The 57671-nt window shown below is 42.3% G+C and carries 43 protein-coding genes and 9 pseudogenes (2 of these 52 running past the window's edge); 31 read left to right on the top strand and 21 right to left on the bottom strand.

Features of this window, described 5'->3' with window-relative positions; all coding sequences use genetic code 11:
* From ltrA (AC6IZ0_RS06555) to AC6IZ0_RS06545, 3 genes are all read left to right on the top strand, one after another.
* Positions 1-1136, top strand: partial view of a group II intron reverse transcriptase/maturase gene (gene ltrA, locus AC6IZ0_RS06555; RefSeq protein ID WP_497725497.1) — the 3' portion only. 649 nt of this gene lie to the left of the window's left edge; only the last 1136 of its 1785 coding nucleotides appear in the window; its start codon lies beyond the left edge, outside the window; the stop codon is at positions 1134-1136.
* 769 nt (positions 1137-1905) lie between these two features.
* Positions 1906-3702, top strand: a complete 1797-nt coding sequence (ltrA, locus tag AC6IZ0_RS06550) for a group II intron reverse transcriptase/maturase (protein WP_497725496.1) — start codon at positions 1906-1908, stop codon at positions 3700-3702.
* 86 nt (positions 3703-3788) lie between these two features.
* Positions 3789-4811, top strand: coding sequence for an RNA-guided endonuclease InsQ/TnpB family protein (locus AC6IZ0_RS06545; RefSeq protein ID WP_497725494.1), 1023 nt, complete (start codon positions 3789-3791; stop codon positions 4809-4811).
* On the opposite strand, the pseudogene AC6IZ0_RS06540 reads toward AC6IZ0_RS06545, so the two are convergent.
* Positions 4776-6042: pseudogene (locus tag AC6IZ0_RS06540) on the bottom strand (dihydrolipoamide acetyltransferase family protein). The gene AC6IZ0_RS06545 and the pseudogene AC6IZ0_RS06540 sit on opposite strands and share 36 nt — an antisense overlap.
* A gap of 344 nt (positions 6043-6386) precedes the next feature.
* Between AC6IZ0_RS06540 and AC6IZ0_RS06535 the strand changes: the two are divergent.
* Complete coding sequence (locus AC6IZ0_RS06535) at positions 6387-6917, top strand: hypothetical protein (protein WP_497725493.1); 531 nt, start codon at positions 6387-6389, stop codon at positions 6915-6917.
* A gap of 57 nt (positions 6918-6974) precedes the next feature.
* On the opposite strand, the gene AC6IZ0_RS06530 is transcribed toward AC6IZ0_RS06535, so the two are convergent.
* From AC6IZ0_RS06530 to psaK, 5 genes are all read right to left on the bottom strand, one after another.
* Positions 6975-7424 (bottom strand): YlqD family protein, encoded by a 450-nt coding sequence (locus tag AC6IZ0_RS06530; protein ID WP_271730917.1) that lies wholly within the window; start codon positions 7422-7424, stop codon positions 6975-6977.
* A gap of 41 nt (positions 7425-7465) precedes the next feature.
* A complete protein-coding gene (locus AC6IZ0_RS06525; protein WP_497725492.1) occupies positions 7466-9412 on the bottom strand; it encodes an AMP-dependent synthetase/ligase in 1947 nt (648 codons plus the stop codon).
* A 217-nt stretch (positions 9413-9629) separates the two neighbouring features.
* Positions 9630-9779 carry a hypothetical protein gene (locus AC6IZ0_RS06520; protein ID WP_271730920.1) on the bottom strand — a complete coding sequence of 50 codons (150 nt, stop codon included), beginning with the start codon at positions 9777-9779 and terminating at the stop codon, positions 9630-9632.
* A gap of 690 nt (positions 9780-10469) precedes the next feature.
* Complete coding sequence (recQ, locus tag AC6IZ0_RS06515) at positions 10470-12635, bottom strand: DNA helicase RecQ (RefSeq protein ID WP_497725491.1); 2166 nt, start codon at positions 12633-12635, stop codon at positions 10470-10472.
* 102 nt (positions 12636-12737) lie between these two features.
* Positions 12738-12998 carry a photosystem I reaction center subunit PsaK gene (gene psaK, locus AC6IZ0_RS06510; protein WP_497725490.1) on the bottom strand — a complete coding sequence of 87 codons (261 nt, stop codon included), beginning with the start codon at positions 12996-12998 and terminating at the stop codon, positions 12738-12740.
* A gap of 741 nt (positions 12999-13739) precedes the next feature.
* Here psaK and AC6IZ0_RS06505 point away from each other — a divergent pair.
* The 4 genes from AC6IZ0_RS06505 to AC6IZ0_RS06490 are packed head-to-tail and all read left to right on the top strand — an operon-like array spanning position 13740 to position 17465.
* The gene (locus AC6IZ0_RS06505; RefSeq protein ID WP_497725489.1) at positions 13740-14777 is read left to right on the top strand and encodes a FecCD family ABC transporter permease; all 1038 of its coding nucleotides are present in this window, start codon (positions 13740-13742) and stop codon (positions 14775-14777) included.
* Positions 14778-14811: 34 nt separating this feature from the next.
* The gene (locus AC6IZ0_RS06500; RefSeq protein WP_497725488.1) at positions 14812-15060 is read left to right on the top strand and encodes a hypothetical protein; all 249 of its coding nucleotides are present in this window, start codon (positions 14812-14814) and stop codon (positions 15058-15060) included.
* A complete protein-coding gene (locus AC6IZ0_RS06495) occupies positions 14982-17171 on the top strand; it encodes a TonB-dependent hemoglobin/transferrin/lactoferrin family receptor (RefSeq protein ID WP_497726011.1) in 2190 nt (729 codons plus the stop codon). The genes AC6IZ0_RS06500 and AC6IZ0_RS06495 overlap by 79 nt, the downstream gene beginning before the upstream one ends.
* A gap of 3 nt (positions 17172-17174) precedes the next feature.
* The gene (locus AC6IZ0_RS06490; RefSeq protein WP_497725487.1) at positions 17175-17465 is read left to right on the top strand and encodes a hypothetical protein; all 291 of its coding nucleotides are present in this window, start codon (positions 17175-17177) and stop codon (positions 17463-17465) included.
* A 95-nt stretch (positions 17466-17560) separates the two neighbouring features.
* Here the strand turns inward: AC6IZ0_RS06490 and AC6IZ0_RS06485 are convergent, their stop codons facing one another.
* Positions 17561-18940 carry an IS4 family transposase gene (locus AC6IZ0_RS06485; RefSeq protein ID WP_497723110.1) on the bottom strand — a complete coding sequence of 460 codons (1380 nt, stop codon included), beginning with the start codon at positions 18938-18940 and terminating at the stop codon, positions 17561-17563.
* Positions 18941-19155: 215 nt separating this feature from the next.
* Between AC6IZ0_RS06485 and AC6IZ0_RS06480 the strand changes: the two genes are divergently transcribed.
* From AC6IZ0_RS06480 to AC6IZ0_RS06445, 8 genes and pseudogenes are all read left to right on the top strand, one after another.
* On the top strand, positions 19156-20055 hold the full coding sequence (locus AC6IZ0_RS06480; protein WP_497725486.1) for an ABC transporter substrate-binding protein: 900 nt from the start codon (positions 19156-19158) through the stop codon (positions 20053-20055).
* 73 nt (positions 20056-20128) lie between these two features.
* Positions 20129-20557 carry a SufE family protein gene (locus tag AC6IZ0_RS06475; RefSeq protein ID WP_280793701.1) on the top strand — a complete coding sequence of 143 codons (429 nt, stop codon included), beginning with the start codon at positions 20129-20131 and terminating at the stop codon, positions 20555-20557.
* A 197-nt stretch (positions 20558-20754) separates the two neighbouring features.
* On the top strand, positions 20755-21906 hold the full coding sequence (locus AC6IZ0_RS06470; protein ID WP_497725485.1) for an RNA-guided endonuclease InsQ/TnpB family protein: 1152 nt from the start codon (positions 20755-20757) through the stop codon (positions 21904-21906).
* Between the two features lie 43 nt (positions 21907-21949).
* Positions 21950-22150: pseudogene (locus AC6IZ0_RS06465) on the top strand (alpha/beta fold hydrolase); the annotation flags it as partial.
* A gap of 245 nt (positions 22151-22395) precedes the next feature.
* Positions 22396-23367 carry a CobW family GTP-binding protein gene (locus tag AC6IZ0_RS06460; protein WP_271731475.1) on the top strand — a complete coding sequence of 324 codons (972 nt, stop codon included), beginning with the start codon at positions 22396-22398 and terminating at the stop codon, positions 23365-23367.
* Positions 23368-23439: 72 nt separating this feature from the next.
* Entirely contained in the window at positions 23440-24501 is a 1062-nt protein-coding gene (locus AC6IZ0_RS06455; RefSeq protein WP_497725484.1) for a WD40 repeat domain-containing protein, read from the top strand.
* A 314-nt stretch (positions 24502-24815) separates the two neighbouring features.
* Positions 24816-25067: a hypothetical protein gene (locus tag AC6IZ0_RS06450; RefSeq protein ID WP_497725483.1), complete on the top strand. Its 252-nt coding sequence runs from the start codon at positions 24816-24818 to the stop codon at positions 25065-25067.
* A 91-nt stretch (positions 25068-25158) separates the two neighbouring features.
* Positions 25159-26169 (top strand): metal ABC transporter solute-binding protein, Zn/Mn family, encoded by a 1011-nt coding sequence (locus AC6IZ0_RS06445; protein ID WP_497725482.1) that lies wholly within the window; start codon positions 25159-25161, stop codon positions 26167-26169.
* Between the two features lie 537 nt (positions 26170-26706).
* Here the strand turns inward: AC6IZ0_RS06445 and AC6IZ0_RS06440 are convergent.
* A pseudogene (locus AC6IZ0_RS06440) lies at positions 26707-26953 on the bottom strand (FAD-dependent oxidoreductase); the annotation flags it as partial.
* A gap of 129 nt (positions 26954-27082) precedes the next feature.
* Here AC6IZ0_RS06440 and AC6IZ0_RS06435 point away from each other — a divergent pair.
* The 3 genes and pseudogenes from AC6IZ0_RS06435 to AC6IZ0_RS06425 all read left to right on the top strand — a co-directional run bounded on the left by AC6IZ0_RS06435 (position 27083) and on the right by AC6IZ0_RS06425 (position 30335).
* Positions 27083-27736, top strand: coding sequence for a MotA/TolQ/ExbB proton channel family protein (locus AC6IZ0_RS06435; protein WP_271731476.1), 654 nt, complete (start codon positions 27083-27085; stop codon positions 27734-27736).
* Positions 27720-28123 (top strand): annotated as a pseudogene (locus AC6IZ0_RS06430) (ExbD/TolR family protein). Before AC6IZ0_RS06435 ends, AC6IZ0_RS06430 begins: the two are co-directional and overlap by 17 nt.
* An 85-nt stretch (positions 28124-28208) precedes the next feature.
* Positions 28209-30335, top strand: a pseudogene (locus AC6IZ0_RS06425) (TonB-dependent receptor plug domain-containing protein).
* A 376-nt stretch (positions 30336-30711) separates the two neighbouring features.
* On the opposite strand, the gene AC6IZ0_RS06420 reads toward AC6IZ0_RS06425, so the two are convergent.
* From AC6IZ0_RS06420 to AC6IZ0_RS06410, 3 genes are all read right to left on the bottom strand, one after another.
* Positions 30712-30891 (bottom strand): hypothetical protein, encoded by a 180-nt coding sequence (locus AC6IZ0_RS06420; protein WP_497725481.1) that lies wholly within the window; start codon positions 30889-30891, stop codon positions 30712-30714.
* 65 nt (positions 30892-30956) lie between these two features.
* Positions 30957-31040 carry a hypothetical protein gene (locus AC6IZ0_RS06415; protein WP_497726010.1) on the bottom strand — a complete coding sequence of 28 codons (84 nt, stop codon included), beginning with the start codon at positions 31038-31040 and terminating at the stop codon, positions 30957-30959.
* A 359-nt stretch (positions 31041-31399) separates the two neighbouring features.
* Positions 31400-31633, bottom strand: coding sequence for a DUF3134 domain-containing protein (locus tag AC6IZ0_RS06410; RefSeq protein ID WP_271732768.1), 234 nt, complete (start codon positions 31631-31633; stop codon positions 31400-31402).
* Between the two features lie 239 nt (positions 31634-31872).
* Between AC6IZ0_RS06410 and AC6IZ0_RS06405 the strand changes: the two genes are divergently transcribed.
* The 3 genes and pseudogenes from AC6IZ0_RS06405 (at position 31873) to AC6IZ0_RS06395 (ending at position 34303) form a co-directional block, all read left to right on the top strand.
* On the top strand, positions 31873-32793 hold the full coding sequence (locus AC6IZ0_RS06405; protein WP_271732767.1) for a class I SAM-dependent methyltransferase: 921 nt from the start codon (positions 31873-31875) through the stop codon (positions 32791-32793).
* A 241-nt stretch (positions 32794-33034) separates the two neighbouring features.
* A pseudogene (locus tag AC6IZ0_RS06400) lies at positions 33035-33847 on the top strand (6-pyruvoyl trahydropterin synthase family protein); the annotation flags it as partial.
* On the top strand, positions 33848-34303 hold the full coding sequence (locus AC6IZ0_RS06395) for a 6-carboxytetrahydropterin synthase (RefSeq protein WP_425332608.1): 456 nt from the start codon (positions 33848-33850) through the stop codon (positions 34301-34303).
* A gap of 216 nt (positions 34304-34519) precedes the next feature.
* Here AC6IZ0_RS06395 and AC6IZ0_RS06390 read toward each other — a convergent pair whose 3' ends face one another.
* The 4 genes from AC6IZ0_RS06390 to AC6IZ0_RS06375 all read right to left on the bottom strand — a co-directional run bounded on the left by AC6IZ0_RS06390 (position 34520) and on the right by AC6IZ0_RS06375 (position 39927).
* Entirely contained in the window at positions 34520-35899 is a 1380-nt protein-coding gene (locus AC6IZ0_RS06390; RefSeq protein ID WP_497723110.1) for an IS4 family transposase, read from the bottom strand.
* Positions 35900-36186: 287 nt separating this feature from the next.
* Positions 36187-37791 carry a murein biosynthesis integral membrane protein MurJ gene (murJ, locus tag AC6IZ0_RS06385; protein ID WP_497725480.1) on the bottom strand — a complete coding sequence of 535 codons (1605 nt, stop codon included), beginning with the start codon at positions 37789-37791 and terminating at the stop codon, positions 36187-36189.
* 19 nt (positions 37792-37810) lie between these two features.
* Positions 37811-38317, bottom strand: a complete 507-nt coding sequence (locus tag AC6IZ0_RS06380) for a pentapeptide repeat-containing protein (RefSeq protein ID WP_271732762.1) — start codon at positions 38315-38317, stop codon at positions 37811-37813.
* A 104-nt stretch (positions 38318-38421) separates the two neighbouring features.
* A complete protein-coding gene (locus tag AC6IZ0_RS06375; RefSeq protein WP_271732761.1) occupies positions 38422-39927 on the bottom strand; it encodes an LCP family protein in 1506 nt (501 codons plus the stop codon).
* 115 nt (positions 39928-40042) lie between these two features.
* Between AC6IZ0_RS06375 and AC6IZ0_RS06370 the strand changes: the two genes are divergently transcribed.
* The 5 genes from AC6IZ0_RS06370 to AC6IZ0_RS06350 all read left to right on the top strand — a co-directional run bounded on the left by AC6IZ0_RS06370 (position 40043) and on the right by AC6IZ0_RS06350 (position 45805).
* Entirely contained in the window at positions 40043-41107 is a 1065-nt protein-coding gene (locus AC6IZ0_RS06370; RefSeq protein WP_497725479.1) for a mannose-1-phosphate guanylyltransferase, read from the top strand.
* A gap of 207 nt (positions 41108-41314) precedes the next feature.
* Entirely contained in the window at positions 41315-42964 is a 1650-nt protein-coding gene (locus AC6IZ0_RS06365) for an ABC1 kinase family protein (protein WP_497725478.1), read from the top strand.
* Positions 42965-43067: 103 nt separating this feature from the next.
* Positions 43068-44048, top strand: a complete 981-nt coding sequence (locus AC6IZ0_RS06360) for an ABC transporter ATP-binding protein (RefSeq protein ID WP_497725477.1) — start codon at positions 43068-43070, stop codon at positions 44046-44048.
* Between the two features lie 5 nt (positions 44049-44053).
* Positions 44054-44842, top strand: coding sequence for an ABC transporter permease (locus tag AC6IZ0_RS06355; protein ID WP_497725476.1), 789 nt, complete (start codon positions 44054-44056; stop codon positions 44840-44842).
* 114 nt (positions 44843-44956) lie between these two features.
* On the top strand, positions 44957-45805 hold the full coding sequence (locus tag AC6IZ0_RS06350; protein ID WP_497725475.1) for a DUF6920 family protein: 849 nt from the start codon (positions 44957-44959) through the stop codon (positions 45803-45805).
* A gap of 153 nt (positions 45806-45958) precedes the next feature.
* Here the strand turns inward: AC6IZ0_RS06350 and guaA are convergent.
* The 5 genes and pseudogenes from guaA to AC6IZ0_RS06325 form a co-directional block, all read right to left on the bottom strand.
* A pseudogene (guaA, locus tag AC6IZ0_RS06345) lies at positions 45959-47577 on the bottom strand (glutamine-hydrolyzing GMP synthase).
* A gap of 221 nt (positions 47578-47798) precedes the next feature.
* Positions 47799-48915 (bottom strand): annotated as a pseudogene (gene cbiD, locus AC6IZ0_RS06340) (cobalt-precorrin-5B (C(1))-methyltransferase CbiD).
* Positions 48916-48931: 16 nt separating this feature from the next.
* Entirely contained in the window at positions 48932-49231 is a 300-nt protein-coding gene (locus tag AC6IZ0_RS06335) for a DUF7734 family protein (RefSeq protein WP_497725474.1), read from the bottom strand.
* Between the two features lie 5 nt (positions 49232-49236).
* A complete protein-coding gene (locus AC6IZ0_RS06330; RefSeq protein WP_271732745.1) occupies positions 49237-49830 on the bottom strand; it encodes a DUF3177 family protein in 594 nt (197 codons plus the stop codon).
* Positions 49831-50192: 362 nt separating this feature from the next.
* Complete coding sequence (locus AC6IZ0_RS06325) at positions 50193-50426, bottom strand: Calvin cycle protein CP12 (protein ID WP_497725473.1); 234 nt, start codon at positions 50424-50426, stop codon at positions 50193-50195.
* A 379-nt stretch (positions 50427-50805) separates the two neighbouring features.
* Here AC6IZ0_RS06325 and AC6IZ0_RS06320 point away from each other — a divergent pair, with 379 nt between their 5' ends.
* Positions 50806-52035 (top strand): FIST signal transduction protein, encoded by a 1230-nt coding sequence (locus tag AC6IZ0_RS06320; protein ID WP_497725472.1) that lies wholly within the window; start codon positions 50806-50808, stop codon positions 52033-52035.
* 1 nt (position 52036) lies between these two features.
* Here AC6IZ0_RS06320 and AC6IZ0_RS06315 read toward each other — a convergent pair whose 3' ends face one another.
* A complete protein-coding gene (locus AC6IZ0_RS06315; protein WP_497725470.1) occupies positions 52037-53137 on the bottom strand; it encodes a metallophosphoesterase family protein in 1101 nt (366 codons plus the stop codon).
* A 368-nt stretch (positions 53138-53505) separates the two neighbouring features.
* On the opposite strand from AC6IZ0_RS06315, the gene trmB reads away from it, so the two are divergent.
* The 3 genes and pseudogenes from trmB to AC6IZ0_RS06300 all read left to right on the top strand — a co-directional run.
* Entirely contained in the window at positions 53506-54153 is a 648-nt protein-coding gene (trmB, locus tag AC6IZ0_RS06310; RefSeq protein ID WP_497725469.1) for a tRNA (guanosine(46)-N7)-methyltransferase TrmB, read from the top strand.
* A 47-nt stretch (positions 54154-54200) separates the two neighbouring features.
* Positions 54201-55184 carry a CAF17-like 4Fe-4S cluster assembly/insertion protein YgfZ gene (ygfZ, locus tag AC6IZ0_RS06305; protein ID WP_497725468.1) on the top strand — a complete coding sequence of 328 codons (984 nt, stop codon included), beginning with the start codon at positions 54201-54203 and terminating at the stop codon, positions 55182-55184.
* Positions 55185-55307: 123 nt separating this feature from the next.
* Positions 55308-57671 (top strand): annotated as a pseudogene (locus tag AC6IZ0_RS06300) (phosphorylase b kinase regulatory subunit alpha/beta); it runs 841 nt beyond the window's last position.

Below are 57671 nucleotides of genomic sequence, written 5' to 3'. Positions count from 1 at the left end.
ATAGCAAAGTCTTATTTTCCACAGAAGAAGGCACACCACAAGGTGGTGTAATATCCCCTCTACTGGCAAATGTAGCCTTACACGGTATGGAAGAAATTCTTAAAGAATATGCTTCAAAATTACCAGGTAAAGGTAAAAGTTCTAAAAAGGAGAAGGCTAAAGCAATATCAATCATAAGATATGCAGATGATTTTGTTATCCTGCATGAAAATTTAGCAGTTATTGAACAATGCAGGGAAATCTTAGTCAAATGGCTAAACGAAATGGGATTGGAATTAAAACCTAGTAAGACCAGATTGGCTCATACCTTGTATGAACACCAAACAGAGAAACCGGGATTTGATTTTCTTGGATTCAATGTGAGGCAATATCCAGTCGGTAAATACAACTCAGGATTAAATCCGCATAAGGAAATACTAGGTTTTAAAACCATCATCACCCCATCTAAGAAATCGGTTAAGAATCATTATGAAAAGATTTCCAACACCATTAAAAGAAACTTACCAACGCCACAATTGGGGTTGATAAGTAAACTTAACCCGATAATTAAGGGATGGTGCAATTACTACTCATCAGCAGTAAGTAAAGAAATCTTCAATAATATCTCTAATCAGGTTTATCAACGGCTTTATAGATGGGCAAAGCGCCGACATCCCAATAAATCCAGCAAATGGATAACTAATAAGTATTGGCATACCATCGGAGACAACAACTGGGAGTTTGCAGTAAATATAGATGAAAAGTTCATCAAACTGTACAGACACCCAGAGAGTCCCATTGTACGTCATATCAAAGTTAAAGGCAACGCCTCACCATTTAACGGTGATTGGGTATATTGGAGTTCAAGAATGACAAACCATCCCGAAGCCAATAAAAGAGTAGCGACCCTACTTAAAAGGCAAAAGGGTAAATGTCCAGAATGTGGGCATTACTTTAGGGACGGTGATGTAATGGAAGTAGACCACATCCTACCCACATCCAAAGGTGGAAAAGATGAATACAAAAATCTACAACTATTACACAGACATTGCCACGACAAGAAGACAGCCAATGATGGCAGTCTTGTAGGTATTCATGACAAGAACCATATCATTGAGGAGCCGTATGAAGCGAAAGTTTCACGTACGGTTTTGTAGACGAGTCGGTTGGGTGACTGACCGGCTTAGTTTAATTATATTTCAAAACTAGGAAGTTGATTGGTAAGTACGATTTAGAGAAAGAATATAAGACGAATAAACATTATCAAGTTTTGCACTCTCAAGCAGCACAACAAATTTTGAGGTCTGTAGCAGAATCATTCAAGTCTTTTAAGGAATTAGATAAGAGTGTGATTCGTTCTTCCTAAATAAGCATTTATGCTCAGGGACGGAAGGTAAGACTGGGTAAAACCAGATTCTTATAACTGTGTGTCCATGTGGGTGAGAATCCCACCCCCTAGGTGCAAGGGTGACAGCATCTTCCTTACGGTAGCGACTAGCCATCAATCCGTAAAGCACCGAAGAAAAGGCGTACTTACTGGGAGCCTAACCTGGTATACGTCGAGCAGAAGTACCCATGAGTAAGATTTCCTAAGATGCGCATGAAGTGTCGTCAAGTTCAACCAGCCAAATCAGGCTGACAGGCTGGAACCAAAAGGTAAAGGATAAGGAAACGGCTGCTTTTTGTTAGACCGTTATGCACTTCCGATAAACCCGGCATATAGCATCACTCTAAAGGTACACAGAATGGACACACGGAACGAAGTAACCCCTTGTTAGCTCTTTTAGAAGGTCGAATCTAAAAGTAGGTGCTAACCGGATGCTACAAGCGGGGAAGATTGAGTCAGAAGCGAACGCTTAGGGTAATGCCTAAGATATGCTGACAGATTCACGGTGATATGGATGATAAAGTCTCAAGTAGGAATTTATGTCTAAAACGAGTGTAAAGACTACGGTAGAATGGAACACGATTAACTGGAAACAGTTAGAATGTCGCGTTTACAAAATCCAAAAACGAATTTATCAAGCCTCAGTCCGTGGTGATGTCAAGGTTGTTCGTGGACTCCAAAAGGTGCTGATGAAGTCCTGGTCTGCCAAAGTTTTGGCAACACGTAGGGTAACTCAAGATAACCAAGGAAAGAAAACCGCCGGGGTTGATGGCGTGAAAGCTTTATCACCCAGCGAAAGACTGGAATTAGTTGATGAGTTAAAACTAGGGTCTAAACCCAAACCAACCAGAAGAGTTTGGATTGACAAACCAGGTAGGGATGAGAAAAGACCACTAGGAATACCTACAATGTATGATAGGGCATTACAAGCGCTTGTCAAACTGGCATTAGAGCCAGAATGGGAAGCAAAGTTTGAGCCTAACTCATATGGATTCAGACCAGGGCGCTCATGTCATGATGCCATTGGTGCAATATTCAAATCTATTAATGTCAAACCTAAGTTTGTCTTGGATGCCGATATTGCCAAATGTTTTGACAAGATTAACCATCAAGCATTGTTAAATAAACTGAACACCTACCCTAAACTACGCCGTCAAATAAAGGCATGGTTAAAAGCAGGTGTGGTTGATAGCAAAGTCCTATTCCCCACAGAGGAAGGCACACCACAAGGTGGAGTCATATCCCCTCTACTGGCAAATGTAGCCTTACACGGTATGGAGGAAATTCTCAAAGAATATGTCTCAAATATACCAGGTGGACGTAGGGAGAGAAAGGCTAAGGCAATATCAATCGTTAGATATGCAGATGATTTCGTCATCTTGCATGAAAATTTGGCAGTAATTGAACAATGCAGGGAAATCTTAGTCAAATGGCTAAATGAAATGGGATTGGAATTAAAACCTAGTAAGACCAGATTGGCTCATACTCTGTATGAACATCAATCAGAGAAACCAGGATTTGATTTTCTTGGCTTCAATGTGAGGCAATACTCAGTTGGGAAATACAACTCAGGATTAAACACAAAGAAGGAAATACTAGGATTTAAAACCATCATCACCCCATCCAAGAAATCTGTTAAGAATCATTACGAAAAGATGTCGGACACCATTAAAAGAAACTTAGCAACACCACAATTGGGGTTGATAAGTAAACTTAACCCCATAATCAAGGGATGGTGTAACTACTACTCATCCGTAGTAAGTAAAGAAATTTTCAGTAATATCTCTAAGCAGGTTTACCGACGATTGTACAGATGGGCAAAGCGCCGACACCCCAATAAATCTGATAAATGGATAGCCAATAAATACTGGCATACAATTGGAGGCAATAACTGGGAATTTGCAGCAAAGGTGGATGACAAATTCATCAAACTACATAAACACCCAGAGACCCCCATTGTACGTCATATTAAGGTTAAAGGTAATGCCTCGCCATTTGACGGTGATTGGGTATATTGGAGTTCAAGAATGACAAACCATCCCGAAGCCAATAAAAGGGTAGCGACCCTACTTAAGAGGCAAAAGGGTAAATGTCCAGAATGTGGGTATTACTTTAGGGACGGTGATGTAATGGAAGTAGACCACATCCTACCCCTCTCCAAAGGTGGTAAGGATGAATACAAAAATCTACAATTATTGCACAGACATTGCCACGACAGAAAGACAGCCAGTGATGGAAGTCTTGTAGGTATTCATGACAAGAACCATATCATTGAGGAGCCGTATGAAGCGAAAGTTTCACGTACGGTTTTGAAGACGAGTCGGTTGGGTGACTGACCGGCTTAGTTTAATAGTACAGCAAAGGTGAATTGCATTTTAAGCCCAAGCTACCGAAATATCGTAAGGGTGCAGGGTATTCACTTGTGACCTACCCAAAGCAAGCATTAAAACTTGTTGGTGATCATATAAAAATACCGCTGGGTAATACTGTTAAATGTTGGTTTAAACTTGATAGTTTCTTGCTGCCAATGCCTTCAAACCTAAAGTTTACAGATATTAACGAATTAAGAATACTACCAAGAAACCGATGCTTTTATGCCGAATTTGTCTATGAGCAAAATTCATCACCAAAAATTAATTTTAATCCTCAGTATGCTCTAGCAATTGACCCTGGCATTAACAACTGGTTAAGCTGTGTTTCTAATGTTGGAACTAGTTTTATTGTTGATGGACGCAAAATTAAATCTCTTAACCAATTGTACAACAAGCGTGTTGCGTTCTTAAAAGAAGGTAAACCACAAGGATACTGGGATGAACAACTAGCCCACATCACAGAAAAGCGTAACCGACAAGTGAGAGATGCTGTAAATAAAGCAGCTAGATTAGTTGTTGACTACTGCATTAAATACAAAATTGGTACAGTTGTTTTTGGGTGGAATCAAGGACAGAGACAAGAAGCAAAGTTGGGTAAAACAACTCAATCTTTTGTACAAATACCAACAGCTAAATTGAAGGAACGAGTTAAACAACTGTGCGAATACTACAGCATCAAATTTGTTGAAACTGAAGAGTCCTACACCAGTAAAGCTAGTTTTTTAGATGGTGACTTTCTACCTATTTTCGGCGCAAAACCTGAAGGGTGGATACCAAGTGGAAAACGAGTAAAACGTGGAATCTACTGCACTGGTGCAGGTAAATTAATCAACGCTGATTTGAATGGTGCTGCGAATATTCTTCGCAAAGTAGAGACACAACTAGATTTAAATCTGGTCAAGGTCTGTAGGCGAGTTTTGACCCTCGCTACCAGATATCGCATCTGGGAAACCAAAACTAAAAAGCGGAGGGAAGCGGGTTTCAGCCCTTCCCGTAGCAACAGTTTAGAATCCCCGTCCATTTATGGCGGGGAGAGGTCAAATAGTCAGAGACTGGGGATTAGTGGAAATTAATTTAGCTAAATCTTGCAAGAAAGCCGCCGCATGAGCACCGTAAATAATCCGGTGGTCACAGGTAATATTAACTTGCATCTGTTGACGCACAGCAAAGGAACCATCCCCCAGAGCTACCATTTGGGGACGGGATGCACCAATGGCTAAGATAGAACCTTGTCCGGGTGGTAAGATAGCATCAAAAGTGTCTACCCCAAACATCCCTAAGTTAGAGAGGGTAAATGTCCCACTGTTGTATTCTTCGGGTTGTAGTTGTTTAGCTCTCGCACGTTCTACTAAAGATTTCCAGGAGCGGGAAAGGGAATAAATATCTACCATGTCTGCATTTTGCAAAACTGGTGTGATTAATCCTCCATCATCCATAGCCACGGCTACAGAAATGTTAATACCAGAATGATAAACAATTCCTTGGTCTGAATAGCTGGCATTTAATAAGGGATGTTTTTGTAATGTTACCGCTACCGCTTTAGCCAGTAGGGCTGTCATGGTAACGCCCTTGGATTTAATTTGTTTGTAAAGTTGATCTAAGCCATCGGTGGTAATGGTGTAACCCACACGGAAAACTGGTACAGTCACACTGGCTACCATGTTCCTAACTACAGCATTTTGGAAGGTAGTTAAAGGTACTGTTTGACCAGGAACCATGGGGGACGGGCGGGGACGGGGACGGTGACGGGGTGAAGGTGGGCGCTGGTGTGGGTGTGGGCGCTGGTGGTTTAGCTTGATTGACAGATGATTGTACATCCTCGGCGACGATGCGACCGTAGGGACCGCTACCTTTGAGGGTATTCAAATCAACCTTAAGTTCTTTAGCCAATTTACGGGCGCGGGGTGAAACTACCACTCTTCCTTCGCGGTGGTTAGAGCCATTTTGAGTAGCTAGGGCAGAAGATATACCAACAGGGGCTGTAGTCGCAACTGGTTCTGGTGTGGGGGTAGCGGTAACTGAGCCTGAGTTAGCCAAGGTTTTGGCGGTGGCGATTTCGGCTTCTGTTTCTGCTATGTAGGCGATCGCAGATCCTACTGGTGCGCTTTCACCAGCTGGTACGATGATGTGGGCTAGGTATCCTTCATAGAATGTTTCCACATCCATATCTGCCTTATCTGACTCGACCACCACCACGGTTTCCCCTTTTTCCACCTTATCCCCCGGCGATTTCACCCAGGAAACGATTTTACCTTCAGTCATGGTGGAACTCAGGGCTGGCATGAATACTTCGTGAATGCTCATATGGTGGTATCAGAATCGATGGTTTATGGACTTTAGCAGCTTTTGCCAGATTAAATTGTATCTCGGCTGGCTGAGTTTTCCCGTGGAAATTTTTTCTTTTCCCCGGTAAGAGATAGGTGGGCTAGTTTCCTCATTGTGGTACTTATTTACCAATTCATCCAGGAACCTGATGATCAGATTAGAGTCTATGGTATGTAACAACTATAAATTTTTGCCAATGTTTCAATCATCAGCCCAAGTCTTCTATAAGTGAATACTTTGATGATAAATGTAATAGTTTTACATTCTCACTTACTCTGACCTCTGAAATGTAAGTGGTTAAGTTCAATTTCTTGTTTACTTTTATGTTGTTTAACAAGTGGAATGTTGTTTTAGTTTTGTTAGTAAATATCTTGGCTACTGCTTGCGCCGGGATGGATATGACCGAGGAACCACAATCGCCAACATTGGGAGACAATAGACCCGTTATACAACAGGAAGTTGCCAATGTGCAACATACTGAGGATGTCCCATTATATCCAGGGCGTTATCAATATCAAAGCATACCACTAGAAAATGTGAATGCCATTCTTCAAGGTAGTGATCCTGTGAGTTTAGCCTTAAATGTTTTAGAGGGTAAATCATTAGCTAGAGGTAAGCAGGAAGTAGCAGTCTTTTATCCCCAACCCAGACAAGCCTTAGTGGAAATCACGCACATAGATTCAAATAATTATACCATTGAGACGATTAATTATCGAGTGGAAATGACCACCTTTGGGCGATCGCTGTTAAACAGCTCTCCCCCGATTTGGCAAGTTGTCTGGGCTGGGTCAAAAATAGAATGCACCCATGAAAGTAGCAATAAACAAAAGTTAGCTCAAAGTTGTGAATTTTGACCCGGGACTGTCAACCCCACCTAACATAAGATAAGTGGGGAATTAGTAGCACGACTGTTAAATGTCGCCGCGAATCTCTTGGATAACGCCATCGCGCAGCAGGATTTCTACCTGCATTTTACGAATCAAGTTATCACCCTGTTCAACACGGAAAAAGCCTTCCATTTGAAATTGATTCACTTCTTGCTCCAACTCCAGAAATTGTAATTGCTGGAGGTTTTGTAGCAGTTGATTTTTCTGCTCCAGGAGTTCAGTTTTCTTTTGATTGACTTGGCTGTGAATATTATCGATTTGTTGAAGGGTTTGGGGACTAGGGGGCTGTATAGCCTGCTTTTGAATGGACACAATGGCTCGTTGTCCTTCTAGATCAATCTGTTGCAGTTGCTGGTCACTTTGATTAATCTGTTGCTGTAGTTGCTGTTGTACTTCCTCCTTCCATAGGGGGGTAACAATGGCTTTGACATTGACAACGCGCTTGAGTAACAAATTGGGGTTGGAGACATCCATAAAACTTTCACGTTCACTCTATAAGTTAGCAGACAGAATACTCATCGGGTATACATCCGGTCAATAATCTCCTGATACCTTTCCGTGACTATGTGTCTGCGGATTTTCAGGGTTTGTGTCATCAAGCCATTTTCCAGAGAAAAAGGTTCGAGAATCAACCTGAAGGGGCCAATGCGGTCATCAGGACGATAACCAGGACGGTTTTGTACTTCCCGATTCAATTCTTGTCGAAACAAGTCCTGGATTATTTTACTCTCCAGATCAATAGATGTCCTCATCTGTTCCAGATTTTGAGTTTGTGCCCATTTTTCAAGGGCTTCGGTATTGGGGACAATTAAAGCGCCGATGCTGCGCTGATCTTGTCCCACCAGCATAATTTGATCAATGTAGGGCGATCGCAAGCAAGCATCTTCAATTGGTTGTGGTTCGATATTTTCCCCATTGGTCAAAACAATCGTATCTTTAGCCCTCCCGGTGAGGACTAAATCATTATCTCCTGTCACCCAACCCAAGTCACCGCTATTAAACCATCCTTGACCATCAATAACTTTGGCTGTGGCTTCGGGGTTTTGGTAATACCCCTGCATAACTTGGGGACCTTTCAATAGTACCAAACCTTTTTTTCCAGGGGGTAACAAGTCTTTGCTTTCCGGGTCAACAATTTTGACTTCTGTACCAGCGATGGGCTGTCCAGATGAACCGCGGACATTATGCCAAGGACGGCGGGCGTTAGTCACAGGAGAGGTTTCTGTTAAACCGTAACCCTGCAAAATCTCCACCCCAATAATTTCAAAAAAGTTATCTATATGCTTGGGTAGCGCCCCACCGCCGCTAATTACTTGCTTGATGCGTCCCCCTGTGGCTTGGCGGACTTTGGCATAAACTAGGCGTTCTCCGAGGGTATGAAGGGGCAACAAAGCCAATGCTAGTATCTTAGAGGTGATTTTCTCTAAGCTTGAGGCATGAAGATGATTTAAACTTAGTCCTTGGGCAATGCGTTGTTTTTCGATATAGGTTTCACTGGCTGCTAGTAAAAACTTAATCAGGCGTTGCTTTTTGGCTGGTTGTTCCCGGAACTGTTTTTGCACTCCCTCATAAATCGATTCCCACAGACGGGGGACTGCAATCATGTAATGAGGTTTAAAGTCCTTTAAGTCCTGTTTGACAAAACGCAAGTTAGTATAAATTTGTGTACAACCTTGAGATAGTAAGAAATACTCCCCACTGCGCTCGTAACTGTGCCAAGAGGGGAGGATACTCAAGGCGATGTCTCCCGGCTGTGGTTGTACTATTGTACCCAGGGTTTTAACTTGGTGTAACAAGTTGCTATGAGAGAGCATGACACCTTTGGGTTTACCGGTAGTCCCGGAGGTATAAATCAAAGTTGCTAGGGTATCTCCTGTGACCTGAACTGGTGTCAGGGGATGGTTAGCACCAATTTCTAAGACCTGGGAGAATTTCAACACTTTGGGTGTTGCTTCTGGTGGTGTTTCATCGGAGATTAATATTATCAGTTGAATGGGTAGGTCATTGAGTCCGTCGCCAAGTTTATTGAGTGTGTTTAAGTCCTGTACTACTAGGGCGGTGCTACCACTGTTGGCAATAATAAATAGTAGTTCTGAGCGTTCGGCTTGGGAACTACGAACCGCATTCACTGCGCCAGCGGTCATGATCCCTTGATCGGCAATAAACCACCGCGGACTATTATCGGCTATTAAGGAAATGCGATCGCCTGCTGTGACTCCTAACTTTTGTAACCCAGCTGCAAATTTTTGAATTTGCTCCCCTAACTGGCTATAGGTAATTACCACTTCTGGTGTATTGTGGGGATTGTGCAGAGCCACAATATCACTAAATTGTTTGGCTGCTAATGACCAAATTTCTGGTAGTGAAACCACGTTGCTGTAATCGACTAAACGCTGTAATTCTTGGCTTTCTCGCTTCGTAATCTTTGATAAATAAGCTGGTGTATCTGTACTGTTATTCACAATTCATATCCTCTATTGTTTTAGTAAACGGTTGATTTATTGATTGTTCTGACCTGAGCCTATATTACTAAATAGCTTTACTCTTCAGTGATTGGCTGTAATGCATAGCCTACTGTCTGAGGTATTTCAGCATTTCAACGGTTGTATTGATAAAAATCTATGTTACAGTAAACATATATAAGCTAAAGACGATGGATAGACTGGATAATCTATTGCTTTAGTTATCTTGACTGCCAAAAGCCCAAAAACCTATTTTTTTTTGATGGGGGTGAGTACCCATAAATTTCATGGATGTTTTATTGCTAACTCTCCTCAATGCTGCTGCTTGTTTAGTATTACCTAAATTAGCATCGAAAATTCTAGGCAAAAAAGATACTCAAACACTAGCCAAAGGGTCAACATCATCTCAAGCCAGAATTGAAATCACTAGTTTCCCCTACTGTACCAGTTACGTGTTAACGGGTAAAGAATTCTGCAAGTTTAGACCTCAATTCTGCGCCAAGTGTTCCCAATACTGATCTCCCCGACCAATCTCTGCATAAATCTTGCTCATTTTTTCACATGAAGATGTTGGTAGATAGCGATCGCGTAAGTGCTATCGAGGATCTGTGGATGGGGGTAAGATACCCGACTTCTTAGATAATTAAAGATAATCTCATATGATTTGTCCAGAAGTCGGGAATCTGCGTGACACCGAAGATCATGTATTTGATTATGTTCACCCGATGCGCTGGCTTTTAGATCAAAATAATAGATAGTAAAAACAAATTTTTGATGCGCGGATAATATATGAATTTCATGGATGGTCTATTGCTGACACTGCTAAATACTATCATCTGTATTACCCTCCCCGCCTTTGTCTGTGTAATCACTAATAAAGGACAAAACCAGAAAGTATCAAAGCGTGGAATGATATCGCCAAAGTCTAGCGGTAAAATTTCTCGTGCTATTGATGCAGTTTGAGATCAAATAAATAGGAAACAGATACCCGATTTGTTTGAGAAATCGGGTATTGAAGTTAATTATTACAGCACTCAAAGGAACAAAACCCCAACCATTACTGAGGATTTTTCCGCCGCCATTTTTCCCTGACTAAGCGAATTTCATCAAAAGTATAGTTTTCTCCTAATTGTTCTTTAACCGGAGTGAGAGAAACATCACCCAAAATCTCTAAAACTTGCCAAATTTTTTGTTGATGTTCTAGGGGTACTAACTGATTTAAATCTACAGGCTGATTTTTAGCCATTAACTGAGAAAGGTGGGTAAAAATTGTCGAGGGGCTAAGATTGCGTTGGCGAGCAATTTCCGCTACACTCAAACCTTGTTGGTGTAGTCTTAATGTGGTTAACTCGGTATCATTAGGTAAGTTCTTAAGAGCTAGAGTACCGGGAGAATCATGTTTTGTGGCCGATATACCTTTTTCTCGACGGTAGGCGGTGATTTCTGCGAGGAATTTTTCACCATACTGGGCGAGTTTGTGACTACCTACCCCAGAAAGTTTACCAAATTCTGTTAAGGATTGGGGTTGTACCTGGGCCATTAACCGGAGGGTAGAATCTTGAAAGACAACGTAGGGCGCTACAGACTGTTCATCAGCTAGTTGCTTGCGCAGCGATCGCAACCGTAGTAATAATAGTTCTGTTTGGGCTGTTTTGTCACCCTCTGAGACGGGGGAGATTTTTTGCGCCACAGGAACAGCAATCAAAACTTGGCGCTGTCGCTTCATCACCTCCCAACTCAAAGCATTCAGCTTTAAAACCGAGTAACCATCGTTGGTTTGTTGTAACAACCCTTGATGTAACAGAGAACGCCCTAAAATGCGCCATTCATCTACAGTTTTATCCTTCCCAATCCCGTAGGTAGAGAGTTTGTCGTGTTGATTTTGGGTAATTTTTTTACTTTTACTTCCCCGCAACACATCAATAATGTGTAGCATTCCAAATCTTTCTTGACAACGGGCCACACAAGATAAAAACTTCATGGCTGCAATTGTCCAGTCTTGTACAGGTTTGGGATAACGACAGTTATCACAGTTACCACAATTACCGGGAAAACGTTCGCCAAAATAACCTAGTTGAATTGTACGGCGACAGTCTGTACCTTCGGCATAGTCAATTACCTGACGTAGCTGTTGTTTGGCAATTAATTGTTCTTGAGGGTCAGTTTTTTGCTCAATACTCCATTCAATGGTTTTAAGATCACCAAAACTAAAGAACATGGTACAACGTGAGGGTTCACCATCTCTACCCGCTCGCCCAGATTCTTGATAATAACTTTCTAAATTACGTGGTAAATCAGAGTGAATGACTAACCGCACATCAGGTTTATTAATTCCCATCCCAAAGGCGATAGTAGCAACGATGACACGCACATCATCGCGAATAAATCGAGTTTGATTCTTACTGCGTTCCTCATCATTTAAACCAGCATGATAGGGTAAAGCGGTAATTTGATCATGTTGCAGTTTAAATGTGAGTTCATCAACTTTTTTCCGGGTCAGACAATAAATAATCACTGAACCGTCAGTTTCCCGAATCATTTCTAAGATTTCGGCGTATACAGTTTTAGATTTAGGCCTAACTTCGTAATAAAGATTTTGTCGGTTAAAGCTAGCTAAGTGAATACTAGGTTGCTTTAACCCTAATTGTTGAATTATATCACTACGTACGCGGTCTGTGGCTGTAGCGGTGAGGGCGATGGTGGGAACATCTGGATAGCGGTGACGTAGGGATTTTAACTGGCGATATTCTGGGCGAAAGTCGTGTCCCCATTCGGATACACAATGAGCTTCGTCAATGGCGAAGGTAGAAATACCAATTTGGTGATGTACTAAGTCTAAAAATGGCAGAAATCTTGAGCTTAATAAACGTTCTGGGGCTACGTAGAGTAGTTTAACTTTGCCGTTACGGATGGCTTCCTCACGCGATCGCACTTTGTAGGGATTGAGGCTACTATTAAGGAATGTAGCAGAAATATTATTATTTCTCAGTGCTTCTACTTGGTCTTGCATGAGAGCGATTAACGGCGACACCACTACCGTTAAGCCTTTTTTCATCAAGGCTGGTAACTGAAAGCACAATGATTTACCCCCACCTGTCGGCATTACCACTAATAAATCCTGATTTTGCAGCGCATCTTCAATAATTTGTCGTTGTCCGGGGCGAAAATTATCGTAACCAAAGTGGTATTTTAACGCTTGTTCGAGGAGGGGGTACTGAAGCATAACGATGGATTTACGTGCTAACACTTGAAAATTTTAACTTAAATCCCCGGTAAGCAAAAAGTTAGAGAAGTGAAGCCTTAGCTTCACCTCTGTGGGTTTTAGCTAAATTCTGCCGATGTTATGCAGTCCTAAAATTATACCTACTCCCAAAAGATGACCAAAGGCTGTAGTTGCTAGTACTGCGGGTAAACCAAAACCGCCGAATAAATTTGGTGCGGGGAAAGATGGCCCAACGCTGGGGTACTTGATGGTAAGTTTACCCAAGGCAACGGCGATAATGTTGGCTACAATCATAATACCTGCAACGGTGGGACTCCATTCTAGGGGTGTAGTTACAGCAGCGATGATAGTGGAAGGTAACACCGGATTAGCTCCTAAAATTCTAATGGCTAGAAATATAATTGAAATATTTCCCTGGGAATTTCAACAAAAAAACGGCTTTTGCATCAATACTTAACAGTTATTCTTAATCCTTAATCTTAGAGGTTGTTTGATAAGTTTTCAACAGGTAATTTTTATTTTAGGGAACAGGGAACAGGGAACAGGGAACACAGGGAACACAGGGAACAGGGAACAGGGAACACAGGGAACAGGGAACAGGGAACAGGGAACACAGGGAACACAGGGAACAGGGAACACAGGGAACACAGGGAACAGGGAACACAGGGAACAGGGAACACAGGGAACAGGGAACAGGGAACAGGGAACACACAAAAAACAATAAAATCCAGTCCCCTCCCCTGACAAGGACAAGACAAGGTGGACAAGGTGGACAAGGTGGACTAGGTGACAAGGGAGAAAAACAGTACAAAGTCTGTATTCTTAGTAAGAAAAATAGCCCCTTAAAAGACCATTGTCCGGATAAAATCTTCCTTGTCCACTTTCCTTCCTTGTCTTCGGTGGTCTTGCCTTCACAGATCATATTAAAAACCTACCCTTGTAAGGAGAGGGAGGGGTCAAATAATCTTCGATACACTAATCATCACTTGACCAACATCCTCCTAAATATGTGTAAATCTTAATATTCTCTCTAGGGTTATTGACAATAGTTTGTATTAGTGATGGAATATGTTTAGGGAGCTATTGCAAAATATATTCATTAAAATGGGAATATTCAAGTTGTGGTTGCCAAGGCGATCGCACCAAAATGTCACAGGGGAATTAGGGAGGGGCGATCGCCTATTAGTAGTAACTGTATTGCTACTAGTAGGACTGGTGCTAGTTACCGCAATTTCCCTGTCATTGGGCGCAGTAGCCATGACCCCCAATCAACTGTGGCTAGCATTAATACGCCGGGGTGATGAACTCTATCAAACAATTCTCTGGGATCTGCGCCTACCGCGCACCCTAGCCGCCCTGCTGGTGGGTGCTGCTCTGGGAATGTCCGGGTCATTACTGCAGGGAATGCTGAAAAATGGGCTGGCGAGTCCGTTTTTACTGGGAATTTCTGCGGGTGCTGGTTTAGCGGCGGTAGCTATGCTCAGTTTAGGTGTATTGCAGACCTGGATACCTTTAGGGGCTTGGATGGGGGGCTTATTAACAACTATTCTTGTTTATTTCCTAGCTTACCGTCGTGATGGAATTTCCGTAGAAAGATTGATTTTAGGGGGAGTTGCTGTCAGTTCCTTGTTTGGTGCAATTCAGTCTGTGTTGTTACTCATAGCCGAAGATGGTCAAATACAAGCGGCCTTAAATTGGTTAATTGGTAGTTTGAATGGGCGCGGTTGGAGTGAGGTAACTATTTCCGGGTCCTATATTAGCGTCGCCCTCTTAGGGGGATGCTTACTAGCGCGCGCGGTTAACTTGTTGAACCTGGGTGACGAGTTAGCCACAGGACTAGGTGTTTCTGTATGGCGATCGCGGATTTTAATTGGTGCTACCGCCACACTGTTAGCAGCGGGAGCGGTAAGTATAGGGGGTTTAATTGGTTTCGTGGGTTTAATTGTTCCCCACGGAATCCGCCTGATCGTAGGTACAGATTACCGTGCTGTTTTACCACTAAGCGCAATAGGTGGGGCTTTAGTTCTCAGCTTTGCAGACTTACTGTCTCGGTTAGGTGCTGTAGAAATTCCCGTGGGAGCAGTCACAGCTTTACTGGGTTCTCCCTTATTTATCTATCTCCTTTATCGCCGCAATGTGTAATTAAAACTTTTAAGTTGTCAGAGGTGTCATAACAGTGAAACAACATCCCTTGCTGTTCAGCATAATCGTGCTGAATCTGTTTGTCATGCCCACAGTATTAGCAGAATCTGATAATACTAGCATTTCTGGTGAAACAAAAACTTATTTACTGACTCAAGAACCTATTTCGACTCCCTCGGATGCTCAACCAGAGGAAGAAGAAACCTGTCCCCTGATTTTGATCCCAAAGACCCAGAATTTAAAGATTGCGTTGAGGAAACTCAAAGCGGTGATTCCGAGATAGAAATTACCGTCACCGGAACCCGCACACCCAGAGCAGTTGTAGATTCACCGGGAACAATTAGCGTTATTGATGAGCAAAAAATCCAAAGGGATTTTATCGAGGATATCAAAGATTTAGTCCGCTACGAGCCGGGAATATCTGTACGTAATCGCCCGGTGCGTACTGGTCCTGCGGGGAGTGGTAATTCCAGTATTAATATTCGGGGAATTGAGGGGAACCGAGTTTTAATTCAGGTTGATGGGGTGAGAGTCCCCGATATTTATGCTAATACTGGCCGTGATTTAGTCGATTTTGACTCAATTCAAAGGGTGGAAATTATTCGCGGTCCTGCTTCTACCCTATATGGTAGCGATGCTTTAGGGGGTGTAGTCTCTTTCATTACGAAAGACCCAGAAGATTATCTGAGTGTTTTTGGTCGTCCACTTTATGTGGGTGGTAAAACCAGTTATGACAGCACCGACTCTAGTTTTGCGCCGTCGGTGACCTTAGCAGGTAAGGAAGAAAACCTATCCGGTTTATTGCAATATACCCGTAGGGATGGTAGCGAAGCTCAAAACTACGACGGATTAGCTCCTAATCCCCAAAATGTTGATAGTCAGAACCTGTTCAGTAAGGTAGTTCTGCAAGCTAACGATCATAATATTTTCCGGTTGACAGGAGAATGGTTTGAAAGTAGGCTGAATACCCAAGTCAAGACTGCTGAGGGATTTAGCAGTTTTACTCGTACTACCACTGTCAGTCAAGTAGCTGAGGATTTCACCAGTCGGGGACGCATCAGTTTAAGTCATGAGTATACTAATCCTGACTTAGGCTCATTTTTGCAGTCAGTGCGATCGCAGATGTATTACCAAACTGCTGAAACCACAGAAGATGTAGAAACCCGTACTGTTAACAGTGCTAATCAGAATTTGCGCCGCATCTTAGAAACTGGTTTTAACCAAGATATAATTGGTGGTGATGTTCAATTTACCAGCAAATTTTTGACCGGGGATGTTAGTCATCGCCTAGTTTACGGTTTTGATTTGTTCAACACTTCCACTAGTCGCCCTAGAGATTCAACATTATTTAATGAAACACTGGGAACGAGTACGAAAACTGTTAGCAGCGAACTTTTCCCTAATAAGACTTTTCCTGATACTGACACCTTGAGAGGTGGGATTTACATTCAAAATGAAATCGAATTTGCTGATGGTCGGATCACCTTAATTCCAGGGGTGCGTTACGACTATTATCAACTCAGGCCTCAGACTGAGGATGTTGCTTTTAGTAATATTAATACGCAAAATTACGAAGTCAAGGGCTTTTCAGCTTCCGCAATCTCACCAAAATTAGGTCTAATTGCCAAAATCACCCCAGAAATATCATTATATGGGCAATATGCCCGTGGTTTTAGAAGTCCACCTTATGATAATGCAAACATTGCCTTTACTAACTTTGCTTTTGGTTATACTATTTTACCAAATGCTGATTTAAAACCGGAAACAGTTGATAGTTATGAACTCGGTATTAGGGCTAATTATCCTCAAAGTAGCTTTGGTCTGACTGGTTTCTATAATCACTACAATAACTTTATTGATGCTAATGTCGAACTTAGTGATCCTCTTGTGATTAGTGGTAGACCTCTGCGTCAATTCCAATCCCAAAATATTAAAGGGGCGAAAATTTCCGGTTTAGAAGCTAGGGGAGAATATCGCTTTACAAGGTCTCCGGGTGGTTTAAGTGTGTTCGGAACCTTAGCTTATGCTGTGGGGGATAACTTAGAAACAGACCAACCCCTAGATTCCATAGATCCATTGAAGGGGATTATAGGATTGCGTTATCGTTCACCCGAAGAGATTTGGGGCGCAGAACTAACTACCACCTTAGTCGCGGCTCAAGATAGGGTAAGTAATGAAGACTTTTTTAAACCCGAAGGTTACACTACTGTAGATGTGCGCGGTTTCTACCAGTTCAACCCTAATACCATTCTCAATCTGGGAATTTTCAACTTATTGAACCAAAGATATATAGAATGGTCTGACGTGCGGGGTGTAAATAGCGATGACCGTCTACTAGATTTATATACCCGACCCGGAATTAACTTTGCTGCGACTGTGAGTGTACGTTTTTAGAGGTTGTTTGATAAGTTTTCAACAGGTAATTTTTATCTGAGGGAACAGGGAACACCGGAACAGGGAACAGGGAATGGGGAATCGGGAATGGGGAATGGGGAACAGGGAATGAGGAATCGGGAATGGGGAATGGGGAATCGGGAATGGGGAATGGGGAATGGGGAATGGGGAACCGAAACAATCAAATCCAGTCCCCTCCCCTTACAAGGCTATCCATTACCCACATCTTTCTTAACATTGCTGGAAGGCAAACACAATAAAGGTTGTAGAGATGTGCATAGTGGGGAGGATTGACAAAAAAGAATAAGTATGGACATTGAGAAAACCCAACAGGTGATTGAGTTTTTGAATACAGGGGCGAGGGGCTACCCCTCCGCCATAGGCGATCGCTAAATATCAAGATGAGATGGGGAATCGGAGTGAAGTAATTGCCAAGTAGCAGCAATATCGTGTAAGCGTCGTAGCCCACGCCAAATGGTTTTCACACCCGGTTCACCATCACCTTTGCGACCCAAAAAACCACCAAGAGTGGCAATCATTCGCACAGCATCATGCAAAGAAGGTGGCTGGTCTGGAGGAATAGGATTTTTGTTGATAGTGGCACATAAGGACTGCCATTCACTGTTTTCCAAAACAACATCACAAGGTAAATCAGGATGAACTCGTGCTTGATAAGTAAGCCATAACAATCGCCAAGCGACAATAGTATAAGTGGCTAGTGCCATGTGAATTCGGTCAGCAGTTTCCAGTTGTAATTTCTCGATGCCACAGCCACTTTTTAATGTGTAATGATAACGTTCTATCAACCAACGGTAAGTGTACCATTGAACACAACATGCAGCATCTTCTAGACTGTTAATTTCTAAGCTAGTAATTAATAACCAACTAATGGGATTTGTTCCTGGAGGTGGATTTTCCTCTTCTGCCAAAATTACTTGTAACCTGACAGGTTTTAGCTGTAAACGTCCAATATGGTGTAATGGTACTTGAATATCAAAACTCGTGAACCTAATTGTCAGTCTCGCCTGTCTGGAACTATGTTCTGGAGACCGTTTGACTTCTACAGTCACTGTTCCAGATGCTTCGATTTGACGAATGGCAAGATGTAGATATTTGCCACAATGGTCTACTTTACGATTATGAGTCCCACGAATTAGTAAGTGTGATTTTTCTCGACGTTGCTGGCTAAAAAGGTCAAATATATCCGCTTCTGAGTCACATATTGTTATTACTTCAATTTCTGAGGGAATCAAATTTTGTGTAGTCTGCAACCCATCCAACCAACGTTGACTTTCTTTTTCTTTTGTCTCTCGTTGACGACGTTTTTTAGCAATACCTAAATTCTCTTGTTCTCTTGCCCATACTTGCTGCTCAATAATTCCTAACGGTACTCCATTACTTGTGGCTGCAAGTGTTGAATGTACTTTTAATCCTGATGATTTTCTGTGGTCAAGATAACCTACTCCTTTTGTGGCTGGGTGCGATGTCAAATCTATGTTTGTTGTATCTTGTATTGCCAATACTATCTCATGTTTTTTGATTCTTTCTATGGTGCTGGATGTGTGGACAGCACGAATATCACTTGCTTGAAAATGTGGTGATTTCCAAAAATTATATGCCGCCTTTGTTGCTGCTATATTTCCACAAGCAAGTGGTACACTACTATCTGGTTGTGCTGCTAAATCTTCTACTATCCTGATTAACCGCTTGTTTCGACGTGCATCCCCTAAGTTTACCTGTGCCAATTCTTTCGCTGCCCACTTTTCCATGATGCCATTACCCACTCTCCTCTTTCAAAACTATAGCCATCAAGGCTTTCACTGTGATGTTAAGTCTTTTGTTTAATTGTTAAGAAAAATGTGGGTAATGCATAGCCTTACAAGGGGAGGGTTAGGGTGGGGTCAAACAATAGTTGATACACTAATCATAACTTTTCAGGCATCCTCTTAGAATTAAAGGACTTTTCGGTAAACTAATCAAAATCATGGATCAAAAAAAATTTGTAATAACTTGGGCTATCCTGTTGAGTATATTACTAACAGCTTGTAATCAGCCCATCCCCCCACAACCACCAACAACACCTGTAAATGTAAACCAAACACCCCAAAAATCAGCACAAAGGATCGTCGCCCTCACGTCTTTAACTGCTGATATTATTTATCAACTGGACTCTACAAAATTAGTGGGGATTACAGGTGGTAGTTTACTCAATAAAGACTCCCGGTTTCAGGGTTTACAAAGAGTCGCTCAGGGTCAAACTCCTGCGGACTTAGAGAAAATCCTAGCCCTCAAACCAGATTTAGTCATCGGTGCTCAAGGTTTTTCTGACCAGACGCTCCAACAGCTGGAAAAACTGGGAATTAAGACTTTCTCTACTAGGGTTAATAGCTGGGAATCTCTCCAGGAACTAACTAAAACTCTAGCTGGTTTTGTGGGTGCTGACCCGACTCCGTTATTAAATCGTTACGAGGGGTTTTTACCCAAAGGGAAAAACAACAGTAATTCTACTCTAGTGCTGGTCAGTCGTCAGCCAATTTTAACACCAAATAAAAATAGTTGGGCGGGAGATTTATTACGCCAGTTTGGGGTTAACAATTTAGCCGCAGACCTACAAGGGACAAGCCCTATAGGTGGTTATATTACTCTGTCTGCTGAGAAAATTTTAGCAGCTAATCCCGAAGTGCTCATTTTAATTAGTCCTCCCCAAGGAGGGTCAGAAACCGCTCTTTTAGATGCTTTTAAACAGGAAAGCTTTTGGCAAAAATTGTCAGCTGCTAAAAATAACCAAGTTTATGTGTTTGACTATTATGGATTGGTGAATGCGGGTAGTATAGATGCTATCGAAAAAGCCACTCAGCAACTGGCGCAAGTTTTAGCAGATTGACCTCTTAGCGTTGGGGCGATCGCCGACAAAATCATCTACACTCAAGGTAAGACTGATTATTCCAGCCTGTATTATGTCCTCAATTATCGATTCTTTGCCACCTGCTCTTGCTAAAATCGTCCAACGCTTTCAACGTGCGAGTGACCCGAAGCGGCGTTACGAGCAATTAATCTGGTATGCTCAGAAGTTAACAGACTTTCCAGAAACTGGTAAAGTACCAGAAAATAAGGTTCCTGGCTGTGTATCTCAGGTTTATATTACCGCTGCCTTAGATGATGGTAAAGTTGTATACCAAGGTGATTCAGATTCCCAGTTAACCAAGGGATTAGTAGGGTTGTTAGTGGAGGGTTTAAATGGACTCACTCCCACAGAAATTGTGCAACTCACCCCAGACTTTATTCAAGAAACCGGCTTAAATGTGAGTCTCACACCTTCTCGAGCTAATGGATTTTATAATATATTTAAGACAATGCAAAAAAAGGCTCTTGAATGTAAGTTATAGTTCCTAGCTTCCCTTTGTTACACTAAAAGCAGGTCAGCCAATGTCAACTAACCTAGTGTCAACCTATCAAAATATAGTGGGAGCGTTTCATCCCCTACGCTTTAGCGAGGGGATGAAACGCGACTCAACAGGATTTATCCTGTCGTATCCTGACTACAAAAAAAACTTATTTTAACAGACCAATTTTAGCACAAAGCATGAAAGCTAGATATCAGTACAGATTTTACCCGACAGACCAACAGCAACAGAGTTTAGCTCGGTTGTATGGTTGTGTTAGAGTTGTCTGGAATGATGCTCTAGGTTTGTGCAAACAATCTGAAAAGCTGCTTGGGTACAACAAACTCTCGGCAATGCTAACCCAAGCTAAAAAGACTGAAGCAAGAAAATGGCTATCTGATGTTTCTTCAGTGCCATTACAACAGTCTCTTAGGTGTTTAGATGTTGCTTACAAAAACTTTTTCAATTCCCTTAAAGGTAAGAGAAAAGGTAAAAAGGTTGGTGTCCCTAGGTTTAAAAAGAAAACCAACTCACAATCAGCAGAGTTTACTAAAGCTGGGTTTTCTATAAAAGATGGAGTAGTTTACATAGCTAAAATTGGGAATATCAAACCAATTTGGTCAAGAGAACTACCATCTGAACCTAGCTCAGTTACAGTGATTAAGGATGGCGCTAACCGCTATTTTCTTAGCTTCGTTGTAGAAGTAGAACCCAATATTACTGTTGCTAAAAACCAAAGCATAGGTATTGATTTAGGACTCAAGACTTTTGCTGCAATGAGCGATGGAGAAAAAGTTTTAAGCCCTAACTACTCAAAACATGACCGCAAGATTCGTAAGTTCCAGCGAAAATTAGCGCGTCAACAAAAAGATTCAAAAAGAAGAAAAAATACTCGCATAAGGATAGCTAAATTACACAACCATATTTCTGATACCAGAAAAGATTTTTTACATAAGCTATCAACCAAAATAGTTAACGATAACCAAGTAATTGTTTTGGAAGATTTAAATGTCTCAGGAATGCTCAAAAACCGTAGACTATCTAGGGCGATTAGCTTACAAGGGTGGCGGCAATTCAGAACTTTTTGTGAGGCTAAGTCTGAGAAACTTAAACGGGATTTCAGAGTAATTGACAGATGGGAACCTACTAGCCAGATTTGCTCTTGTTGTGGGTATCGTTGGGGTAAGATTGATTTGTCTGTTCGCTCAGTGTTGTGCTTGAATTGCAACACTCTTGCAGACAGAGATGAGAATGCTGCTAAGAACATAGAAATGGTCGGCATGGGGCATCGGCACGACCTAAAATGGACAGGGAGTGACTGTAAGACTGTTTCGGACAGCGAGTTACTGTGAACTGTCAAGAATCACCGACCTTCAAGGTCGGTGAGTATGTCAACTCACACTTGTACGCAACTTGTCCATACCCCTGATGGTGGTAATTGGTGAATCTAGTCCCCCCAAGTCCCGACAAGAAATGAACGCCGTAGCAGCACTACCAGAAGTAACAAGCGTAGTTATTCCCGGTTCTCTGGGATTACATGAAGAACACCCAGATATTGTTTTCACCGCCACACAAGACTTCTTACTACCCCCATAAAATTGCTGACTGTAAGATAACTGATTTTCTCATCTTTCCTGATCCACACCAACAGTATTGTAGAGTGCATCAGGATTAACATCTATATATGTCCTAGGACTGATGGGTTAGTAAAAAAACCATAGTTAAAGTATCATCATATAAACTTTAAACAGACAATTACAGTAAATTCACCACAAAAATATTAAAAGAATTATCATAGGTGGTAATGATTATCTAACCTATGACAAAAAGGCATTTAGACAATGTTAACTGAAGAAATTACGAATACCGTACCTGTAACTGTACTCACAGGTTATCTGGGTTCGGGAAAAACCACTCTTCTCAACCATATCCTCACCTACGAACACGGAAAAAAAGTAGCTGTAATTGTCAATGAATTTGGGGAAGTAGGTATTGATAATCAACTGATTATTGATGCAGATGAAGAAATTTTTGAGATGAATAATGGCTGTATTTGCTGTACAGTGCGTGGGGACTTAATTCGGATTATCGGTAACTTAATGAAGCGGCGCGATAAGTTCGACCATTTAGTGATTGAAACCACCGGTTTAGCTGACCCAGCGCCGGTAATTCAAACATTTTTTGTCGATGAAGATATGCAAAGCTTACTGTCTTTAGATGCAGTGGTAACTGTTGTGGATGGGAAGCATATTTGGCAACATTGGGATGCTGACGAAGCCCAAGAACAGATTGCTTTTGCTGATGTGATTCTCCTAAATAAAACTGATTTAGTCACCCCAGAACAGTTAGATGAATTAGAACAGCGCATTCGGGGGATGAATGCAATGGCAAAAATCTACCGTACCCAAAACGCCCAACTAGAGATGAACGCTTTATTGGGTGTGAAGGCTTTTGATTTAGAGAGGGCGTTGGAAATTGACCCGGATTTCTTGGGTGAAGATGCTCACCAACATGATGACCAAGTTTATTCTGTAGCATTGGTGGAAGCAGGAGAGTTAGATGGAGAAAAACTAAACGCTTGGTTGTCTGAGTTATTGCGTACCCAAGGACAGGATATTTTCCGCATGAAAGGGATTTTAAATATTGCAGGGGAAGATAATCGCTATGTGTTCCAAGGTGTGCATATGATCTTAGATGGTAGACCCGATCGCCCTTGGAAACCAGATGAAACTCGCAAAAATGAGTTGGTTTTCATTGGTCGTAATCTTGATGGAGCCAAACTTAAGCAGGATTTTCTGGCTTGTTTTGTTTAAACTAGGTACAGACTAAGCTACAAGGGAGTAGGATGATTTCTTATTCCCCATTTCCCCATTCCCCTTTGAGTTATGAACCCTACAGCTAGTAAATCTAAGGAATTTGAAGAACACTATTCCGCGACTCTTTCCGACTATGTGACTGCGATCGCCTGGTCTCCCCATGGTAAAGTCCTAGTTGCTACCTCCGCAGCTGGTGAAGTTGTCCTAGTGAGTGAGAACCAGCTTACCACCTTACAAACCGGGGGAAGTACATCAATAGACTGTGTAGCTTTTTCTCCAGATGGTCAGTTTTTAGCTGTGGGGGGACAAAATGGACAGATCAAAATTTGGCAAGGTACGGAATTAATTACTACCTTAGAAAATGCCCCCGCCTGGGTAGATAAACTGGGGTGGAGTCCCTCCGGTAACCAACTAGCCTTTAGTTTAGGGCGTTGTGTCCAAGTCTGGGATGCGGACACTAGGGAGGTAGTTGTTACCCTGAATTTTGATAACTCCTCAGTATTGGGCATTGATTGGCGTAGTGATGGGGAATACCTAGCAATTTCTGGGTATAAAGGTGTAAAGATTTGGGATAGCCAAAACTGGGAGCAGGAACCATATATTTTAGATATATCCACTGTCAGTATAGCCATGGCTTGGTCACCCGATGGTAAATTCCTAGCCTCTGGGAATATGGATCGCAGTATCACTGTTTTAGAGTGGGGTAATCCCGACCCCTGGATTATGCGGGGATTTCCTGGTAAAATTAGAAATCTGGCATGGTCACAAGCCACTACTAAACTGGGTGCGCCAATTTTGGCATCTTCCAGTGTAGAGGGTATCGTAGTTTGGGAAAAGCTAGAGGATGAAAATTTGGGCTGGGAAGCACGGATTTTAACCAATCATGTGGACATGATCACAGCGATCGCCTTTGCGCCTCAAAGTTTCCTCCTAGCTTCCGCTGCTAGTGATGGTTGGTTGTGTTTGTGGAAAAAAGCCAAACAGGTTACCCAAGTACTCACCGGTGTTGCTCGAGGGTTTTCTACTCTAGCTTGGCATCCCCATGGTAAGTTTTTAGCAGCAGGTGGAGATCAAGGGGAGTTACTAATTTGGTCTAAGGTTTCACGGGGTCAGGGATTCGGCGCTAGTTAAAGGTAGTTAAAGAGGAAGGTGGGGTCAAACAATATCTGATACATTAATCAGAACTTTTAAAACATCCTCTAATATGTGTTCCCCGTTCCCTGTTTCCCGTTCCCTGTTCCCTTAATATGTGTTTCCCGTTCCCTGTTTCCCGTTCCCTGTTCCCTTAATATGTGTTCCCCGTTCCCTGTTTCCCGTTCCCTGTTCCCTTAATATGTGTTTCCCGTTCCCTGTTTCCCGTTCCCTGTTCCCTTTATAATCATTCAGGTTGAAGCTAGATAATTTATTGGTTATTCTGGATGAGCAATATTATTTGGGTATCAATCATGAATATAGCCAAAATGATTTTACTAGCATCTCCGGTATTTCTAGCATCTATACTCCTGCTAGGCAACCCAGCACCTGCATTTACTACACAGATGAACTCCGTACAGTCTCAGCCATGGGATAGATTCACAACCCTTCATGTCAGTAAAACATCTAATCCCATTATGGATCAACTCGGTTGTAACTGCGCCACTTGTGTTCAGTCTAAATTGGAAATGCTCCAAGGAAAGTTACCATCTGTGGATTTTTGAGCACATTTAAATTACTAATTCATGTTATCAATGTTATGGGGTGGGCTATTAGTCCGCTTTTTATAGTTTTTACACATCCACTGGGGAATCGATGATGGTTAAAAAACTACTATCAAATCATTTATCAAATAATTTATTAACTGGTATCTTAGTAGTTTTAACAATCGGCTTTCTGGGATGTAGAAATCAAACAGTAACCACCTCATTTACTCAGCCAAGCACTAAAATACAAGAAAATCTTCCCCGGGTTGTCGCTACTACTACCATACTTTGTGATTTAACTAGACAGGTGGCGCAAAATACAATTAACCTCACCTGCTTGGGTTCCCCTGATAACGACTCTTATTTCTATCAACCCAGACCCGGACACCAACAAGCGATCGCCCAAGCTGACTTAGTTTTCCACAGTGGTTACAACTTTAAATCAGAACTGCTCAAAACACTTGCAGAAGGTAAAACTTCTACCCCCAAAGTAGCTGTAAATCAACTAGCAGTTCCCCAACCCCAGCAATTTCTCGCCTCTGGTGAGAGATTAGCTAATCCTCATGTTTGGCACGATGTTAAGAACACCATCAAGATGGTGGAGATAATTAGCCACAATCTCAAAATTCTTAACCCCGATTATACCACATTTTACAGTGATAACGCCAGATTAATTCAAAATGAACTTACTCAACTCGATACTTGGATTAAGTCCAGGATAGATACTATCCCCAAAGACAAGCGGAAGTTACTCGCTACTAGTAATGTGATGAATTATTACACTACAGCCTATAAAATCCCTTTGGTAAAGGGTTTAGAGAATATTAGTAGTATAGTAAATCCCACCGATGCACAAGTAAAAACTTGGGTGACAACCATTCAACAGGCCCAAGTACCAACAATTTTTCCCGATACCACTATTAACCAGCAGTTGATCGCATCTGTACCTACCCCGGCTAATGTCAGAGTATCTCAAAGGCAATTATATACTTATGGACTGGGTGAACCAGGTGGCGAAGCCGATAATTATCAAAAATTAATGGTTGCTAATACACGCACCATTGTAGAAGGTTTAGGGGGGACTTACTTAATTTTTCCCCCAAGATTTCCTGCTATATAAAACCTAGATAAAACTAGACTTTACTTTCTACTTCAACGAGAGCATGGGAGCAGTTATCCCTGGTGTAGACTTTCACGCCTTAGCCAGACGCGATTGTGTTCCAATTAAGTTTCTGAAAAATACTACCACCATCATTGCTTGGTTTTCGCGTCGGCAATAGTCTCAATTCAATACTTGATATCACCTTATTATATATCAAGTAGCAGCACTACACCCCTATCGTTACAGGTTGCTCAATTGGACAAAAAAAACCCCGGACTTCGCCAAGAAGTCCAGGATATATCAATTGAATGGAAAACTCGTAAATATTTCGGCTCTCTGGTTAAAGGAGATGGCAGGTTTGGATATTTTAGTAGTCACAATTGCACCCACTGCCATGATGCGATTACATTAACCAATTAGCCTTTATTTTTTTGGCTTGATAAACTTATCAATATTTATCTCTTTTAAGAATAGCATAATAGACAGTCCGACGCAAGTCAATATTAGGTATCTGAATTTTAGCACCGCCAGTAACCAAAATCCCCCGCCATGAAGGAATAGCGCATGGGAGCGGGACTCGGCACAATTCCCCAAGGCGAAAGGTTGATGTACCGCCGGCGATCTGCTGGCATCCCAGGTATGGTATATCTAAAACGGCGAACTGTTGTCGCCATGGGTCAAATACCAAAAAGCGATCGCCCATAGTTTGGCGTTTTTGCAGTAGATGGGTTACCAATGTTAAAGCATGAGGACCAGCACCAATAACAGCTAAGTCAAGAGGAGGTGATGGAGGATTGACCATTAATAAATAGATAGGAACTAGTGATAATCATTATCATTCTATCTTAGGTTTACTAATTATCTTGACAATAACTTGCAATTATATCAGGATACTTCTAGTTTATGTGTTTGTTGTTTAACAATGAGTTCCATGGCAATCAATAATCTGTTTAGCGCCGGTGGTATCGTCATGTGGCCACTATTGGGCTTTTCTGTATTAGCGGTGGCGCTAATTATTGAACGGATTAAGTTTTGGCTGCAAATCAACCGAAGACAAAACCGGATCATTCAAGAAGTATTACAACTCTATCGCAGAGATAACCTAGTTACTGCCATAGGTATACTCAGAAACAATGCCAATTTACCCCTATCCCGGATTTTCCTAGCAGCTTTAGAATTAGAGGAAGCCACACCAGAAGAATTTCGCTTGGCCTTGGAAAGTGAAGCCCAAGCAGAAATACCTGGACTCAAACGCTTTCAGAACATTTTTGACACCATTATCAACCTCGCCCCGCTCCTGGGACTCCTGGGTACTGTCTTGGGTTTAATTACTTCCTTTGCTTCCTTAAATATTGGTAATGTCGGCGGTACACAAACCATAGGGGTTACCTCCGGTATTAGTGAAGCCTTGGTATCTACCGCTACAGGGTTAATAGTTGCCATATTTACCCTGTTTTTCGCCAACACCTTCCGCGGACTTTATCAGCGTCAAATAGCCCTATTCCAGGAATATGGCGGACAACTAGAACTGCTGTATCGCCGTCGCCATCAACCAGGAGAAAAAGACTATGCGCCTACAAGATGAACCAGATTTACCAGCACAGATTAACATCGTCCCTATGATTGATGTCATCTTTGCTATTTTGACATTCTTTATTATGTCAACCCTGTTTTTAACTAGATCACAAAGCCTACCAGTCAACTTACCACAGGCAGCCACAGCTAATCAACAATCAGCCCCCTTGACCATTACCATCAGCATTGATAATCAAGGGGTGGTGAGCTTAGACCGTCAACCAGTTCCCCTTAATTCCCTGGGGAACGGATCGGTACTTTGGTAGAGGGGAAATCAGAACCTATGGTAATTATTAATGCTGATCAAAAGGTAGAACATGGTCAAGTAATTGCAATTATGGATCAGGTGCGCCAGGTAAAAGGAGTAAAATTAGCGATCGCCACCCAGAAACCCTAATTTAGTACACCTAAGTTTTAAACTATGACAGACTGTCTTTTGACATGATTTAACTACAGCAACGACAATACCACATAGTATTTTGATGAAATGTTCCCAAAACCAAGTGAATAGATATAGATATTGTGTGGTGTTATCTGTTGTAGTCCAGAGCTTATGTATCAGCTTACCTAGTGTTGCTAATCCAAGTCAACAAACAGAGTTAGTTCTTGATAAAAATTCTTATTTAAATCTTGAGTTACCAGTTACCCCTGGTGAATTATTAACTCAACAGTCCCTACCCATTGAATTTACCTTAGAAACCGAGCCAGAAGAAGCTACCACAGACGAAAATAACGAAGATGTAGATATTCTGCTAGAAGTATTAGGACAACCAGATAATTTTTCCGGTTCCACACCGGTGTATGTCATAGACCAGGAAGAAATTAAAAGACAAAATGCGACCAGCGTCGCCGATGTTTTAAAAAGAATGCCTGGTTTTGCCATCAATGACGTTGGTCATGGTGCTGATATTCACACAGGGACATACTACCGAGGAGCATCAATTAACCAGTCTGTATTTCTCATCAATGGCAGACCAATTAATAATGATATTAGCACCTATCATGGTGGAACAGACCTAAATAGTATTCCCGTAGAAGCGATCGAACGGGTAGAACTATCCAGCGGTGTCACCTCAGCTTTATATGGTTCCTCAGCCTTTGGGGGAGTAGTGAATATTATTACCAAAGAAGGCTATAGTACTCCCAAACTAAATAGTAGTATACAATTTGGCTCATTAAACCTGAATAATCAACAGGTCACCTACAGCGCTGGGGTAGATGATGTTAGATATAACTTCAGCTTTGAAAGATTTTTCATCGACAACCGTTACTCAGTCCCCGAAGGTGCTGCTAACCGTGACGATCAAGGGTTACTCTCCAACGCAGACACAGCCACCAGTACTTACTTTGGTAGCATTGGTTTAGACCTAGATCCTCAAAACTCCTTAAATTTAGACATTAAAAAACTTAGCAGTCGCCGAGGCTTAGTTTACTTTGGGTTTCCCCCCTGCTGCAAAGAGACAGATTAGACCATGACGGTTTAAATCTAGGCTTATCTTGGCAAACCCGCCTAGGTAAAGGCGAAAGCTCCAACCTAACCACCACCATAGGATATAATCAAGATTATTTTAGCACCTATGGACCCACATTCTTTACCGGCACAGTATATAACCGCCTGGGGGTGTTAGATAGCCAAAAAATTACCGCCAGAGTAGATCATGATTGGCAATTAACAGCCAATAACAAACTCCGCTGGGGATTAGACTTACGAAACTCTCAATTAAACGGTGAAACCTTCAGTACCAGACCTGACAGAGTGAGATTCAACGAAGTTGAAAATAGAAGCGTCTTAAATACAGCCTTATTTGCCGTAAATACCCTCAATGTTAGTGAAGATTTTCAGGTAGACTTAGGACTAAGACAGAGCTTTGATGGAGAATTTGGCAGTTACTTAAACCCTAGTGGTGGCTTACGTTATAGCCTCACACCCGCAGTCACCCTGCGAGGGAGTTGGGCCGGGGGACAGCGCAACCCAGGATTAGATCAACTATATCTATATGATACAGTCCATGGGTGGGAGTCCAACGCTGACTTAAAACCAGAAACCGGCTCATCTTCGAGGCATGGGAACAGATGTGAGACTCACAGATAACTTAGTAGGACAATTTACCTATTTTGGCAGTAGTTTAGACAATCGGTTAGCAATTGTCGCCGGCAAATGGGAGAATGTAGGGTTAGTAGACACCAACGGACTAGAAATCGCCTTGAGATTACAAATTTCTCCCCGGTGGTCGAGTTTTGTTAACTATACCTATACAGATGCCGAAATCAAAACCGGAACACAAGCAGGTTTACAATTAGGTCTGATACCTTATTCCGTCGCCCAAAGTGGTATTAGCTACCGCAATTCCGGCTGGGAAGGGAATTTGTATCTTACCTATAATAGTGGAATGCGGCGAGCCTTATTTACTAATACTGCAGCAGGACAAACACCTACAGACTTTAGCCCATCCTTCCTCAACTTAGACCTGAGTAGCAAAATTCCCCTCACCAATAATACAGCCATGACCATATATTTAGAAAACCTCCTGGGTGAGCAATACGAAAAAGTCAACCGTATTTATAGTCCAGGGTTTACCGTGCGTGTGGGGGTAACTGCAAACCTTTAGAAAACCAACAGAATAATAGGTAATACCAAAGCCACCAATCCCCAATACCTGCTCAATGGTGAATCTACCCTTATTAATTAGCAGCCCTGGTTGCCAGATGATCATATCAGTCCGGTCAATTTTGACAGGATTATAACATTAGAGCACGGAATTTCTTTGAGAAATTGCGGGTATCTTAAAATTGGCAGCGATAGCGAAGCGCTGCTGTACTGAGCACATCGTACCAGGGCTGCGAGCACCGAGCAGCTTATCCCCATACCTGAAGTCAGGGATCTTACGCCCCCTACCACAGTCACACAGATCCCCGACTTCTAGCTAAATTATCCTAGACTATCTCTAATTATGTGAGAAGTCGGGGATCTTACTCTCGTTACATTTAACACTCATTCAGTCGGATGAATCCGACTTCCGCTTTTAGACGGGGGTTTCTAACCCCCGGCTCCCGATTGTCGAGCTTCATGGCGATAGCGAAGCGCTGCTGCAAGCAGATCGCACAGAGCGCATCTACTTTAGCAGACCGCATATTACGCCGCGATCGCGAAAGACGCTGATCCAAACAGATGTATCAATCAGCAGCAGTAGTTCAATTCTCTAGTTGTCACCACGAGCACCAAGCTAATGTTAGGCAATGGGTATAACCTGGAAGCGTAACCCAAGTGCCTGTAAAACCTTAAGAACTGTAGAAAAATCTGGGTTGCCTTCCATCGACAAAGCCTGATGGAGACTTTCGCGCCCTAGCCCTGTTTCCAGGGCAATATGGTTGCTTTTGCTTGGCGATCGCGCAAAGTACTAAACCACTCAAAATAAATTTCAGTCTCTAAAAACCCTTTGCGAACCTTTGCGCCACCTTTGCGAACCTTTGCGTTAAAAAAACCAAAAACAGAATATCTACCCTATATGGAGATGAAAGATTATATAGACCAAGTGTTATTAGAGGGGGATAAACTGAAATTACAAGCAGAACAATATTTACTGTAGTAGTGTGATCTTAACTATTCTAGTCCCCTCCCCTTGATCAGGAGAGGGTGAGGGTGGGGTGATTATTCAGTTCGGTGAAAAATCTGCTAATCTTCTAAGTCCATGCTGGCATCATCTTCATCATGATCGTAGTGAATATCATCAAGCTCAATCATGTCAGAAATTTCTTCTACTGAATTCAGTCCCCGATATTCTTGAGGTTCACGCTCTATGAGTCGACCATTTGACTTCAACCATTCTAGTAAAACAAACTCATTACTAGTACGAATTACCGTGGCTCGTTGGTTACGAGGTGCTTCACTCAAGGGGCCATTAGACATAATATAAAAACCTCAATTTTTAGGATAAAAACTAGACTGGCTGGAACTGACATCATCCCATAACCTTTAGCATGGCGATTCTTAACCTCATTAAGCGTCTCGACCATCTGTGAGACAAAGACACACTCAGTTACTACATTTAGGTTAGCTACAATGGAATAATGTAGTACTAGACTAAACCTACACAATTGTATCATAGGTAAACAAGGCTGTTAAACCCAAACCAAACCCAAAACAATATGACTGCTGCGACAACAACTTCTATTGGTTTAGCCTCCCGTTTGGTAAATGGTATCCTGGCTATCAAACCTTTAGCCAGTGTAGCCAAGCATCAAGCTAGACAAATGATGATTAAACGCGCTGAAAAAATTGGCGTTCCCTGGACACAAGAAGTCAAAAGCTTACAGTCCCGTGATTGGACACCAGAACTCACAAAAGTTCACAATCCCCAGCTTGCTTACCCAGACTACTATCTCACCTCATTTCATGCTTACGACAGTGGTAATCTCAGTTGGCAAGCTGCCTTTGAAGTCAAACCCGCTGCCCATGCTGTTCATGCTAAAATCTGGCAGGATGCAGATACCCAAGGTGATGCTAAACTACGTCAAAGTTACCACGATATTCTCACAGCTTCCCTTCCCCATGCTCCTCAAGATATTCTAGATGTGGGATGTAGTGTAGGACTAAGTACCTTGGCTCTACAAGCAGTTTATCCCCAGTCTCAGATTACAGGTTTAGACCTATCGCCTTACTTTTTAGCCGTTGCTGACTACCACGCCCAACAATCTCAAGCTCACATCAATTGGCTCCATGCTCCCGCAGAATCTACTGGGTTACCAGATGCATCTTTTGACTTAGTTTCTATTTTCTTAATGTGCCACGAATTGCCCCAGTCAGCAACCCGAAATATTTTGGCAGAAATGCGCCGGGTGCTGCGTCCTGGTGGTCATTTAGGGATTATGGATATGAATCCCCAATCAGAAATATACAAGAAAATGCCCCCCTACATTTTGACCCTGCTCAAAAGTACTGAACCTTATTTAGATCAATATTTTGCTTTGGATATTGAGCAAGCTTTAGTTGATGCTGGTTTTCATGTTCCCACTATCACCAGCAACACCCCGCGTCACCGCACAATTATAGCTCAAGTCAGGTGCTGATTTGTAGATGTTGACTTCCCTCTCCCAAATGGAGAGGATGTAAACATAAATATACACCCCAAATAAACCCCCTGTGAGTTTTGACAACCTTTGTAAATTACTAGCATCAAAAACATCCGCAAGAATTTGCGCGGTGGTTACTACCAGAAGAACCACAACTTAGGTCATCCAGGATCCCAATTAGTTTATGCTGTAAATAGTGAAACTTTAAGAAATGTTGAGCTAGGTTTACAGAATAATCATGCAATGTATTGTTAATCGTCGCGCTCAGTTTTTAGCTAGTCATCGGTATTGGTTACCGGAACTGAGCGAAGCCGAGAATATGGCAAAGTTCGGTCTCTCCGCCAAATTCCCCGGTCAAGGACATAACTATGTGGTTTTTATCTCCATGTCCGGTGAACTGGATGAGTATGGTATGGTGTTGAACTTATCTGATGTCAAACACATCATCAAAAGAGAAGCTACTGGACAGCTAGATTTTTCTTACCTTAATGAGGTGTGGCCAGAATTTCAGCAAACTCTCCCCACTACCGAAAATATTGCTCACGTGATTTGGCAACGTTTAGCACCCCATTTACCCTTAGTCCGTGTCCAGTTGCTTGAACATTCGCAACTTTGGGCAGATTATACAGGAGAGGGAAAAAAAGTGGCCTTGACTGTCAGGAGTCATTTTAGCGCGGCCCATCGTTTAGCACCTAACCTCAGTGCCGAGAAATATGGTAAGTGTACCCGTACCCACGGACACAACTATCATCTAGAAGTTACAGTAGAAGGCGAAATAGACCCACGCACTGGGATGATTGTAGATTTAGCTGCTGTTAATAGAGTAGTAGAAGATTATGTACTTGAGTTGTTAGATCACTCTTGCTTAAATGAAGATATTCCCTATTTTGCGGAATCGGAAATAGTTCCCACTACAGAGAATATTGCACTTTACATTAGTAATCTGCTCAGGTCTCCTATTCATGACTTGGGAGTTAATCTGTCTCGAGTTAAATTATTTGAAAGTCATGAGTTGTGGGTAGATTATAATATAGGTGAAACAGAAACCTCCTTGACTGTTGCCACTCATTTTAGTGCAGCCCACAGATTAGCCCATCCTAATTTGAGTTTAGAGAAAAACCTAGAAATTTACGGTAAATGCGGTAGGGTAAATGGACACGGACATAATTATCATTTAGAAGTTACCCTGAAAGGAGAAATTGACCCCCGCACAGGTATGGTGGTTGATTTAGGTGCTTTAAACCGGGTCATTGCTGATTATGTCTTAGAACCATTTGATCATGGTTTCTTAAATAAGGACGTTCCTTATTTTGCCGAAGTTGTCCCCACCGCTGAAAATATCGCCCTACATATCACTAACTTACTGCGATCGCCCGTTGAAGAACTAGGTGCTCGACTGCACAAAATCAAACTAACTGAAAGTCCCAATAACTCCTGTGAAATTTACTGCACACAGTCAGATACAAATACTGTCAACGCGGTAAAATCTGAACCAGTTTTAGTTTAAACCTCAACCGGGACTACAACCCCTCCCTTCCAGAGGCTATCCATTACCCACATCTTTCTTAACATTGCTGGAAGGCAAACACAATAAAGGTTGTAGAGATGTGCATAGTGGGGAGGATTGACAAAAAAGAATAAGTATGGACATTGAGAAAACCCAACAGGTGATTGAGTTTTTGAATACAGGGGCGAGGGGCTACCCCTCCGCCATAGGCGATCGCTAAATATCAAGATGAGATGGGGAATCGGAGTGAAGTAATTGCCAAGTAGCAGCAATATCGTGTAAGCGTCGTAGCCCACGCCAAATGGTTTTCACACCCGGTTCACCATCACCTTTGCGACCCAAAAAACCACCAAGAGTGGCAATCATTCGCACAGCATCATGCAAAGAAGGTGGCTGGTCTGGAGGAATAGGATTTTTGTTGATAGTGGCACATAAGGACTGCCATTCACTGTTTTCCAAAACAACATCACAAGGTAAATCAGGATGAACTCGTGCTTGATAAGTAAGCCATAACAATCGCCAAGCGACAATAGTATAAGTGGCTAGTGCCATGTGAATTCGGTCAGCAGTTTCCAGTTGTAATTTCTCGATGCCACAGCCACTTTTTAATGTGTAATGATAACGTTCTATCAACCAACGGTAAGTGTACCATTGAACACAACATGCAGCATCTTCTAGACTGTTAATTTCTAAGCTAGTAATTAATAACCAACTAATGGGATTTGTTCCTGGAGGTGGATTTTCCTCTTCTGCCAAAATTACTTGTAACCTGACAGGTTTTAGCTGTAAACGTCCAATATGGTGTAATGGTACTTGAATATCAAAACTCGTGAACCTAATTGTCAGTCTCGCCTGTCTGGAACTATGTTCTGGAGACCGTTTGACTTCTACAGTCACTGTTCCAGATGCTTCGATTTGACGAATGGCAAGATGTAGATATTTGCCACAATGGTCTACTTTACGATTATGAGTCCCACGAATTAGTAAGTGTGATTTTTCTCGACGTTGCTGGCTAAAAAGGTCAAATATATCCGCTTCTGAGTCACATATTGTTATTACTTCAATTTCTGAGGGAATCAAATTTTGTGTAGTCTGCAACCCATCCAACCAACGTTGACTTTCTTTTTCTTTTGTCTCTCGTTGACGACGTTTTTTAGCAATACCTAAATTCTCTTGTTCTCTTGCCCATACTTGCTGCTCAATAATTCCTAACGGTACTCCATTACTTGTGGCTGCAAGTGTTGAATGTACTTTTAATCCTGATGATTTTCTGTGGTCAAGATAACCTACTCCTTTTGTGGCTGGGTGCGATGTCAAATCTATGTTTGTTGTATCTTGTATTGCCAATACTATCTCATGTTTTTTGATTCTTTCTATGGTGCTGGATGTGTGGACAGCACGAATATCACTTGCTTGAAAATGTGGTGATTTCCAAAAATTATATGCCGCCTTTGTTGCTGCTATATTTCCACAAGCAAGTGGTACACTACTATCTGGTTGTGCTGCTAAATCTTCTACTATCCTGATTAACCGCTTGTTTCGACGTGCATCCCCTAAGTTTACCTGTGCCAATTCTTTCGCTGCCCACTTTTCCATGATGCCATTACCCACTCTCCTCTTTCAAAACTATAGCCATCAAGGCTTTCACTGTGATGTTAAGTCTTTTGTTTAATTGTTAAGAAAAATGTGGGTAATGCATAGCTTCCAGAGGGGAGGGGGTCAGGGGGTGGGGTATTTATTTCCCTCTCCCCTCCAGAGTGTACAAAAACTGCTGATAAATTATAATGACAACCTAAGTTTACTGCTTCTGGAAGGAATTAAACAGTCTAGTCTCAGCATTTCTTTATCAACTTTTTTACTGATAACATAAGCTTTAATTATTACTATCTCTTCAGCAATCTTTGACGCATCCCCACAGCAAAACTATTCACCTCTGGTATTTTCAAACATGAGGCAATGATAGCAAAAACCAAGATACCCACTAAACCCGATACACATAACTGTAACAGTTGAATAATTAACCCCTGTGTACCCAACAACTGCTGTAAACTCACTAAAGTACCAAAACTAGCAACACCAGCCGCAACACTACCCGCAGTTAAACCCAAAATTGGTATACTCCACTCACGCCAAGGTAAACCATTGAGTTTACGGTCAAGTAACCATAATAGCATTACTACAGAACTAAAGTTTACACCTACGGTTGCTAAAACAATCCCAGTCGCCCCAAAAGGTTTAACCAAAATCCCATCAAGTACAGCGTTAAGGAAGATGTTAAAAGTACTAATCCTAAAAGGTGTCTGTCCATCTCCGAGAGCATAAAATACCCGTACCAATACATCCCGCCCTAAATATACAAACATCCCCACACCATAGGCAATCAGCAGGGATGAAACCAGCTGTGTGGCTTGTTGTTGGAAAGCACCCCGTTGATAAATTATCTCTACGATGGGGACAGATAACACCACCATTAACGCTCCTAATGGTAACATCGTGACGGCGGTGAGTAAAATTCCTTGGCGAATGCGTAACTTTAGGTCTGGCCAATGTTCGGGAGCCGCTAACTTAGCAAACATTGGTAATAAAGGTAACAAAATAATATTAGAGATAATACCCAGGGGAGTTTGCACTAGGAGATTGGCATAGTTAAACCCAGCCGCCGCACCGGGTATGGGACTAGCAAAGTAAAGGTCTGTGACGACGTTAATCGGCATCATCCCGGAGGAAATTGTAGCTGGTGTCATAATTTTGATCACCTCTTGTACTCCAGGGGATTTAAAATCAAACCGCAGGCGCAATGTACCTAGTCCTAAGCGCCACTGGACAATTAACTGGGCTAACCATTGGAGAATTGCGCCCCCTAGGGTTCCCCAAGCTAAGACCATACCACCGATGAAGGCGTATTCTGGTTTAATAATATCTTCACCTAGTTGCCCGGTTAAGATGGCAATGCCGGCAATCACAGTTACACTAGATAATAGGGGACTGATGGAAAGTAACCAATATTGATTGGCGGCGTTGAGGGTACCAAAACCAATACCTATTAAACCCGCAAATAAGGCCATGGGTGCCATAATGCGGATCTGTTGAATGGCGATCGCCCTGGTAGTCGATTCTAAGCCATAACCAACAATATCAATGATGGTATCAGCAAAGAAAATCTGAGCCAAGGTCACCAGTAGGAGTAATCCACCTACCAGAGTTGTTACCGTTTCTACCAGGGGGGCGCTTTCCGAGCGTGAGCGCTTGGCTAGAACACTGACAACCGCACTGTGTAATGGTCGATTCACCCCACCCAGTAAGATTAAGAGAAAACCCGGAATAATATAAGCGTAACTATAAGCAGTAACCGCAGCCCCAACACCAAAAGCCGCGGCGATCGCCTGCTGTCGCACTAAACCAAAGACTTTACTAATTAATGTAGCCGCCGCTACTATCCCCGCAATTCCCGCCAAGGAACGAGGGGGTTTCTGGTCTTCTTGAGTCACTTACTATACCTGACAACTATTACCGACATCCTAAACTATCCCGTGTCGCCACCCCTGTAACCGGATTGATACCCTGAGCGCGATCGCACATTAAAGAAACTTGATACCGGTCTATCAAAGCATCTGTAAAATCAGCACCAGTGATGTCCGCATCAAAAAACCGACTCCGGGTCATAGTTGCTTCTGTAAAAATAGCATTCTTTAAATTTGCCCCATCCATAGTCACCCGGTCAACTAAAGCCCCTGTGAGATTTGCACCCTCCAAATTAGCATTTAACAACACCCCCTTAGTCAGAATCGCATTGCTTAAATTAGCCCCTTGGAAATTTGCGCCCCGCATTTCCGCCGCCACAAAAGTCACCCCAGATAAATCAATGTTAGAAAAATCACTATCTTGGAGACTAGCATTACTATAGTTGATTGTGCTAATTTGAGCCAAAACTGGTTGAGGATTAATTAGCACCCATAACCAAGTCAAAACCACAATTACCAGCCAACTAAATAATTTAAGTAAAAACTTTTGCATAACTCTAAAAACTTTGTTGATGATCATTAGCCAATAGTTTAGTAGACTATGATCCCCAGAGGGAACCCAAAATCAAATCATGACTAATGACTAATGACCAGTGACTATTTCCAATCTTGACCAATACGAATTGTAATATCCGATTCTAAATCCCCAATTGCCGAAACATTAATCTTACCCAGGCCAATAATGTCATAAAGCTCAACTCCCGTGGTTCGGTTTCCTCTGTGAACAATAATCTGAGTCTGTCTGTGGGGGTCAGGCCAATCCGACACAGCATGAACATTTGTAAAACCTTTTTGTTTGAGATAGTCAATAACCTTTTCAGTCATCTGAGGTTGATTGGAAGAATTTTGAATAGCAATTCTCAGGTCTTGGACTGGACGTACATCAGCGTCAACATCAGGTACATCTACCCCCACATAATTACTCAATAGAGTCTGCTGTTTATTAAGATTCAGCCAATAACTATTGGGGTCTTGACTAAAGCGGCTGAAATTACCGGGTAGAATGGTCATTTGTAAATTATCATCTTCCAGGTTCACCGAATAATTTACCAAGGCCATCATTTCTTCTATTTTGAGATTGGTGTCAAAATATTTCCGCATCAGACGGGTTAAATGAGGTAATCTCGGTAACACAGTCGGACTATTGACCTGTTGCAGTAAGGCTTTAATTAGCACTTGCTGTCGTTGTACTCTAGGTAAGTCCCCTAATCCTGGTTCGCGGTATCGAGCAAATTTTTCTGCTTGTTCACCGTTGAGGGTTTGCCAACCACTGGGTAAATTAATGGATTGATGACTAGAATCTTGATATTGCATACCTTGAGGTACAAAAACATCAACCCCACCCAATTGATCAACTAACTGCCTCAGTCCACTAGTGGAAATACGGATATACCTATGTATAGGAGCATTATTTAAAGTCCGGCTAACTACCCGTGCTGCTAAAACAGGCCCCCCTTGAGCATTAGCTTCAGACACCTTAGTTAAACCTCTTTCTGGGATAGCAATCATGGTATCCCTGGGAATTGACAACACCCGCATAGTTTTATTACTAGGGTTGAGTCTGACCAGCAACATGGTATCACTGGTTCCTGTAAAACTTTCCGGAGAGCCATCAATACTACCTGGCACCGGATCAACTCCCATAATCAAAATATTCATCGGTCGTGACAGCTTATACTGGGAAATTTTGCCCCATAATTCCCCAGGTAAGGGTATTCTCTGATCATCTTCACCAGAAAATCCCAATTCTTCATCTGTTCGGTCAAGATTACTCCATAATGGAGTCCACAGCGCCAAAGTCGATACTAACAGACCTGAAAAAACGATCCCCACCACTGTGGTCAATGTCCACAGTAGCCATCGAGGTACACTCAAGCCTAACCTCTGGTAAATATCCTTGGGAATTAGACCCACAGACTCAACAACACTCGGGGAAATAGTTCCTGGTTCATGGGGCACTATTTCCAGTTCGGATGGTGATATCTGTTGAATTCCCAGATCATTTTCTCCCCATGATACCTGTTGAGTTCTTTCCTGTACTTCAAACTCTGGTAATTCTTGAAAGGTCACCTGATTTTCTAACCATTGAAATTGTTTAATCACACATTATCTCCCCAATCAACCACTACCTTAAGGTCTGTTAATCGCATCCACAAATCCTGTCAGGCCAAAAGCTCACTGTACACTGATAATGATCTGACCTGAGTGTGTAGACAACATGAGTAATTCACTCTTCCCTGTAATTCTGGCCGGTGGCAAAGGTGAGCGTTTTTGGCCCCTCAGTCGCCAAAACCGACCTAAGCAATTTTTAAGCCTTGATGGTAGCTCTAGAAGTCTGTTACAAGCAACCGCCGATAGGTTATTAGCCTTCACCAATGGTTGGAATGACCTCTGGGTCATTACTTCTAGTCAGATAGCCGCAGGTGTCAGACAACAACTACCCCAACTGCCATCTGAAAATTTACTCATTGAGTCCGAGGGACGAGATACAGCCGCTGCAGTTGCCTGGGCAAGTTTAGAAATTAAGCAGCGTTACGGAGAAGATGCTATCATCGGCTTTTTTCCCTCTGACCACTGGATAGCTGACCAAGAAGCATTTGTACATACCTTAATGGCTGCTACCGAGCTAGCGGCCAGCACAGAGGCCATTGTCACTCTGGGGATCAAGCCTACTTTCCCATCAACTGGTTACGGCTATATTGAACAAGGCGAAAATATTGGTAGATTTAATGATTTGCCAGCCTATCACGTCAGCCGCTTTACTGAAAAGCCTAACCGTGAAACAGCAGAAACTTTTCTATCTACGGGGCGTTTTAGCTGGAATAGCGGAATGTTCGTATTTCGGGCTGGGGTGGTTCTCAAGGAACTTTATACCCATGCGCCAGAAATTATCGAACCATTAGAACAACAAGGCCCTGATGTATATCCTCAGTTGCTTAAACAGAGTATAGACTATGCTCTGATGGAAAAAACAAATTTAGCATATGTCTTACCAGTTGAATTTGGTTGGGATGACTTGGGAGATTGGAATGCACTCGATCGCCTACTGAAAAAACCTGAGAATCCGAATGTAGAACTAGCTACCCATGTGGGATTGGATACCCATGGTGCTATTGTTTATGCTACCAATTCAGAGGATGTAATTGTTACTATTGGTCTAGAGGATGTTGTGATTGTGCGCGATCGCAATGTAACTCTTGTAGTCAATAAAGAGCGCACTCAAGAAATTAAACAGATTCTCAAAACCCTTGCAGATGATCCCCGATTTACTGAACTGCTATAAATCCTAGAGTCTGAGAGTTATAACCCCGATCAGAGGCTGAGGATTGGTTGCATTCATTATAACTGATATGTGTGTTGGCAGGACTTAGGGAGCAGGGAATAGTACCGCCCCGGTCAAGAGAGTTTGATTTTCTGCCTAGTTACACCGCTGCTGTACCAGATTACTCCCTACTCCCCCTGTTTCCCCTCATCCCCCTATTTCCCCACAATGTTCCTCACTCAAACTGTTCCCCGTCAAAGAGAAATTATCGAGGTAGTCCTCCGCAATGGTTGGGACTATATGCGAAGACTACTCACCGGTGGTAAAGCTGATGAACCTCAACTACCCACACCGGCAGTTTTAAAGAATATCCTGGTGGATTTGGGTCCAGTTTATGTTAAACTGGGTCAGCTACTTTCCACCCGTCCAGACTTACTCAGCGCCGCCTACATTGAAGAGCTTTCCACTCTCCAAGACGAAGTACCCCCAGTTCCTTGGTCAGACATAGAAGTATTAATTCGTCAGCAGCTAAAACACCCACTGGAAGAAACATTCAGCATAGTTAATCATGTCCCTGTAGCGGCCGGATCAATCGCTCAGACTCATCGAGCTACATTAGTAGATGGTCGAGAAGTTGCTCTCAAGGTACAACGTCCGGGAATCGATCTCACTGTAGCTCAAGATATCGTTTTAATTCAAGGTATTGCTGATTTAGTAGCGCGCACAGAGTTTGGGCAAACTTACGAAATCAAAGCGATCGCTGCTGAATTTACCAAAGCTTTAGAAGACGAGTTAGATTTTACACTGGAAGCAGGTTTTACAGACCAGCTGCGAGGTAATTTAGCCCGTAGTCGCTGGTTTGATCCCACACAACTGGTAGTTGCGGAAATCTTCTGGGAATTGACTACCCAGAAGTTATTGGTCATGGAATGGCTCGATGGTGTACCTTTACTTTCCGCGAATTTAAATCGGTTCCCGGAAAATGGTAACGATGCTCACACACAACGCCGGGACATTACTACCCTGCTATTTCGGGCTTTTTTCCAGCAAATATACATTGATGGCTTCTTCCATGCTGACCCCCATCCTGGAAACTTATTTTATCTCGCAGATGGTCGCATTGCGCTTTTAGACTGTGGAATGGTGGGCAGACTTGATCCCCGCACCCAGCAGATCCTCACAGAAATGCTTTTAGCCATCATTGATTTAGATGCGGGTCGATGCGCCCAGTTAACTTTACACTTAGCAGATTCTTCTGGTCCGGTGATTTTGTCCCGGTTAGAAAATGATTATGATCGCATGTTGCGGAAGTATCATCATGTCAGCTTGAGTGATATGAATTTCAGTCACATAATTTATGAAATTCTGCAACTGGCCCGTCAAAATAAAATTCGCTTACCCAGCAATATGGGCTTATATGCCAAAACCCTGGCTAACTTAGAAGGGGTAGCTCGTGGATTCAACCCACAGGTAAATTTATTTGACGAAATACAGCCATTAATTACAGACTTGTTTCGACGACAACTACTAGGGAGTAATCCACTACCATCACTCTTAAGAACTGCCCTAGATATTAAGAGTCTATCATTACAATCTCCCCGGCAAATTGAACTATTATTAGAGCGAGTTACTTCGGAAACCTTACAGTGGAATCTCTCACTGCGTGGTTTAGATGGTATGCGGCGCACTCTGGATGACGCAGCTAACAGATTATCTTTTAGTATTTTAGTAGGTTCTCTGATTATGGGAGCCGCTATTATTTCCACCAAAGCCCAAACTACTCAACTGTCATTTTTAAGTAGTGTTCTGTTTGCTGCTGCTAGTTTATTAGGTTTGTGGCTAGTTATTAGTATTTTACGCTCTGGGCGTTTAAAGTAACTGTTGAAAAAAACCTCCTAAAATCTACTGATGTCAAAATGGGTCATATTTCTTGTATTTATAAGGGATAATTTGGGATCTCACCGCTACAGGAAAATGCTATATGTCAATTATTACTGTTGAAAATCTCTGTAAATTTTACCCAGTGGCGGTTAAGCAGCCGGGCATAAAAGGCACGCTCACCCACTTTTTCCGGCGCACTTACCGCTCTATTAAAGCAGTAGAGGATGTTTCCTTTGAAATTTCCCCCGGTGAGGTGGTGGGTTTTTTGGGACCCAATGGTGCTGGTAAAACTACGACCCTGAAAATGCTCACAGGGCTGATTCATCCTTCTGGGGGTACAGTTAGAGTGGCGGGATACGTGCCATTTTTGCGCCAAGAACGATTTCTGCAAAAAATTACCTTGGTCATGGGTCAAAAACAGCAGTTACTCTGGGACTTACCAGCCCTAGATTCTTTAAAAATCAACGCTGCTGTTTACAACATCTCAAATCAAGAATTTCACAGACGGGTCGGGGAATTCACACAGATGTTGAATCTAGAAGGAAAGCTGACCCAACCAGTGCGGAAATTATCTTTAGGTGAACGGATGAAAGCCGAACTGTTAGCAGCACTGTTGCATCATCCTCATGTATTGTTTCTCGATGAACCGACACTGGGACTAGATGTAAATGCTCAGGTGGCGGTACGGGATTTTTTACGGGAGTATAATCGCCGTTATCAAGCTACTGTGTTATTAACTAGTCATTACATGGCTGATATTACTGCTTTATGTCAGCGGGTACTATTGATTCACCAAGGAAAGCTGATGTATGACGGTAGTTTAGATGGATTGGTGGCAAATTTCGCACCTTACCGCGAAATCCACATTGAGTTAACCGAGCCGCTACCTAGAGAAAAACTCATGTTCTACGGTGATGTCCAGTCCCTAGAGGGGCGTGCTGTGAGCTTTATCGTACCACGAGAAACCCTGACCAGTACAGTATCTCAAATTCTGGCAGATTTAGAAGTCATTGATTTAACAGTGACTGAGCCGCCAATAGAAGAGGTGATTGGTAGAGTTTTTGAGGCGGGAGTGGTGTAATTTCAGTGAAAAAAATTCTTAGGAAAATCTTGACTTTGCTGTCTGTTTACTACGCCTATATGGTGGAGTATCGGGCGGAATTGATTTTATGGGTTTTGGCTGGCGCTTTACCTATTATCTTGATGGGTGTCTGGATACAGGCGGCCCAAGGTGGGGAGTTTGCTCTGACACCTGCAGATTTTGCCCGCTACTTTATCACGGTTTTTTTTGTGCGACAAGTTACTGTTGTCTGGGTAATTTGGGAGTTTGAAAAGGAGATAGTGGAGGGTAAGCTATCATCCCGCTTATTGCAACCCCTAGATCCAGTCTGGCGCCATGTCGCTGCTCATCTCTCCGAAAGGGTGGCTCGTCTACCTTTTGCACTACTACTAGTTTTTTTGTTTTTTACCCTCTATCCTCAAGCTGTTTGGTTACCTAGTTGGTGGCAATTATTACTCTTTTCTATTGCATGTATACTCAGTTTTATTTTACGGTTTGTGATTCAGTATACTTTTGCTATGTTCGCATTTTGGACAGAACGCGCTAGTGCTTTGGAAAACTTCTGGTTTCTATTTTATTTATTTTTGTCGGGCTTAATTGCACCTTTGGATGTTTTTCCCGAAACGGTGCGCACGGTGGTTATGTTTACGCCTTTCCCTTATTTGATTCATTTCCCAGTCAGTCTTTTGGTGGGGTTACCTGTTGATGTTGCTGGGGGATTTTTAGCCATTTTAGCCTGGATATTCATATTTTTCGCGGTAAATCGCCTGCTGTGGCTTGGGGGACTAAAACGTTATTCTGGTATGGGTGCCTAAAATAACGTCACACCTTACTAACCAAAGGTCAGGTTTTTGGCAAATGTCAAAGGTGAGTGGTGTCAAAACACACATTTATATGTTATTTAATTTATATTTATCAGGTGTGTTTTTATGTCTATCAAGATTCTCATTGGCATTGTTATACTGTTGGCGATCGCATTTTTGAGTCTGATCATCCTCAAAATCAGAACTAATCGCCAGGTCAATCAAATGTGGCGATTGTGTTCCCTGTGTTCTTCACAAGCCTCCCCGACACAGGAATACTTCAGTGAAGAGATGATTACCGGATTACCCCCCACTGTACAGCGTTACTTTCTACACGCTATTGCTCCAGGGACACCCTTAGCTCATGCTAATCAATTAAAGATGCAGGGGCGGTTTAGATTGGGACGGGATAAATCTTGGCTTTCCATGCGTTGTCAAGAACTCATCACCTCACAAGGATTTGTGTGGAAAGCCATCATCGGTGGTAAATTATTAAAGCTTGATGGTGCTGATTATTACATGATTAATGGTTTAGGGCGAGTGCAATTTGGACTCTGGGGATTAATCCCAATTATCAACGTACATGATCACAATACTCTTCGTTCTAGCATTGGGCGCTTAGTACAGGAATTTGTCTGGTTACCATCCGCCTTGTTACCCCAGCAGGGCGTAGAGTGGCGAGAAATTTCTGATGACACCATTGAAGCCAGACTGAAGATAAATGATGAACCCGTCACCCTCACCCTAGTCATTGATACTGATGGCAAAGTTTTAGAAATTTCTTCACCCCGTTGGGGAAATCATACAAACAATCGCAAATGGCGCTATATTCCCTTTGGCGGTAAATGTCACGCAGATCAAACTTTTGGTGGTTTTACCATTCCTTCTCAGGTCAATGTCGGTTGGTGGTTTGGTACAGAACGTTACTTTGACTTTTTTAAATGCACAATTAAACAGGCTAAATTTCAATCTTAGTCAGTTGGTGGTTGACGGAATTCCGACCAGGATGTTATGACTATAGACCCCCTGGAGCATGGTGGCTGATGCTACAGGAAATTGAAAACCAGATGAGGACACAGACCTATGTGTGTTGATCTGTGTCCATCTCTGGTGGAAATTAACCCGACATCATTCCCACTCTATAGTTCCAGGGGGCTTAGAAGTAATATCATAAACCACACGGTTAACCCCCTTCACCTCATTAACAATGCGATTAGAAATTTCTTCCAAGACATCGTAAGGTATCCGCGCCCAGTCAGCCGTCATACCATCTTCACTCGTGACAATACGCAGAACAATAGGATAAGCATAAGTGCGTTTATCCCCCATTACGCCTACACTGCGAATTGGTAGTAACACAGCAAATGCTTGCCAAACATCATGGTATAAACCACGCTTGTTAATTTCTTGACGCACAACCAAATCAGCATCGCGGAGAATATTCAACCGTTCGGGGGTGACTTCCCCTAAAATGCGAATTGCTAAACCCGGACCGGGGAAAGGTTGGCGTTGTACAATTTCTTCTGGTAAGCCAATGGAACGCCCAACTTTACGGACTTCATCTTTAAACAGTTTCCGCAATGGTTCCACCAGTTTAAACCGCAGGTCCTTGGGTAAACCACCAACGTTGTGATGACTCTTAATTTTTACTGCTACTCGTTCCCCTGTTTGGGGGTCTACGTTAGTATCAGCGGACTCGATCACATCTGGATACAGAGTACCCTGGGCTAAATAGTCAAAATGTCCCAGGCGTTTAGATGTTTCTTCAAATACCTGGATAAACTCATGTCCAATACGCCGGCGCTTTTCTTCTGGGTCTGTTACCCCGGCAATCATCGACAAAAAGCGCTCGCGAGCACTAACATATTCTACAGGAATATGAAACTGTTCTTTAAATAGTTTGAGTAACCGTTCCGGCTCCAACTTACGCATAAAGCCTTGGTCAATAAACACACAGGTCAATTGTTCCCCAATAGCTTTATACAACAAAAAGGCCAGGGTAGAAGAATCCACACCCCCAGACAAGGCTAACAGTACCCGCTTATCACCTACTCTGGCGCGAATTTCCCGAATTGCTTCTTCTACAAAAGCCTCCGTAGTCCATGTGGGTTCGCAATCGCAGATATGATAAACAAAGTTACGAATTAATGCCAGTCCCCCCAGAGAATGTACTACTTCCGGATGGAACTGGACACCATAAAGTTTTCTTTTGTGGTCAGCAATGGCGGCACAGGGTGTATTATCTGTGTGTGCCAACACTTCAAACCCTGGTGGCATTTTGGTCACTGAATCTCCGTGACTCATCCACATGGTGGTACCATCTTCCACATTAGTCAGTAAGTCTGTGGGGTCATCTATATATAGTGATGCTTTACCATACTCTCCTCGCTCTGCTTTAGCCACTTCCCCATGGAGTTGGTTAACCATCAACTGCATACCATAGCAGACACCCAGGACAGGAATACCTAAATTCCAGATTTCTTGGTCGCAATGGGGGGCGTGTTCCACATAAACTGATCCCGTTGACCAGAGAGAATGATCCCCTTGGGATTTAATTTGCGTAATTGTTCGGATGTTGTGCGATAAGATAGAACTTCAGAGTATACTTGAGTCTCGCGGATTCTGCGCGCAATCAGTTCAGAATATTGGGAGCCGAAGTCGAGAATTACAATCATTTGACGATCTAGCCCCCCCAAATTGTCTATTTGAGGTGCTGGTTCGGTTGGTAGAGTCACCGATGTATTCATGGGGAGTTGTAAATGTAAGGTAAACAGTCGCTCTATAGCCTAAGTGAAAACCATTCATTCCCTGCTGATGCTGGTAAATGGTTGAGTTGATCCCCAACAAACGCAAGGTTAAATGCGCTTGCTAGACAATGTTGATGGCATAGTTTTAAAAGAATAACTGATCCAAGGATGGATACTGAAAAAAATATTTATGGGGATTATTTATGATTATTCATATTAAACTAACACAATTTTTCCATTAACATGCAACCGATTTTGCTCTTGATGAGAATTTGCCGATCGCGATCAAACAGAACCGAGCCGCACAGTGTTGGTGCTGCGCCTCTGGTACTATGACTTTGAATGTATGCTTGGGAACGAGTATCAATAGCTTGAGCGATCGCAGTATAAACTTGATTAACCCAATCACTACCCGTCACAGTATCCAAGGTTCTTAAGTATTTTAATGCAGCCTCAGCCGTAGGACTTTCAAAAACAGACTGTATATTGTGGGAATTTAAACCCACCAAGGCACAATGGGCGGCTAAAATTTCCCGACGGCCATCAGACCAACTGGTGATGAGTATGAAAAATCCCCCCAGCCAATTTCATCAGTTTTCCGTGATAACCAAATAACAAGATTTCCTTCACACCCAGTACATCTGCTGCTACTAACATTGGCCCCAACCAGTTAGCAGTTTTTACCATTTGTTCAGGATTGATTCCCAGTTGACGCGCCAAATCTAGACCATTTTCGCCGATGCAAAATACCAAATTTTCAAACCGACTGGCTTTATGTTCTAACTCAGTGCGGAAAGCTGTTAATTGCTCTGGTGTGCTTAAAGGTTGAGAAATACCAGTTGTCCCCAACAGCGAAAGACCTTCCACCACACCAAAAGCAGGATTAGAAGTGCGCACAGCCAGCGATCGCCCGAATGGTAGAATAATATTGACAGTGATTTTCTCATCAGCTGCTAGCATCCGCCGGAGATTTTCTTGTAGCAACCTGTGAGCATAAGCATAAATCGCCGGCTGATAGTCCGCATTTAGCTGTTTACCAATTCCTTCCCCACCTTGAATAATTACAGGCTCCCCATCGCCCACACGCCATTGCACCAGGGCCCAAATTGGTGTATTTCTGGTTAAATCCAGATTATCACCTGGTTCGCTGCGGGTAATTGCCAAAGCCATATGATCAGATAGACCTGCTACCTGTTCAATGGGTATTTCTGCCATTTCTGCGGGTGAAATCAAGTCCACCGACACAGATGTTACAGCTTGGTCATGGCGTAACCAGTGTAAAGCCGCCATAGCAGAAGCACAGGCAAAAACCGGGAGAGTGTATCCAGAAACAGACATGATGATTAAATGATTATTACACACCAACTGCTGACAGTAGATCTTCCATAGCTTCCCCAGAAAGTCCTTTTTGGATATAATTGGGAGCTTCAGGATTGTAAGGGCTTTGGATGCGGTCAATATTCAAAATTACCGCCTCCTCCGGGATAACTTGTACATCCGGGTCAAATGCAGTTGGGCGCATCAAGGAACTAGAGAAACCTTTAAAAATAGCAACTTGATCTTGATAATTGGCGATTTCCAATGTTACCAGCAGAACTTCTTGGGGGCGTTTGGTGGTGTATTGTTCCAAGCGTTTACCAATGCAATTATTCATCTCAACTAGTGTTGTACTGCTGAACGTCCTTGTTTTCCTAGCTTCACAAGTACAAAGTAGGTTAAGTACACTACATAGATTACTAAACTCAGTATAGCCAAAAAACCTAGAAACACAGGTGTGCTATTCTCATGGAAATATTGTTTAAACAGTAAGGGCGCTTCCAACCAAACTTGACAATAGGGAGTTTTGATAGCAGTTTCCGAGACAGCACACCCTAAAAAAGGCACAAGAGCAATTGCACCCAAAATAGAATAAATAGTCACACCCCAGCGCCAAGAGGTAAAAATCAGTTTTAAAGGGCTACTTTGCTGGTAATCGATTTCATCATTAAGGTCTAGCCAAAACCACAGAGAAATAGGAATGAGAATCCGCCCGATGAACCCAGATATAAAGCTGATTGGGTACTGACCAATCATTAAATAGACGGTGATGGCTAATAGACTGGATACCCGCCAGTAAATGGTCAAGAGGTGCTGTATTGCTTCGGCTTTTTGTACAAATGCCCAAATTAGTAGAATTACAGGAATAAATACTAAAAATAATAATGCCAGTCGATAGTCAACCCAGACATACTGGCGAAACCAAACTTCATTCATAATTTTTTCTGAGGTTAGCAATAATAAATTTCAATCAATTATTCACCGGATACGTTTAATTTCTAGTTAAAAAAAACAAGCAACTGGGAGAAGTTAAAGTTTAATATCTTGCATCAGCCCAAAGCATCATCGGCACAGTTAAGGAACTTGCGCCGGATTTATGAACTAGCAACCCCAGGAAAACCCAATCTTAACCTTCGGTATCATATGAATCTAGTATAAATAGTATACTGACCCAAACCTCAGATGATTAAAACAGATGGATTTCTATTTAATTTCTATTTAATCTAGGGTTAGCTTCAAGGTGCAAGATAACAGTAAGTAGATATAGTTGCTTGCTTATTCGGATAAAACTTTACTTTTTAGTCGTCGTAAACCCGGCACTCAAGAGCGTCTGGGTTATCATCACAGTACTGTTCTAGTGAATTTTTTGGCTTCTTGTTCCGCTGGTGGGAGGCTTCAGCTTGCAGTTCTTCCACTGCATCCCAAGCAGCGGCACACTCAGCAGAGTTACCACCGGAAATATCACAGACAGCACGAGCTTGTTCTATTTCGACTTGGATTTTTTCTTGGATTTTTTCTTGGGTGTCGCTCATAGTTAAATCTCTTTGTGTGGTTTTTGTCCTAGTATATAAAAACTTGCAGAATGGAGTCTTGTGGTTAGCTCGTCCACCATTCTAACTACTTAACCTGTTACGTTAAGTATTTTAGCTTAATCATCCATGATCAATACAAAATTAAAAGAACAACAACAAGGTAAACTAAAGACAGGCATTTTTAAGAGTCCTGATGGCAGCGGGTAAATATCAGCCAAGAGTAGAATTAATCCCGCTGTTATATTGTATAATAAGTTTCCTAAGTACCAATATCTGATCATCCGGTGTCAATGTATGGTACTTGAACATATGTAGTAGGGGAAAAATCACATACTACTAATACTACTAACTATAGTAACAAAAAAACAGCCTAAAATTCATGGCAGAGCAAATGCAGTGGGCAAATGCCCTATCAACCCGTCCTTCTTTAGAAGCAGCTATTACAGATGTAGTAGAACAGGCTGTGTCGTCATTAACAGTACCTGCGGATTTGGGGGTGATATTCATTTCGTCTGCTTTTGCGAGTGAGTATTCCCGAGTTTTACCCCTGTTGGCTGAAAAACTTTCCGTACCTGTAATGATTGGGTGTAGTGGTCTGGGGGTAATTGGGACTACAGCTACAGGCGAACCTCAAGAATTAGAGGGAGAACCTGCTATTAGTCTTACCTTGGGATATCTACCAGGTGTGAATGTGGAAGTTTTTCATGTGCTCGGAGAAGAATTACCTGACATGGATAGTTCACCAGATGCTTGGATAGATTTAATTGGTGTGCAACCATCACCTACCCCCCAATTTATTTTACTGTCTAGTGCCTTTTCTTCAAGAATCAATGATTTATTGCAGGGGTTAGATTTTGCCTACCCTGGCTCGGTAATAGTCGGGGGACAGGCTAGCTCTGGGGGTGGAAGTAGTCAAATATCTCTATTTTGTAGCCATGACACCCAGGGGATACATCAACGACTTTATCGTGAGGGAACGGTAGGCTTGGCTTTGAGTGGCAATATTGTTTTAGAAACTATTGTAGCTCAAGGATGCCGACCCATCGGCCAGCCAATGCAGGTCACAAAGGCTGAACGTAATATCATTCTGGAACTAGATCAAAAAGTGCCGCTGATGGTTTTACGAGATTTGATTGCTAGCCTGAGTGAAGAAGAGCGGATATTGGCACAGCGTTCTCTGTTTGTGGGTCTAGTGATGGACGAGTTTAAGCTATCTTTACAACAGGGAGATTTTTTAATTCGTAGCATCTTGGGGGTAGATCCCTCTGCTGGAGCGATCGCCATTGGCGATGTCATCCGTCCTGGTCAACGCCTACAATTCCAACTGCGTGATGCCCAAGCCTCCGCTGAAGACTTAGAATTACTCTTAGAAGGGTATCAAAAGCAACAAATTTTTCCACCGGCGGCGGCTTTCATGTTCTCCTGTCTGGGTCGTGGTCAAGGTCTTTATGGCCAATCCAACTTTGATTCGGAGTTATTTAGGCGCTACATTCATCATATACCGATAGGTGGCTTTTTCTGTAATGGGGAAATAGGGCCTGTTGGGGGGAATACATTTGTACATGGTTATACCTCAGTTTTTGCAATTTGTCGCCCCATGATTAGTTAACCTACCCTAACAGGAGAGTGCTGTGGTTATCAATTAGAGTCGGAATACCACTAGTCATTGCACCATAGGTCTGAAGATGGCGACGTAATTCTATGGGAAATTGTGGATAGTCTAATAAAGCGTCTCCATCGGCAACATTGGCCCAAAAGTCCCGCAGATCAGGAGCTATTTTTTCCGCTACTGTCAATGGGAGGTTTAAGGGGTGTTGAGTTAATAACTTCACCAGGAAGGGGAAAGAGCGATCGCCCATCCACTGACGTGATAAATTTTGCAGATGGGGGAAATCAGGTACTGTTTCTACCCGGTGTGATTGAATTTGTAACCACTCTCTACCGTAGTTATCCTGTTGAAACTGGAAAACCCGGTACGGATGAGGATAACTCACTAAGGAACCAGTAGTAATATCATAAACCCCTTGGGAGTAAGCAACATCCTGAATGTGTAAATGTCCTGTAAATACTAATTTAACGCCATAATTACCCAGAATTTGCAATAATTGCGCAGAATTTTCTAACATATAGCGCTTACCTATAGGATGGCGCGATTGTTCCGGTAGATGCTCAATCACATTATGATGTACCATTACCAGCACCAATTCATTACCTGCTGCTGTGAGTATCTCTTCTAACCATGTCAGTTGTTGAGTATCCAAACGCCCTACTTGCTCACCCTGGTCATTAAAAAAGTTAGAATTGAGTCCAACTAGTCGTACTCCTGGCAACAGTTGCTGTGTATAGTAAAGTTGGTCGGAATTTTCGTAGCCAAACTTGCGGTAATATTGGGGAAAATCAGCAAACCCAATTGATTGGCCATTGGCCATCACCACAGGAACATCATGATTACCAGGAACAACATAGGTGGGAAAAGGTAGCTTCCCTAATCTTTCTTGCAACCAGATATGATTTTCTGGTTCACTGTGCTGAGTTAAATCTCCGGGAAGCAAGAGGAAATCTATATTAAGTTGTGTTAAGTGTTCTATTGCGCTTTCAAAAGCAGGGATACTCACCTCCACCAGATGAAATCGGCTAGGATGATCCCAAATAGTATGAGGAAGGGTAATATGTAGGTCGCTAACTACGGCAAAGCGAAAATTTAAAGCCATTGATTTGGAGGATAATGTTAAAAACTAGATAGAAAAACTCTTTTATAAAAAGTATAACCCTTGCTGGTAAAACCTGTTATAAGTGTCTTTTGTAACGTTTTCCTATCTGTTCGCCATCATAGCTATGGTTAATTAATTCTTTACTATAGCTGACTAAAACAATAAGAATTAAAGATTTTTAGTAATTCGTGAAACCCCTTAAAATAGCTCAAATTATTAAAAGATAAACTGATAATTATCGATTTATCTAATAGTTGGAAAGCCCATAATGTGAAAAGTAAGGGGGGAAGGACAGGCTATAGAATGCCAAATTTAGAAGATTTATAATATTAAAATCAAGTTGGTAAGTAATAAAAGGAGTATTAATTTTGGCAGTAGTCAGAGTGCGACAACACGTTAACCCACTGGCAAGAAAGTATCAAACGCCAGCAAATGCTATAGAATGGGAAAAGGTTTATACACAGCCAAACCAACCACTACATCTAGATATTGGCTGCGCTAGGGGCAGATTTTTGTTGAAAATGGCGCAGATAGAAACCAACTGGAATTTTCTGGGTTTAGAAATTCGAGAACCTTTGGTAGTGGAGGCGAACCAGTTACTATGTGAATTGGGTTTAACTAATCTCCATTATTTATTTTGCAATGTAAATAACTCATTGCGATCGCTGTTATCCTCGTTGACTCCGGGAACTTTACAGCGTGTAACTATTCAATTTCCCGACCCTTGGTTTAAAAGCCGCCATGCTAAACGCCGGGTAGTACAACCGGAATTAGTGGCTGAATTAGCTGATTATCTGACCGTTGGGGGGGTTGTGTTTTTGCAGTCAGATGTTCAATTCGTCGCCAGTCAAATGCGCGATCTGTTTGCTGAAAATCCCGCCTTTGAACGACTAGGTACAGAAGAATGGTTAACACAAAACCCTTTACCAGTACCCACAGAACGGGAAATAGCGACTCAAAACAAAGGTGAATCGGTATATAGGGCTGCATTTGTGAGAAAAATTGTAGTAACCTAATTAAATGTAAGCCTCATAACTGTAAAACAGAGCAACTCTTCATCACCATGTCAACATCTGCAACTGACGCTCAACACACAGCAGCCATTCAAACCGCAACAGAAAGGGTTGCTGTATGCGATCGCTCCCACTGGGGGCGTATACGAGTTTCTGATGATGACCGTATCCGGTTTTTACACAATCAAAGTACTAACGATTTTCACAGACTCAGGCCAGGACAGGGCTGTGATACTGTGATGGTATCATCCACCGCTCGCACCATTGACCTGGTAACTGCATACATTTTAGAGGATGCAGTGCTGTTACTTACCTCCCCTAGCCGTCGGGAGTTGCTGATGCAATGGTTAGACCGGTATATCTTTTTTGCTGATCAAGTGCAATTGACAGATGTCACAGATGAAACATCTACATTGAGCCTCATGGGTGCCCAGAGTCATAATATTGTAGAACAGCTGGGTGCTGGTGCAATTATTGGTCAAGCCTATGGTAATCATCAACTAGTTAACGGACTCATGATTGCCGTGGGTAGTGGCTTGGCTACACCGGGATATACAATTATTATGCCAGCTGCACAGAAAGAGAAAATATGGCAACAGATTGTAGCACTAGGGGCGGTAGAATTGACGAATAGTGCCTGGGAAACATTACGGATTTTACAAGGAAGACCAGCCCCCGATGCAGAACTAACAGATGATTATAACCCCCTAGAAGTTGGCTTATGGCAAACAATTTCCTTTAACAAAGGTTGCTACATCGGTCAAGAAACCATCGCTAGGCTCAATACATATAAAGGTATAAAACAGCACTTATGGGGCATACGTCTGAATGCACCTGCATCAGTGGGGAGTGCGATCGCCATTGGCGATGAAAAAGTCGGTAAACTTACTAGTTACACCGCAACCGTCAATGGTCACTTTGGACTAGGTTATATTCGCAGCAAAGCTGGTGGTATTGGCTTAAAAGTCCAGATAGGAGAAACAGAAGGTGAAGTAGTAAAAGTACCCTTTGTTTCTCACCAATACCCTCAATAACCCAGAGGGCTTACATCCAAAATCTGTCAATCATGACAGACCCATCTATGGTTAATTACTCTCCTGTGATCCATACAATTTACCCCACATATTCTTACGCCTGAGTTTCCTAAAATTAAGATTATGCAAACAGTCACCGAACTGCAAACAAGACTCGAACATTACTACCAGCAAATCAAGACAATCATCCTCGCGCGTCAGAATCCAATTACCGGGTTACTTCCTGCGAGTACAACCATCACCGCCCACGGTGATTATACAGATGCTTGGGTAAGAGATAATGTTTACAGCATTTTAGCAGTTTGGGGTTTAGCACTGGCATATCGCAAGACTGACGAAGACAAGGGACAGGACCTATGAACTAGAGCATAGCGTCACCAAATTGATGCGAGGCCTACTATTTGCGATGTTGCGTCAATCCCATAAAGTCGAGAAATTTAAACATACTCAGTCACTCCTAGATGGCTTACACGCCAAATACAACACAGCTACCGCCGACATTGTGGTTGGGGATGATGAATGGGGACATTTACAAATTGATGCTACATCTATATTTTTACTGATGCTGGCACAAATGACCGCTTCAGGATTGCAAATTATTTATACCATCGATGAAGTAAATTTTATCCAAAACCTGGTTTACTACATTGGACGCGCTTACCGCACACCAGATTATGGCATCTGGGAACGAGGTAATAAAATTAATCATGGTAGTGCTGAACTCAATGCTAGTTCCGTGGGTATGGCTAAATCCGCCTTAGAAGCTATCAATGGTCTAAATTTGTTTGGTGTGCGTGGTGGTGAAGCATCAGTTATTCATGTGCTACCAGATGAAATTGCTCGCGCCCGAATTACCTTAGAATCTTTATTACCTAGAGAATCAGCTTCTAAAGAAATTGATGGCGCACTGTTAAGTATTATTAGTTATCCTGCTTTTGCAGTAGAAAATGTGCAATTACGCGATCGCACATTGAATGATATTATTCGTAAACTGCAAGGAAAATATGGCTGCAAACGCTTCTTACGGGATGGACACCAAACCGTTTTAGAAGATAATCAACGCTTACACTATGAACCTTGGGAACTGAAGCAATTTGAGCATATTGAATGCGAGTGGCCGTTATTTTTTACTTACTTATTTCTCGATGGTTTGTTCCGTGGAGACAGTCAGCAAGTTAAAGAGTACCAGGAACGTTTGCAGTCATTACTCATTCAACGTGATGGGGTGGGTTTATTACCAGAATTGTATTATGTCCCAGCGGAAAATGTAGCAGCGGAGAAATTAACCCCCCACAGTCAAACTCGCTTACCTAATGAAAACATCCCCTTAGTCTGGGCGCAAAGTTTATATTTTCTCGGTCAACTATTAGATGAAGGATTAATCGCGGTGGGGGATATTGACCCATTAGGAAGACATTTATGTATAGGTAAAAAACGCGAGGCTTTAGTACAAATCGCCTTACTAGCTGAGGATGAAGAATTACAAGCTAAACTAGAAGTCCATGGAATTGAAACTCAAACACCTAAGCAAGTAGAACCAATTCAAGTCAGAAAAGCCGAGGAACTTTCGGCTATTTATACTCAAATTGGACGTAATGATAAACTGGGTTTAACAGGTCGTCCTGTGCGGCGGTTACGGAGTTTGAACACATCTCGATTTTTTCGGATTCACGGAGAGACAATTGTATTTTTACCTTCGTTTTTAGATTCCCAACAGTTTTATTTAACCCTTGATTATCATTTTTTACTGGATCAAATCAGAAGTGAACTCGCTTATATTCGAGATTATTGGATTGATTTAGGTCGTCCTACTCTAACTTTAATGTTAACCCATAGCATGTTAGAAATCGGTTCTGAGGCTTTATTAGAACTGATGCAGGAACTTAAAGATGGTGTGTGTAATGGTGTAAAGGTAAAATTGGGACGACTCAATCAACTGATGCTAACAGCGGGGATGCAAAGGATTGATTTTCTCCCAGATGCAGATTTCTCCCAATTGCCAATGCAAAATGCTGCCCCCCCTTGCTATTATCTGGCTTATCATCCTGGGGGACGGTTAGGAAATACCCAAGAATTTCAGATGGAGTGCGAGACTAACTTGGGATTTTTGCTGGCTTCCTTGCGCTCTTCCTCAAATATCTATGAACAAATCGAATTATTACAAACTTTAACTCGCTTGGAGGGATTAACTTTTGATACAGGTCTTGGGGGTCCACAGCATACTGTCACCGTGGGTGATTTACTAGATGAAGTCTACACCAAAGCCGGTAATTTAGGTATTTGGGCGGTGGTACGTCGCGCTGCGGGATTAAGACAAATGGTTGATATTGGCTTATCAGATACAGTCACGAGTATTTTGGTCAGAGGTAAACAAATTGCTGTGGGTAGGGCTTACAGTCAGTCATCACTGATGATAGTGCCTATGTCCCACCGAGAAATCACTGAGAAAATAAATCATTTCTGTCGGGAAGATATCCGCGATCGCGT

The sequence above is a fragment of the Anabaenopsis sp. NIES-4685 genome (genome assembly GCF_059725405.1).
Note: the sequence above shows the minus strand (reverse complement) of the source record. Positions and strands in the feature narration are given on the sequence as shown.

What these genes read in the sequence shown, in the direction of transcription:
- AC6IZ0_RS06410 (WP_271732768.1), bottom strand. Translation starts at nt 31,633, where the DNA reads ATGTCTAATGGCCCCTTGAGTGAAGCACCTCGTAACCAACGAGCCACG.
- AC6IZ0_RS06365 (WP_497725478.1), top strand. Translation starts at nt 41,315, where the DNA reads ATGTTCCTCACTCAAACTGTTCCCCGTCAAAGAGAAATTATCGAGGTA.
- ltrA (WP_497725496.1), top strand. Translation starts at nt 1,906, where the DNA reads ATGTCTAAAACGAGTGTAAAGACTACGGTAGAATGGAACACGATTAAC.
- AC6IZ0_RS06460 (WP_271731475.1), top strand. Translation starts at nt 22,396, where the DNA reads ATGTTAACTGAAGAAATTACGAATACCGTACCTGTAACTGTACTCACA.
- AC6IZ0_RS06390 (WP_497723110.1), bottom strand. Translation starts at nt 35,899, where the DNA reads ATGGAAAAGTGGGCAGCGAAAGAATTGGCACAGGTAAACTTAGGGGAT.
- AC6IZ0_RS06445 (WP_497725482.1), top strand. Translation starts at nt 25,159, where the DNA reads ATGATGGTTAAAAAACTACTATCAAATCATTTATCAAATAATTTATTA.
- AC6IZ0_RS06480 (WP_497725486.1), top strand. Translation starts at nt 19,156, where the DNA reads ATGGATCAAAAAAAATTTGTAATAACTTGGGCTATCCTGTTGAGTATA.
- AC6IZ0_RS06350 (WP_497725475.1), top strand. Translation starts at nt 44,957, where the DNA reads ATGTCTATCAAGATTCTCATTGGCATTGTTATACTGTTGGCGATCGCA.
- AC6IZ0_RS06455 (WP_497725484.1), top strand. Translation starts at nt 23,440, where the DNA reads ATGAACCCTACAGCTAGTAAATCTAAGGAATTTGAAGAACACTATTCC.
- AC6IZ0_RS06335 (WP_497725474.1), bottom strand. Translation starts at nt 49,231, where the DNA reads ATGAATAATTGCATTGGTAAACGCTTGGAACAATACACCACCAAACGC.
- ygfZ (WP_497725468.1), top strand. Translation starts at nt 54,201, where the DNA reads ATGTCAACATCTGCAACTGACGCTCAACACACAGCAGCCATTCAAACC.
- AC6IZ0_RS06360 (WP_497725477.1), top strand. Translation starts at nt 43,068, where the DNA reads ATGTCAATTATTACTGTTGAAAATCTCTGTAAATTTTACCCAGTGGCG.
- AC6IZ0_RS06435 (WP_271731476.1), top strand. Translation starts at nt 27,083, where the DNA reads ATGGCAATCAATAATCTGTTTAGCGCCGGTGGTATCGTCATGTGGCCA.
- AC6IZ0_RS06370 (WP_497725479.1), top strand. Translation starts at nt 40,043, where the DNA reads ATGAGTAATTCACTCTTCCCTGTAATTCTGGCCGGTGGCAAAGGTGAG.
- AC6IZ0_RS06485 (WP_497723110.1), bottom strand. Translation starts at nt 18,940, where the DNA reads ATGGAAAAGTGGGCAGCGAAAGAATTGGCACAGGTAAACTTAGGGGAT.
- AC6IZ0_RS06315 (WP_497725470.1), bottom strand. Translation starts at nt 53,137, where the DNA reads ATGGCTTTAAATTTTCGCTTTGCCGTAGTTAGCGACCTACATATTACC.
- AC6IZ0_RS06415 (WP_497726010.1), bottom strand. Translation starts at nt 31,040, where the DNA reads ATGGAAGGCAACCCAGATTTTTCTACAGTTCTTAAGGTTTTACAGGCA.
- AC6IZ0_RS06330 (WP_271732745.1), bottom strand. Translation starts at nt 49,830, where the DNA reads ATGAATGAAGTTTGGTTTCGCCAGTATGTCTGGGTTGACTATCGACTG.
- recQ (WP_497725491.1), bottom strand. Translation starts at nt 12,635, where the DNA reads ATGCTTCAGTACCCCCTCCTCGAACAAGCGTTAAAATACCACTTTGGT.
- AC6IZ0_RS06450 (WP_497725483.1), top strand. Translation starts at nt 24,816, where the DNA reads ATGAATATAGCCAAAATGATTTTACTAGCATCTCCGGTATTTCTAGCA.
- AC6IZ0_RS06505 (WP_497725489.1), top strand. Translation starts at nt 13,740, where the DNA reads ATGGGAATATTCAAGTTGTGGTTGCCAAGGCGATCGCACCAAAATGTC.
- AC6IZ0_RS06530 (WP_271730917.1), bottom strand. Translation starts at nt 7,424, where the DNA reads ATGGATGTCTCCAACCCCAATTTGTTACTCAAGCGCGTTGTCAATGTC.
- AC6IZ0_RS06475 (WP_280793701.1), top strand. Translation starts at nt 20,129, where the DNA reads ATGTCCTCAATTATCGATTCTTTGCCACCTGCTCTTGCTAAAATCGTC.
- AC6IZ0_RS06325 (WP_497725473.1), bottom strand. Translation starts at nt 50,426, where the DNA reads ATGAGCGACACCCAAGAAAAAATCCAAGAAAAAATCCAAGTCGAAATA.
- AC6IZ0_RS06535 (WP_497725493.1), top strand. Translation starts at nt 6,387, where the DNA reads ATGTTGTTTAACAAGTGGAATGTTGTTTTAGTTTTGTTAGTAAATATC.
- AC6IZ0_RS06380 (WP_271732762.1), bottom strand. Translation starts at nt 38,317, where the DNA reads ATGCAAAAGTTTTTACTTAAATTATTTAGTTGGCTGGTAATTGTGGTT.
- AC6IZ0_RS06405 (WP_271732767.1), top strand. Translation starts at nt 31,873, where the DNA reads ATGACTGCTGCGACAACAACTTCTATTGGTTTAGCCTCCCGTTTGGTA.
- AC6IZ0_RS06320 (WP_497725472.1), top strand. Translation starts at nt 50,806, where the DNA reads ATGGCAGAGCAAATGCAGTGGGCAAATGCCCTATCAACCCGTCCTTCT.
- AC6IZ0_RS06470 (WP_497725485.1), top strand. Translation starts at nt 20,755, where the DNA reads ATGAAAGCTAGATATCAGTACAGATTTTACCCGACAGACCAACAGCAA.